This window comes from Chitinilyticum litopenaei DSM 21440 (assembly GCF_000428145.1).
In the GTDB taxonomy this organism is placed as follows: Bacteria; Pseudomonadota; Gammaproteobacteria; order Burkholderiales; family Chitinibacteraceae; genus Chitinilyticum; species Chitinilyticum litopenaei.
The window spans coordinates 1-41217 of record NZ_ATZJ01000040.1; the positions used below are offsets into that span (position 1 = coordinate 1).

Genomic DNA, 41217 nt, shown 5'->3' on the forward strand with positions numbered 1-41217 from the left:
CGCGACGCTGGCGTGCTCGTGCGCTTGTTCGAGCAGGAAGCCGTCGGCATCCCACTGATAGCGGGTGCGGCTGACGCTCTGGCCGTCGCTGCCGTGGCGCTGGCGTTCGAGCAGCTCGCCGCCGGGGGCATGCCGGTACTGCAGGCTGGTCTGGTCGGGGCGCTGTTCGCGTTCCAGCCGACCGCCTGCGGCGTAGGCGAAGCGGTATTCGAGCTGGCCATGCTGCAAGCGGCAAAGCTGCAGCAGGGCATCGTATTCGGCGACGGTATCGTGGCCGCCTTCGTCGGTGTAGCGGTGCAGCAGGCCGCGCGGGGTGTAGCGCCAGTGCCGCAGCTGGCCATTGGCGTTGCGATGGCGCAGTGGCTGGCCGAGCGCGTTGTAGTCGAATTGCTCGCGGCTGCCGTCGGGATGCTGGATCTGGCTGAGCTGGCCCAGCTCGTCGTAGTGCAGCAGGGTGGTTTCGCCCAGTGCGTTGCTGTGGCTGCTCAGTTGTCCCCGGCTGTCATAGCTGTAGCGGGTGAGCTTGCCGGAGCAGTCGGTGTAGGCGAGCAATTCCCCGCGGGGGCCCCAGTCGTAGCGGGTGGTGTTGCCCTTGGCGTCAGTGATGGCACTGGGGCCGAAGGGGTTTTCCCAGTGCCAGGTGGTTTGCTGGCCTAGCGGATCGGTGCTGCGCAGGATGACGCCGGTGACGGGTTCGTACTGGTATTGCCAGGTCGCGCCCAGTGCGTCGGTTTCGGTTTGCACGCGCAGGCTGTCGGGGCAATAGCTGCGGCTGACGCTGCGCCCGGAGGGGCTGGTTTCACGGACAACGCGGCCGAGTTCGTCATACTCCAGCAGCCACTGCCGGGGCGTATCTTCGCTATGACCCGGCATGCGCAGGGCGGTGAGCTGGCCGAGTGCATCGTAGTCAAAGCCATATTGCGCGCCGTCGTAATCCTGGCACCAAAGGATGTCGAGCTGTTCACTCCAGCGCCAGTGGACAGTATGACCTGCGGCATTGGTGGCGCTGCCGCTGCGCGCGGGGAGGTCGTAGGTGAAGTGGAAATGTTCGCCGTCGCTGGTGGAGTGCTCGACAACACGCGGCAGACCGTCAAAGTCGTCCCAACGATAGTGGCAGCTCAGGCCCAGTGCATTGTCATGGCGGATAAGCAGGTTGCGGCCCGGGCCATCATCGCCCCAGGCAAAGCGGCGCTGGCAGTTGTCCTGGGCATCATGGACGGCAGTCAGGCGGGCGTGTTCGTCGTAGTCGTAGCGCACGCGCACGCCGCCGGGGCCGCCGGCTGTTTGTTCCAATGCCGCCAGCCGGATGACCGGGCCCGACGGCAAGGTGATGCTGTGGTAATGCAGCTGCAGGCGGTTGCCGACACTGTCGCTGATGGCACTCAACTGGCCGTTGTCGTCGTAATGGTGGCGAATCTGGTGGCCAAGACTGTCCTCGATAATGCTGAGCGCCAGCTGTTCGGGACGCTGCGGGTTGCTTGCAGCAAACAGCCAGTGCGTGCCATGCAGGTCGGCAATGACCCAGCGACCGTCGTTCAGACGGGCAAGGCTGAACGCTTCGCCGGGTGCGGCAAAGCGTTCGCCGGCTTGCAGCAGCGGCAGCTTGAAGTCGCGCCCCTGTTCGTCCAGATACAGCAGATGATCCGGTTGCTGGATCAGGCGGCTTTCCCAGGGCAGGCGCCAGCCTTGACCCAGCATGCTGCTGGCATCGAGCTGGCTGCTGTAGAACCGTGCAACGGCAAGCGGCAGCGGGGCATTCAGTACCAGATCGGTTTCGGCATCAGGATGCAAAATCTTGCGCCCGGTAGTGATTTCCACCGGATTGCCGACCTGGCCGCCAGCCACACGGCTGGTGGTTACCGCGTTCCCAATTGCCGAGCCGGCCATGCTGCCGCCGACACCCGCTGCAATGCCTGTAGCAAATTTGCCCACGCATTTGATGGCGGTTTTGCTGAAAACGCCCGCGAGCTTGCCGCCGACACACTTGATCAGCCCTTTGACCAGGGCACCAAGCCCCAGAATCATGGTGGCGTATTCCAGATAGGTGAGCAGTTTGGTGACCAGTTCACGCAATTCGTCCGGTACTTCCGACTGGATATCCAGATATTGCACCGGGGTGCCATGAATGAAGACATTCCCCGAGCCATCACTGACTTTGGCGTCGCAGGTGGTGCGATCATCCTTGCGGCAGGCTGCCAGTCGGTGAATGAAGACATTCGGCGAACCTTCGGCCATCAGTTGCTGCGGGCTGTGCTTGTCGCACATGACCTGACTCATGCTGACCAGCGCGGATTTGCGCTTGTTGGTATAGACGTTGCGGGCGCCTGTGATGATCATGCCCGCCGTGCTGCCAAACATCTTGCCTATCGCTTCTCCTATCGAAGGCAGAGATGGTGCCAGGCTAGCCAGCAGTGCCATCAGGAAAATGGCGCCCAGGCCGCCTGTGCACACAGTGACGGCCGCAGCAATGATGATGATCGCCGCCAGGACAGCACCGGCAATGAAGCCGGCGAGCGCGAAGGTATGCTCGATAGGGTCGTGAATGCGGGCTGCTTCAAACATGATGTTGTTTCACGGATACCGGCCTCAGACCGTAGGTGTATAGCTGGCCAGCAGTGCCTGCCATTGCGCCTGTTCGGCGTCGCTGGGCTTGTGCTGGGATGTGAATGTGAAGACCAGTACCTTGCCGGCATGCGGGCCTTCGAGAAATGCCAGTCCGGCCTGCTGCTGGTGCAGGAGGCTGCCCTTGATCTTGCCCGGCAGTGTTGCCTTGAGCAGTTCACCGGGTAGCTGGTCGGCTCCGATCGCGATGGCTTGGCGATCCAGCAATTTGTAGCCTTTGATATGGCTGCTCATTTTGCTGATTTGACGCTCGACATAGCTTGGCAAATCTTCGCCGCTGTCGAGCCGGTCTCGCGTGATGGTGATGTTGAGCGTGGCGCTTTGCGGGGTGCCGAGGGTGAATACATTGGCGCTATTGTCGTAAAACCCTTCGGGAAGAGTGAACTGGCCTTCGTTGATGCGATAGTTGCTCATTGTTTGTCTTTTGCGGATTGGCTGTTAGGGGTTCAGATCGATGCGATCTGCCTTGAGAAGAATATTGCTGGGCGTCATCACGATCTGGCTGCCACCGACTTGCAGAACCAGCTGTGTTTTGGCCGTGATGGTGACGGTTGCCGAGTCGCTGCTGACCAGAATGTTGCCCTCCGTCACATTGACGGTCATGTCCTTGCGGATTACTTCCTGATGTGCGCCGCCGACATTGATGCTCCGATTGACCTGCACGGTCTGGCTGTCGTTGTTTTTTACGAGCAAGTTCAGGTCTTTTTCTGCCTGGAAATACACTTCCTCTGCCCCCGTCTTGTCTTCAAAGCGCAGGATGTTGGCGTTATCCGGGCCGCCGCCGGGGCTGGAACGGCTCATCAGGCCGGATTGCGTCTTGCTGCCGGCATTGCCGAATGGTGCAGGCTGTTCCTCGTTGTACACGCGGCCGGTGATGATGGGACGGTCGGCGTCGCCCTCGATGAAGGACACCAGCACTTCCTGGCCGATGCGGGGAATCGACGTCGCGCCCCAGCCCTGGCCGGCCCAGGCGCTGGCCACGCGCACCCAGCAGCTGGACTTGTCGGTTTTCGGGCCGTAGCGGTCCCAGTGGAACTGGATCTTCACCCGGCCTTTTTCGTCGGTATGGATTTCCTCGCCCGGCGGGCCGACCACCACCGCCGTCTGCGTGCCCTGCACATAGGGTTTCGGCGTCATGCGCAGCGGGCGAAACGGCGTCTTGGCGGGCTGCACGGTGACATGGCACTGGCTGTCGGCCACGCCGGTGCCGGTGGATTCATAGGTGTTTTCTTCGAGCAGCAGATGCTCGCTGGTGATCAGGTATTCCTGGTTCTGATCGCGGCGGGGGTGATCGATCAGCGTGAACAGCTGCCCGCAGGCCAGGCCCTCGATCGGACCGGCGCCGGTGGCGGTTTCATAGCGCGCCTGCGCGGCTTCCAGGCGCACGCTGGCGAAGTGCTGGCCGCGCTCGGGCGCGTAATACTCGCTGGGCCACAGGTAGACATCATGCTGGGCTTCCCCGTGTGGTCTGCCTTCGCTCTGGTTGACCTGCAAATCTGCCGAGGGGCGGAAATAGTCATAGTCGTTGACGGTAAAGCGGGTGCTTTCCACCGTCTTGCCGCAGCGCCAGCGGGCGAAATGCTCCTGATCAATGTGCATCCCGCCGTCGAGCGCGCCGTGCTCGAAGGGCAGCACTTCATAGCCGCCGCGCGGCTTGTGGGCGGCGATGCTGTCGGCCAGCACCAGCACGTGCGCCCCGGCGGAGTGCTCGAAGAAGAAATAGATGCCTTCCTGCTCCAAAAGGCGCATCACGAAGTTGGCATCGGTTTCGCCGGCCTGCACGCAATAGCGGCGCGGCGGATAGCTTTGCGTGGTGCGGTCTTCAAAGCGGGCAATGCCGTGGTCGGCGAACACCTGCTTGACGATATCCAGCGTGTTGAGCTTCTGGAACACCTTCCAGTCAGCGGTGCGGGTGAGGAACCACAGCCAGGGGCGCAGCTCGGCTTCGTAGCGGTAGTACTGGCCTTCCTCGCCGGCGAACACCATGCTGGCGATGTACTGGTGAATGTGGCGCACGCCGCCCTTGGGCAGGTCGATTTCGATGGTGACCGGATGGCCCACCAGCTGATCCAGTGGCAGATTGGCACTGGGGGAGAGCGCCACGAGCTGGTAATGGCTGATGCTGCTGAGCACCTCGCCGCCGGTGAGGTTGCGGAAGAACAGTTGCGTCTCGGGCAGCGGGCTGCGCAGGCGGTAGGTGCGGTTATCGAACATGGCGGGTCTCGGTTGCAGGGCAGTGGGCGTTTAATCGGGTAGCGGTGCTAATGGTTCAGGCGCTCAGGATTTGCTGGGAACGTAGTCGTCGCCCATGTCTTCCCGCCGCCGTTCTTCCCAGCGACGCAGGACGACGTCGGGCCAGTCGCCGGGCTCTTCAAATTCGGTTTCGCAATAGCGCACGCCATCAATGACCACGGGGTCGGAGACGCGATCCAGCATGCCGGTGACATTGACTGTGAAATAGGCCCAGGGGCGTGCGAAACCTTCCGGCAGCAAGCCTTCGCGGCTGGCATAAGCCAGCGGCAAGGCGTCATGGTCCATCGGCAGGCGAATCTGGTCTGCCAGCACCACTTCGCACAGCGGCAATACCTGGCCGCGTACATTGTGCGGGTCTTGCCCGGCCGGAATTTCAGCTTCGATAAAGTCTTTCAGCTGTTGGGCATAACGCTTGCAGGCAATCGGGTCGACTTCGGTGAAATTGCCGTTGGCATCAAGCCTGATCAGTTTTCGGTACATGCTTTTTCTCCAGAATCACGCTCAGGGCAGTTTGCTGCCGGTAGCGACCGGGGGTGTGAACGCCCCGCGATCCGTGACCAGGGTTTGAATCCCGCCACCCGCTTGTTCCCAGCCATTTTGCGTCGTGGGCGCGATTGTAGAGCTGAAGGTCGTCGTCGGTCGGGTCGCGGTGATTTCCACCACATCAAAGCGCGGCAATTGCTGGCTTTCCAGTGGAATGCCAAGCCGATCGGCAATCTGGTCTCGGCTCATGCCTTTCAGTGCCGCCACTTCATCCTTGGTGGCCCAGAATGCGCTGCGTGCTCCGGGCATTTCGCCTTCGGGGACCAGTTTGTAGAGTTTTTCGCCGGGTGAAACTGACGCGGCCTTTGGCACCGTGGAGCCTGAGGCCAGCAACTCCCTGGCTTTGGTGAGTGCCTGAGCCTGGTCCATCCCCTGTTTTTGCAGCTCGCGGATCAGGTGGCGTCCTTCTTCCAGATCCAGGGGGTTCGTCTTGAGGCCATGCGTGACATAGGAGGCGTAATTGTCGGGGGCCGGCTTGATGCGCGGAACGGTGGTTTTGGCCAGTGCGGGCATACTCTGGGGAAGCGATCTAGACCCCCGCAGCAGTGTCTTGGCCCCTTGCAGCCCCTTCGCGGCAGCGGCGGCGCCGGGGATGATGCTGACTACATCAAATGCTGCGCCGGCCACACCCCAGTTGTCATTCGTCTGCCAGGCGACATCGGTTTCGGTGACCCACAGGTCGATGGTGTCGATGGGCTGGCTGATGAGGTTGATGGCGCCATGGATGGGCGCTATGCCGCAGCCGACCAGGAAGGGAATGGCGCGGAACGGTGCCTCGATCCATTTGCCGTCGAAGGTGGCGAAAGATCCCACGGCCATCTCGGTGCCGTAGTTGCGCACTTCCTTGCGCAGGCGCTCCAGTTTGGCCTGCTTGCGACGCAATTCGGCCGCTGCGGCCTGATCGCGCCTGGCCTTTTCTTCCATGCCGCGACGCACCCATTCTTCGGCGGTCAGCTGGGGCTGGCAGGCCAGCACGGCGGCGCGGCGGCGCGCGTCGTCGGCAAAGGTGCTGGCCGGCGCGCCACCCAGTGCGGCCTGGGCTGCGCAGCTGCGCAGGCCGGTCGGGTCGGGCGACATGCCGCCATGCAGCTGCGTCAGGCTGCCGTTCGGGCGCGGCTGCGGCAGCAGGCCCAGCGGATCGGGGCTGCGCTGACCTGCCATCAGGCGGCTTCCTGTCCGGTGGCGCGGAATGTCAGCGTGGCGATTGCCAGCAGGCTGAAATCCGCGTCATCGCTGGCCAGCATGCGCTGGCCCTGGCCGTGCCAGAGTTCGTGGCGGCATTCGATCCAGTCGGTGGCGCGGCCGAGTGCGTGGCGGTCGTCGCCGTTTTCCGAGCCGGGGTAGCGGGCCGGGATCAGCGCCGGCAGTTCTTCGCCTGCCACGGTGGTGATGATGGCCTGGCGCCAGAGCAGATCGAACAGGGTTTGCGGCGGGAAAAAGCGCACTTCGGCCAGCATCTCGGGCGCCAGCCAGTGGTAGTCGCCGTCGATGATGGCCTCGAAAGCCGGGCCCATGCGCGGGTCGGCGTCAGCCAGCCAGGCGAAGGGCTGGCCATCCAGCTCACCGGCGATGGCCGGCGCTTCGAGGCAGGCCTCCTGGCGTTCCTGCTGTGCGGCGGCAAAGGCTTTCTGGCGCTCCATGCCCAGGGCGCCAGCCAGGCGCAGCAGCCAGGCGGGGGTGCCGGCCAGCTGGTGCGGGAAGGCGTCGCCGGCAAAGACCTGCGCGCGCAGCTGCTCGCCGCGAATGGCGCCGCCATAGGTCTGGGCGAAGCGGGTGTAGGCCTGGTCGGCCTTTTGCAGGTGCTGCAGCTGCTGCTGCGCACGATCCCACTGCCCGCGCGCGCACAGCAGCTGCGCCAGCGCGATGCGGTGTTGCGGATCGGACGGCGCATTGCGCACGCGATCCTGGATGTCGGCGAGCTGGTCGGCCAGCGATTGCGGGGAGAGGGTTGTCATTTAATATACTTCGTTTTCTTTGGAGTTACGCAGGATTATTATTCAACTGCTATTAATGCTTTCTCGTTTTTTAGGAGGATTAATGTGCCATCCCAGCCTAGAATGTTCTCTTGTTTTATGTCTGATAATCTTGTTGTTTTTCCAAGTTTAAATTTGCCTTGATAAAATACTGTTTTGTTTGGGCCTGTTATGTGGCCATGAATGATCTTGTTGCATAGTTTTAGTGTTATATAAACTTTCCCGTCGCTGCCTCCGACATAGTAGTTCTTGATTGTTGTTTTGCATTTTGTGTCTTCTTCTTTTTTATCAGCTTTTGTTTGTGTTGCTATTAGTGATAGTGATAGTGTTAAGCTGATGGCGATGGCTTTCTTATAATTCGTAATTTTCAATTCTTAATTGGGTCTGAGGGGTGAGTGAGCGCTGCATTTACTGCTTCCCTTCCTGGATCGTGCGGGCCAGCAGCTCGGCGATCTCCCGGTGCTCAGCCCGGCCTTTCGCCTGATGCAGCGCGCGGGCGTAGGCAAGCGCATCTTGTTGCTGGGCGTTTTTCAGGGATGGATTGGCGCCCTGCTTGAGCAGCAGCGCCACTTCATCGGGCCGGCCCGCGAGGATGGACGCATGCAGGGGCAGCATGCCCCTGACATCGGGCCGGTTGATGTCCAGGCCGCGTGCTTGCAGGAAGGCCAGCATCTCGGCCTTGTCGGCGGCGCTGGCCGAGCCTTGCACGACAAATCCCGCGCCAATACCGGCATGCAGCTCAGCTATATCTTCCGGTGTGCCCCGCAATGCGAGCACGTAGCTGCGACAGATCTGCTGCGCAGCGGGAATCAGCAGGCTGCCTTCATCGGCGCAGACCAGTGCCTCTTCAATGTCGAGCTGGCTGACGGTATAGGCTGCGCCGGCCAGATAGCAGCCGGCTGCCGCTGCCAGGCCGCCAATCAGCAGCTTTTTGGCATTCATGGCGACGTTCCTCAGCCCAGACGGACGTGCAGTTCCGTGCGGAAACGGCGGCCAATCTCGACCTTGATCGAGTGATAAATCTTCACATTGGCCAGATTGCGGATGTTGGCGTGCTTGAACCAGTTCTTGGCGGCATTGGTGGCGAGCTTGCGCAGGGCCTTGCTGAAGGTGGCGCTGGGGCGGGCGTAGCTTCTGAACAGCGCTTCCACATAGCCCATGGCTTCATTGGCGTCGATGGCGGTGACCAGCAGGCCCTGGGCGAAGCTGCGCACTTCGAGGGTGATGCGGGCTTCGGCGATCAAGGCGCGATCGTGCGGGAAAAAGAACTCCAGAATTGCGCGGGTTTCGTCAGCATCAAACAGCAGGTCGTGTTCCTGGAATTCGCGCAGGGTAGAGGGTGCAGCCATGTCATGTCCTTGTTGGATGAAGAGGCAGCAGGGGCAAGCCCCTGCTGTGACTTACGAAAATCAGACCTTCTTGTTGGCCTTGATGTCGTATTCGGTAACGATTGCGCCACCCTTGGCGGAACCATCGGCGCCTTGCGGCTGGTATTCGATCTTCACTTTCGAGAACGCCAGGCCCACGGTTTCGATCAGGCCGCCGCCGCTGTTGCTGCCGCTGGGTTGTACATTGGTCACCATCACGTCGGTCATGGTCACCTTGTAGAATTCCAGCGGCTTTTCACCGGCCTTGCGCACGGTCAGTACGGCCTTCGGGATGTGCTTGCCGCTCATACACACCTGCATCAGGATCGGGCTGGCCTTGTCCACGCTGTGGGTGAAGACCAGGTCGTCGATCGACACCTTGCCGGCGCCGCCGCCGGTACCGGCGTGCATGCTGGCGCCCTGGCTCATGCCCCAGTCCAGGGTCAGCAGCTCGATTTCATTGGCGTGCGTGCTGTCCAGCGACTCGCCTTCGATGCCGTCGATCTTCAGGAACATATCATTTGCCATTCTTACTTCTCCGTGTTGTGTGGCTGGGCCACGTGTAAAAAATCTGTGGGCGCACTATTTGCGCCTGTTGACGGCAGAATGTCAGTAGCTTTCTTCACTTGACATTTTCATGCATATACATTGCAGCCCATCAGTCCATAAGCAATTGCCGATAAAGGCTGTGGCCATATACCCTGCCGCATTGCTTGCAGTGCCCGGATTGGGGGCTGCAGAAAACCCGCGCAGCCAGCGGACTGCGCGGGTTTTGCTTGCTTGCTGATTTGTCAGCTTTTGGGGGCGATCAGGCGCCGCCTTCCTTCACCGACGGCAGCTTGGAAACCAGACGCAGCGATACGGTCAGGCCTTCGAGCTGATAGTGCGGGCGCAGGAAGAACTTCGAGGTGTAGTAGCCCGGGTTGCCTTCCACTTCTTCCACGTGCACTTCGGCGGCGGCCAGCGGCTTCTCGGCCTTCACCGATTCGGAGGAGTTTTCCGGATCCCCATCGACGTACTGCAGCACCCAGTCGTTCAGCCAGCGCTGCATTTCGTCGCGGCTCTTGAACGAGCCGATCTTGTCGCGCACGATGCACTTCAGGTAGTGGGCGAAGCGGCACACCGAGAACAGATAGGGCAGGCGCGCGGCCAGATTGGCGTTGGCTGTGGCATCCGGGTCGACGTATTCCTGCGGCTTTTGCAGCGACTGCGCGCCGATGAAGGCGGCCATGTCGGAGTTCTTGCGGTGCAGGAGCGGCATGAAGCCGTTCTTGGCCAGCTCGGCTTCGCGACGGTCGGAAATGGCGATTTCGGTCGGGCACTTCAGGTCCACGCCGCCATCGTCGGACGGGAAGGTGTGGCAGGGCAGGTTGTCGACCGCGCCGCCGGATTCCACGCCGCGAATGCGCGAGCACCAGCCGTAGTACTTGAACGAACGGTTGATGTTCACGGCCATCGCGTAGGCCGAATTCGCCCAGCTGTAGCGTTCGTGGGCGGCGCCGGCGGTGTCTTCCTCGAAGTCGAATTCATCGACCGGGTTGGTGTTCACGCCATAGGGCAGGCGGGCGAGGAAGCGCGGCATGGCCAGGCCGATGTAGCGCGCGTCATCCGACTCGCGCAGCGAGCGCCAGGCGGCGTATTCCGGCGTCTGGAAAATCTTGGTCAGGTCGCGCGGGTTGGCCAGCTCCTGCCAGGATTCCATCTGCATCACCGAGGGCGAGGCGCCGGCGATGAAGGGGCAGTGCGAGGCGGCGGCGGTGCGGGCGATTTCGCGCAGCAGCTCGACATCGACCGGAGTGTGGTCGAAGTGATAGTCGCCCACCAGGCAGCCAAACGGCTCGCCGCCGAACTGGCCGTATTCCTCTTCGTAAATGCGCTTGAAGAAGGGGCTTTGATCCCAGGCGGTGCCCTTGTAGCGGCGCAGGTTGCGGTGCAGTTCGGTCTTGGAAATGCTCAGCACCTTGATCTTCAGCATCTCGTCCATTTCGGTGTTGGTGACGAGGTAATGCAGGCCGCGCCAGGCGGATTCCAGCTGCTGGTAGTCGGGGTGGTGGATGACTTCGTTGAGCTGGGCGGACAGCTTGCGGTCCAGCTCGCCGATCATGCTTTCAATGGTGCGCACGGCATCGGTGCTGATCAGGCCGGTCTGGCCCAAGGCCTGGGCGGCCAGGGTGCGCACGGCTTCTTCGACGGCCGAGCGGGCTTCATCGGACTTGGGGCGGAATTCCTGCTGCAGCAGGCGGGTGAAGTCGCTGTCGGCCTCCAGCGTTACGGCGGCGCCGCCCTGTGGGGCGTGGTCAAGCAATTCTTGGGTCATTTATCGGGTCTCCGTGCCGGTGATCAGGCCTGGTTGTCCTGCTTGGGCGCGCTGGACAGCGCGGCAAGCAGGGCGGGGTCGTTGAGGAGTTCGGTGATCAGCTTTTCCGCGCCGTTCTTGCCGTCCATATAGGTCAGCAGATTGGACAGCTGCTGGCGCGCTTCCAGCAGCTTGCGCAGCGGCTCGATCTGCATGGCGGTCTGCGCCGGGTTGAAGTCGTCCATGCTTTCAAAGGTGAGATCGACGCTGATTTCGCCTTCGCCAGTCAGGGTGTTGGCCACGCGGAAAGTGGTGCGCGGCTTGAGCGACTTCATGCGGCTGTCGAAGTTGTCCACGTCGATTTCGAGGAATTTGCGCTCGGCCAGCGGCGGCAGGTCTTCGGCGGATTTGCCGGCCAGATCCGAGAGCACCCCCATCACGAAGGGCAGCTGGATTTTCTTTTCCGAGCCATACACTTCCACGTCGTATTCGATCTGGACGCGCGGAGCACGATTGCGGGCGATGAATTTCTGGCCACTGTTGCCGGTGGAGGGTCTAGCCATTCTGGTGTCCTCTGTGGTGCGGGTTTTGCTGGGGTGTGAAATGGGCGGTGTTGCCGCCGGCGGCCGGCTTCAGGCTGGTGCTGCTGCTGGCCTTGTGTTGTCTGGGCGCCATGGGCGTTTGCCGATGCATGCGCAACTCAGCGATTCAGCCCGGCCAGCTGCTCGATGTGCGAGAGGCCTTCCGGGTTGAGTTCGTTCATCAGTTGCAGGAAGTCCATCGACAGGACCTTCTGCGCGCGGCGCAACAGCAATGGCGCGGGGTTGCTGGGTTCGTGGCGCGCCAGGTAGTCGCACATCAGGTCCAGCAGGCGGTCAATGTCGGCGCGGCTGCTGATGGCTGTCACGCTGCTGGCTGAGACCGGGACGGCTGGCGCGCCGCTGTCTGGCGTTGCGCCGGTGCTGTGCTCAGGGGCCGGTTCGGTGGCTGGTGCGGGGCTGTCGTCCGGCAGGTGGTTCAGTACCACGCGCAGCAGCTGCTGCAGATTGCCGGTCAGCGAGCTGTACACCGGGATATGGCTTTCCACGGCGCTTTCAATGCGCTGGCAGCAGGCAAGACAGTCACGCAGGGTGTCGGCAAGCCGGCAGGCGGCTTCGGCCTGGGCATGCACATGGCGCTGCAGGTCGCCCAGTTGCAGGTTGCTGCTTTGCCCTGGGCTGTGCAGGTTTTCGATGTCGAGGATGCGGATCGGATCATGCCCGCGCAGCGGCAGGAAGGCGGTCTGACGTATCAGTTTCAGCAGCGATTCGCTGTCATTGAGCGCGGAAAGCGCATTGAGGCGGAAGGTGGCGTCGCCATCTTCCAGTTCCGGGTGCAGGCAGGGCCACTGCTTGCTCAGCAGTTCTTCGGTCAGGAGCAGCGCCGGATGCAGGGCGGGCAGCCCCTCGGTGGCGACAAGACTTTGCGCGAGGATGGCGGCCAGCCGCAGGTCTTTCGAGCGTTGCAGCAAGTCGGTGCTCAACTTGCGCGCAGCTGTCCAGTCTGGCTCTGCTCCGGGAATGATGGTGTCACCGAACTGTTGCTCCGGAGTGCCCTGGGTCAGCGTTTCCAGGCTGAAGAACTCTGACGAGTATTCCAGATTCTCCCCGCTGGGCTGTTCCGCACTGACCGGCAGTGCGAGTGCCAGAATGTCTTCTTTATTCATCTTATCGCATTGAAATCATTGAATAAATATGAATGCCTTCGGCATTTTCCTGTAAATCGGCAATCCAAGAATATTAGTTTATTCGCATAAAGCTTTTATTTGGAGTAAGTATTGTGCGGGGTTAGATGTTGTGTTTAGAATGCCGCAAAGTCAAGAAGTGAAAGCAATTTTTGTTACATTAATTACTTGTTTCAGGGGTTCCCATATTGCGCTCGCGTGTAATCTGTGCTGTGGCTGCGCTCGCTCTTGCTGCTTGCGCCAGCCGGCCGAACGAGGTGGATGCCTTGATCGTCGGGGCGGAAAAAATGAATCCCGACGTGAACGGGCGGCCTTCGCCTGTCATTCTCAAGCTGTATCAGATGAAGGGTGTGCGTGCCTTTCAGTCGGCAGACTATTTCTTGCTCAGCCAGTCTGTTGAGCCTTTTTCGCCGGAAATCGTGGCGATTGAAGAGTTCATCGTGCAGCCCGACGAAGTGGTGCGCCTGAAGCGCAAACTGGCGCCGGAGACGAAATACCTGGCGACGTTTGCCGCCTTCCGCGACATTGATTCGGCGCGCTGGCGCAATGCCAGTGGTGTGCAGAATGTCTGGACTTTCGAGGTGCCGTTCACCAGCCTGGCGTACCGCCAGGATCTGCCGCTGCGCATCGATGTGGACGGCTCGCGTGTCGCCATGTCGTCACCGCCGAGTGCCGTGTTGCTCGATGTGGCCGAGGAATCCGCCAGGGCGAAACAACGTGTGCGCGCCATGGCGTCGGCCAGCGGTCTTGAGGCCTCGCTCGCCAGTTTTGTGAGCAGCAAGGCATCCGCGATGGCGGATCAGGCGCTGGCCGAGGCTGAAAAGAAGGCTCAGGAAAAAGTGGAAGCCGCCATCGCCGACAAGCTGCCCAAGCTGTCGTTCTGAGCGTTCGGGCAGTCCGCATTCGCAGCAGATCAAGCAAAAAACAGCAGGGCGCCGTGATGTGGCGCACTTGCCGGGGCCGGCCTGGCCATCAGGGGTATCGGGGGAGTTGCAGTGAATCACCGGGTTGTATGGAGTGAGGGTCTCTTTATCCAGCAGCAGCATTTTCAGCAGCTGGATCGTTCTATTGACTATCGCCTAGGGCGGCTGGCCTGCCTGTCTGCCGAGTGGTTCTGGGGGTTTGCCGAGCTTGACATCGATGCAGGTCTGGCCAGCCTGGGCAAGCTGGCCCTCGTGCGTGCGGCTGGCGTTTTGCGCGATGGCACGGTGTTTTCCTTTCCCGACGCGCTCGCTGCTCCCTTGCCGCTGGACATTCCGGATGACATTCGCGACGAGGTGATTTACCTGTGTCTGCCGCTGGTGATCCCGGGACGCCCGACCCACGCCTATCCGCCTGCCCTTGGCGCCGCGCGTTTTCAGGTGCTCGACCGGCAGGTCGAAGATGTGTTCGACAGCCAGCAAATCGTCGAAATGGCACTGGCGCAGGAGCATCTGCAGCTGAAGCTGGCCCGCGATGTCACGCCCGAATTTGTGTGCCTGCCGGTGGCATTGATCGCGCAGAAGCTGCCGGATGGCCAGTTGCTGCTGGATGCCGCCTTCCTGCCACCCGTACTCAATTGTGCGCAGCCGCTGATCCGGCAAGGCCAGCAGGAGTTGCTGGGCATGTTCCGCCAGCGTGGTGCGATGCTGGCGGCAGCCATTTCCGGCGTCCGCAGCTCCGGTGCGGCCGATGTGACCGAATTCCTGATGCTGCAGACCATCAACCGCTATCTGCCTTTTCTGGAGCAGCAGCTGCTGCGCCCCGGCCTTGCCTTTGCCGACTTTTATTTTGCCTGCCAGCAGATCGTCGGCGATCTGCGCGTGTTCTGCCCCGGCAAGCGCCTGCTCGACAACCCGCCGCTGTATGACCACGACCGCCCGCATCTTTGCCTGGCGGAGCTGATGGTGCAGCTGCGCGAGCTGCTGACGCTGGTGATTGATCAATCGGCCATCCGTATCGAACTGCAGGAGCGTCAGCTTGGCGTGCGGGTGGCCATCGTTGCCGATGCCACGATGTTCACATCGGCCCGCTTCGTGCTCGCGGTCAAGGCCGAGGTCGCCAGCGAAGCCGTGCGCAGCCGCCTGCCATCACAGATCAAGGTCGGCCCGGTCGAGAAGATTCGCGAGCTGGTCAACCTGCATCTGCCCGGCGTGCCCATTTCCAGCCTGCCGGTCACGCCGCCGCAGATCCCGTTCCATGCCGGGTTTTGCTACTTCGAGTTCGACCAGAGCAGTGATTTCTGGCGGCCTCTGACCACATCGGGCGGTCTGGCCATGCATATTGCGGGGGAATTCCCCGGCATCCAGCTTGAGTTGTGGGCAATCAGAAACTGATTGGGAATTGATTGGGAATTGACTGGCCGGGCCAAATCCAGGCTCCGGACTTATCCAGAAGACTTATCCAGATACAGCAACGGGGTGAAGAGTGACTGATGCAGTGATCGATGCCGGGGGTTCGCAGGAATCCTGGGCGCAGCTGTTTGGGGGGGCGCAGCCGGCAGGTCATGCCGATGTGCACCAGTTCGATGTGCGGGCGGCAGAAAGCCTGGCGTTCGGTTTGAATCCGATTGTGTCCAGTGCTGGCGAGTTGCTCTACCTGGCCCTGCAGCTGCGCAACGCCAAGGCGGCCTGCGATCTGGCGCGGCTGCAGCAGCTGCTGATCGCCAAGATCGGCGAGTTTGAAGAAGCCATGCGCGTGCGTGGCGTGCGGCATGAACATGTGATCGGTGCGCGTTATGTGATGTGCACTTTCCTTGATGAAGTGGTGGCCAGTTCGTCCTGGGGGGCTGCATGGTCGGCTACCTCGCTGCTGGTGCACTTTCACAAGGAAACCTGGGGCGGCGAGAAATTCTTCCAGCTGCTGGAGCGCCTGAAAGAATCCCCGCAGGAAAGCCGCGATCTGCTGGAGCTGATGTATGTCTGCATGAGCTACGGTTTTGCCGGCCGCTATCTGGTGCTGGATGGCGGGATGCAGCAGCATGAAGTGATCCGCAAGAATCTGGGTGAACTGCTGCGCACGCTGCGTCCCTCTGCGGGCCAGGACATGTCCAGCAACTGGCAGGGCGTGACCCGTAACACCAAGCGCTCGATGGTGGTGATTCCGGTCTGGGTCGGCGCCATCCTGCTGGCCTTTGTGCTGCTGCTCTTGTACCTCTTCCTGTCCTTGCGCCTGAACCAGCATTCCGACCCCGTCTTCGGCGACATCCAGAGTCTGCGCGTCAAGTCGGCGGGTACGGCTATCCCTGCCAAGGAAGCCCGCTTTGCCCGCTTCCTGGAGCGCGAAGTGCGCGAGGGTCTGGTGAGCGTGGCCGACTATGAAGACCGCTCGGTGGTGACCATTCTCGGTGACAGCCTCTTCGATTCCGGCAGCGCTGATGTACTGCCGCCGGTCTTGCCGGTGCTGCACCGCATTGGTACCGAGCTGAAGAAATTCCCCGGCGCCGTGGTCATCAATGGCCATACCGACAATCAGCCGATCCGCAATTTGCGTTTCCCGTCCAACTGGCAGCTCTCGAAGGCACGCGCCGATTCGGTGGCGGCCGTACTGGCCGCCGATATTGGCGCGGGGCGCATCGAGGTGAAGGGCAGCGCCGATTCGGAAGCCGTGGCCGATAACGCCACACCGGCCGGGCGCGCCAAGAATCGTCGCGTTGAAATCACCGTTTTCATGACCAACAAGTAAGCAGATCCGGGTAATCGAAAATGAGCAGGCTTTTCCGTATTTTCTCCAGTTCCTGGTTCTGGTCGGCACTGGGTTTGCTGTGTCTGAGCATCGTCATCTGGTGGGTTGGCCCACTGGTCAGCATCGCGCAATGGCGACCGCTGGCGCCGGCCTGGGTACGCATCGTCGTGCTGACGGCAATCTGGGTCATCTACTGGGGTGCGCTGGCGTATACCCTGTTCCGTGAACGCAAGGCTCAGAAAGAGCTGGAGCAGGGCATGCAGCGCGACGAAACGGCCGGTACCAGCGAGGCCGCGCAGGCACTGGGCCAGCGCTTCAATGAAGCGCTTGAAGTGCTGCGCCAGGTACGTCCGGAAGAAGAGCAGGGTGGACTGTCACGCTTTTTTGCCCGCATGGATCGCCAGTCGCACCTGTATCGCCTCCCCTGGTTCATGGTCTTGGGGGCGCCTGGCAGCGGCAAGACCACCGTTTTGCAGAATTCCGGCCTGAAATTTCCGCTGGGCAATGACGCCGTTGACGGCGTGGGCGGCACGCGCAACTGCAAGTGGCTGTTTGCCGATCAGGCCGTGCTGCTGGATCTGGCCGGCCGCTACACGACGCACGAAAGCGACCGCCTGCAGGATTCGGCCGAGTGGGGGCATTTCCTCAAGCTGCTCAAGCGCACTCGCGCGCGTCAGCCCATCAATGGCGTGCTGGTGACCATCGCTGCGGATTCGCTGCTCAAGGGGCAGCGCTCCGATCTGGAAAACCAGGCCAACTCGGTCCGCCAGCGCATCCAGGAGTTGCAGCAGGTGCTGAGTCTGGAAGTGCCGGTCTACCTGCTTGTCACCAAGTGTGACCTGATCGCGGGTTTTGCCGAATTCTTTGAATCGCTTACCAGCGAAGAACGCCAGCAGGTCTGGGGTTTCACGCTGCCGCTGCCGGCGGGCGAAAAGGAACATGTGGCGATTTCCTCGTTTGCAGGCCAGGTCGACGGCTTGCTCGAAGGCCTGCAGGCCATGCTGGTCGGCAAGCTGCAAAAGGAAAGCGAAGTCCTGCGCCGCTCGGCCGTTGGCGTGTTCCCGCAATCGCTGCACACGGTGCGCCAGTCGCTGATCGACTTTGCCGAAGCGGCATTCAGCCAGAATCCCTATCAGCCGCGCGTGCTGTTCCGTGGTGTATATCTGACCAGTGCCGCACAGCAGGGCGAGATCATTGATCCGCTGTTCGGCGCGGTGCCGCAGGAACTGGGCCTGAAGCAGTCGTTCAGTCGCCTGCTCGGGCCGCAGATGGTGTTCCGTCCCTACTTCCTGACCCGGCTGTTTTCCGAGCTGGTCCTGGGTGAAAGCCATCTGGCCGGGCGCAACATCAACTGGCATCGCAAGCGCACGCTGGCCAGAACACTGGGCTATGTCTCGCTGGCAGCGGTGTCGCTGATCGCGCTGACCGGCCTCGTGCTGAGCTATCAGCACAACAGCGACTATGTGCAGGCGGTGAACAAGAAACTGCCGGCCACGCAGACCAAGGTCGAGCAGGTCAATATCACGGCCGACATGAATATTGCCGATGTGTTGCCGGCGCTGGACAGCGTGATGCGCATCGCCGATCCGGGCGCGAACTCCGGCGGCGTGAACGTGCCGGGCCTGGGGCAGCAGGAAAAGCTGCAGTCCGCTTCGAATGACGCCTATAAGCGCATGCTCGAAGACACCTTGCTGGCCTATGTGAATTTCCGCCTGGAAGAGGGTTTGCGCAGCTACCGCAACGATCCGGATCTGCTGTATGAAACGCTGAAAGCATATCTGATGCTGCACGATCCCAAGCACTTTGACGAAGCCAGCCTGCGTGCCTGGGTGCTGATGGATTGGGAGAGTCATCTCGCCAATAGCGTGACGGCCGAGCAGCGCAAGCAGCTGGAAATGCATTTCAACAATCTGCTGGTGCGTGGCCTCGTGCAAAGCAAGGCGCCGCTGCAAAAGGATCTGGTCAACGAGGTGCGCGCGCTGATCTCGACCGCCTCGCTGCCACAGCGTGTGTATGGCCGCATCAAGCGCATGGGGGTGGCCGACGGCATCGCGCCGTTCCGCCTGACCGAAGTGGCCGGCCCATCCGCCGCCGTGGTGTTCGTGCGCAGCAGCGGCGCGCCGCTGAGCCAGGGCATCGAGGGCTTTTATACCGCCGATGGTTATGCCAAAGCCTTTCTGCCGGCGCTGGATCCGACGCTGAAGGAACTGCAAAGCGAAGAGGGCTGGGTGCTGGATGCACCGGCGGTGATGACCACCACATCGCAGAAGGTGCTGGGTGGCGACGAGGCCTTCAAGCGCAACAAGGATCTGGTCAAGCGTCTGTACCTGGAAGAATACGCCGGCGTGTGGGAACGCTTTGTCAACGATGTGCGCATCGTTCCGGGGAGCAATCTGCAGCAAAGCGTGCACCTGGCCCGTCTGCTGTCAGCGCCCGATTCGCCGCTGCTGTATTTCCTGCGGGGCGTGACGCGCGAAACCTCGCTGGTGGCGCTGAGCGATGCCGATGTGTCCGCCGCCGAAGCGCTGGCCAAGGCCGCGGCCTCCAGCGCGGTGCAGGCGCAGAAGGACAAGCTGCAGCGTCTGGTGAATGCGCCGGTGCAGCAGCGCCCGGCCACCATCGCGATGAGCAAGCCGGAATACATTGTGGAAAACCGTTTCCTGAGCATTCATCGTCTCGTCAATTCGCCGACGCCCGGCGCGCCCGCGCCGATTGATTCGACCCTGGTGCTGCTCAGTGATCTTTACAATCATTTGTCTGCGACCGAGATTGCCGTGCAGTCCAAGGGCGCATTGCCGCAAAGCGACGTGCCGGTGCGCCTGAAATCCGAAGCCCAGCGCATGCCCGCGCCGCTGAATGCCATGCTGCAGACCCTGTCGGATGTGAGCATGCGCAATGCCCAGGGTGAGGCGCGCAGCAATCTGTCCTCGCTGATGCAGAATACCGTCGGCGAGACCTGCACACAGTCCATCGACAAGCGCTATCCCTTCAACCGGGCGAGCACGCAGGAAGTCAAGCGCGACGACTTTCAGAAGTTCTTCGCCCCGGGCGGCGTGATCGACAGCTTTTTCCAGAAGAATCTGGCGCAGGATGTGGACATGACCGGCAAAACCTGGGCACTCAAGCCGCTGCCCGGATCAGATACCCGCCCGGCTACCTCTTCGGCGCTGGCGGAGTTCCAGCGCGCCAGCGCGATACGTAGCGTTTTTTTTGCCAGCGGTGCATCGCCACAGGTTCGTTTCACCATCAAGCCGGTGGAAATGGGCACCGGGGTGATCCAGTCGGTGCTCGATATCGATGGCCAGCTTTTGCGCTACCGGCATGATGCCATCGTGCCGGCACAGATGACCTGGCCCGGCAAGGGCACCGGCCAGGTGCGCCTCAGCCTGACTTCCACAAAGGGCGAGGACATCGGCAGCCTCAGCTATGAAGGCGACTGGGCGCTGTGGCGCGCCATCGACCGTGCGGTCCAGGAAAGGACGGATCGACCGGAAACCATCCGGGTCACGTTCAAGATCCAGGGGCATTACGTCAAGTACGACATCACCGCATCGACCGCGCAAAATCCCTTTGTACTGGCTGAAATGGACAAGTTCAGCTGCCCGATGAGCATCTGATTCTCCCCTTGATGGAAAAAATCGCGTTTTTTGGAAAAATTCCGGCCGCGGCGGAATTTGTGGGTCGCGGCTTGTCCGCAGATACCCGCGAACTGCTGGGCAACTGGATCGGCAAGCTGCTGGTGCAGCAGGCTGCGCTGACTGCGGCGCCGCTTGCTGCCGGTCAGCGTGCCTGGCGTTTTTATATCGACCCGGATCTGGCCTCGGGTGTCGGCCTGCTTGGCGTCATGTTGCGCAGTAGCGATTCGGTGGGCAGGGAATACCCACTGTTGTTACTGCTCTCCGTGCGTGCGCCGTGCGCCGAATTGCTGATGCAGGCCGATCTTTCCGGCTGGTTTGACCGCATGGCCGAAATAGCCGAAGCGGTGATCGAGCGGCAGCTGACGGCCGAGCAGATCGAAATGCTGCTCGATCGACAGCCGTCGCTGGCGGCCAGTGCCGGGCAGGGCGATCTCGAGCAGGTGCGCACCGTGATCCAGGACTGGGGAGCCCGCAAGCAGGGTACATCCTATGTGCTGCCTGGCGCTTCGGCGATTTCCTATCTGGCGCGCAATCTGGCGGTGCTGGGGGTGGATCGTCTCTTTGCCGGACATTCGGTCTGGTGGCGCAAGTCGTCCGACGGGCAGAACAGCGAGCTGCGCTATTTCAGCCGCCTACCGCAAATCCAGGATTTCAGCGCGCTGGACGCACCATGGTAAACGGAGCGCGGCCATGACGACCCTTTTCAATGCGCCCTTGTGGGACCGGCTTGTCGCGGAGCCCGGCGCGGGTGGCGATCTGCTGCGGCCGATGGACAAAAGCCGGCTGGTCGCCACGGTGTCTGCCGATCTGACTGCCTTGCTCAATGCCATCGTGCCAGCCGAGATTTTCGAATCGGCATTGCCACATGTAGCCGGCTCGGTCCTGGCCTTCGGCTTTCCATGTGTAAGCGGCAAAAGTCTTTCCAGCGTGCACATCAAGCAGATCAAGGCCTGGATTGAGGAAAGCATCCTGCGCTTCGAGCCCCGCATCCTGCCCGAATCACTGGCGGTTTTTCCGGTGCTCGACAAGGGCCAGTCGCATCACCAGTTTCTTGCCTATGCCATTCGTGGTCTGGTCAATGCGCGCCCCTACCCGGTTGAACTGGAATTGCAGACCCGTCTGGACCTGGATAACGGGCGTTTTGCCGTAGTCGATGCCGCAACGGGACGAGCATGAACGAGCGATTTCTCGAACTCTACAATCAGGAATTGCGCCACCTGCGCGACATGGGGCGGGAGTTTGCACGCCAGTATCCCGATGTGGCAGGGCATCTGGGCGACAGCAACCAGGTGGTCGATCCTTACATCGAACGCTTGCTGGAAGGCTTTGCCTTTTTGTCCTCGCGCGTGCAGCTCAAGCAGGAAGCGGCATTTCCGCAATTTACCGATCACCTGCTGCGCTGTGCTTACCCCCACTGGAGCAAGCAGACGCCATCGATGGCCATTGTCGGCTTTACGCCGGACAAGACCGCAACAGGCCTGCATGATGGTTTTGCCATCCCGCGTGGCGCGCGGTTGCTGACCCAGGCGGTGCCGGGAATTGAGACACCCTGCGAATTCGCCACGGCTTTTGATGTGCGCGTCTGGCCCATTCGTCTGGCAGAGGTCCAGTATGTGGTCGGAGAAACCGTACAAGGCGCCCCCCGCGGTACCAGGGCATCGCTGCTGCTGACGCTGGAAGCCTATCCGGGGGCCGATCTGCGGCGCATGTCGATCAATGCCCTGGATTTCTTTGTCGCTGGTGACGATGAAGTGGCGACCAAGCTGTGCGAGCTGATCGTGGGCAATACGCTGGGCGTGCGTGTGCAGGGCGATCTGGCCGATCGCGCTTCGCCGGCCGGCGTCTTCGCCGCCGAGGCGATCCGGGCCAAGGGGCTGGCCGAGGACGAAGCGCTGCTGCCGCTCGATTCCCGGACCTTTTCCGGCCACCGCCTGCTGCAGGAGTATTTCAGCTTCCCGCAGAAATTCCGTTATTTCACGCTGGGCGATGCGCAACTTGCCGAGACAATCAGGCGCACGGCCACTGCCGGCCGGGTGTCCATCGCCATCCATCTGGGCGGCAATGATGCCTCGCTTGCCAGCGCGGTTTCGCAAGAGAGCCTGCGCCTTTTCACCACGCCGGTCATCAATCTGTTTTCGCGCCGCATGGACCGGATTCTGGTCGATGAAATGCAGACCGAGTACCACATGGTCGCCGACCGCCGCAAACCGCTGGCCTATGAGGTGTATGACGCCAGCCTGATCGAGGGTTATGGCCGCGATCATGCGCAAACCAATACCTTCACACCGCTGTTTGCCGGTGCACAAAGCGCTGGCTGGCAGGACTCCACGGCGTTTTTCACCTTGCGCCGGCAACCGCGCCTGGTCAACGAGAACAAGCCTCAGTCGGCCTTTGTCGCCAACTACCAGTTCAGTGAGGTCTTCCTGTCGGTGGTCGATCGCAACAATGCGCCGCTGCGCCCGGATGTCCGCCAGTTTGGCGGCGATATTCTGGTGAGCAATGGCCCGTTCCCCATCCTGTGCCCGCGCGGTGGACCGCGAGACCTGAGCCTGGTCGATTCCGCGCCGCTTGAGGCCATCCAGTTTGTCGTGCCGCCGACCGAGCCGACTGCGGCCATCCCGGAAGGAGAAACACCGTGGCGGCTGATCAATCAGCTCTCGCTCAATTATCTGTACCTGAACGACCAGGACGAGGCCGGCTCGGTCAATGCGCTGAAAAACCTGCTGACGCTGTATGCACGGTTTGGCCGTGATCGTCATCTGGCCCATGCGCAAAGCCTGTGCGGCATGAGTACGCGCATCGTTACCCGGCGCCATCCGGCTCCCGGCCCGATTGCCTATGCCAGAGGCGTGTGCGTGGACATCCGCCTGGATGACATTGCTTTTGCCGGCGCCAGTGCCTTTGTGTTTGGCCAGGTGATCCGGCAGTTTCTGCTGCAATTCGTGCAGCTCAATGCCTTTGTCGAGTTCCGCCTTTCGACGCAGAATCGCGGGCTGATCAAGATCTGGCCGGCGCAACCCGGCAAGCGGGGCTTGCTGTGATGACGCCGGCAATGCGCGAACGGGCGCACCGGCAAAGCCTCTTTGCCGTGCTGCGCTGGGTTGATGCGAAAAATCAGGACAAGCCCTTGCTGGGGCGCAGCCTGCGCGCCCGCGAAGATGCCGTGCGTCTGGCGCATCAGCCCGACATGGCGTTTGCCGCAACCGAGATCAGCTCGATCGATGAGCACCCGCACGCCGGTGTGCCGGTCATCCGGCATTTTGCGCAGGGCCTGTTTGGTCCGAATGGCCCCTTGCCGCTGCACCTGACCGAGCAGGCCTGGGACAAGCTGCACAACCATGCCGACACGCGTTTGCGCGATTTCGCAGACATCTTCCACCACCGCATGCAGTGCCTGTTCTACCGCGCCTGGGCCGAAGTTCAGCCGGTGGTGGCGCTGGATCGCAGCGGCGACGAGCCTTTCACCCGCCGCATAGCCGCCCTGGGTGGCTATGCCGGACCGGAGCTGGCCGGGCGGGATGCCTTGTCCGACCATTTCAAGGTGCGTCACGCCGGGCAGTTTTCCAGACCGGTGCGCAGCGCACACGAACTGCGCGTACTGCTTGTGCAGCTGCTGGGCGTGCCGGTCATGGTTGCCGAAAACGTGCGGCAGTGGCTGCCGCTGGACGCCGACTCCTGCACCGCGCTTGGCCGGGCGAACAGCGAGCTGGGTCAGGGCATGGTGCTGGGCAAGCGCGTGCCGGATGTGCAGTTCGGCTTTGCCGTACAGCTCGGGCCGTTGACGCAGGATGAATATGATCGTTTCGACCCCGCATCTCCGCGTCTGCAGCAGCTGCATGCGCTGATCCGCAACTGGCTGGGCACGCATTACAACTGGACGGTGCAACTGCAAGTCAGCACGCCCACGGCGCGCAGGCTGGAGCTGGGGCGTGGCGTCAGGCTGGGGTTTGACAGCTGGCTGCTACCCCGGTCAGGACAGCACCCGGTGCTCGATGGGGTGAAATATTGCAGCTGAAAACCGCTACTTTCGCCCCGGGACCGAACCGATTTTTACTTCTTGATGCCAAAGAGCGCGTCAATCGCGTCATCGGCGCTTGGCTGGGTGTAGGGCTGGCGGTATTGCGGTTCGGCAAAACCCGGCTGGCTAGCACTGCCGCCAAGCACGCTCAGCGGGTCAAGATGGCTGGGCGCCGTTTGCGCAGTGGCGCTGCTGCCCAGCGCGAACAGCTGGTCGAGTTCGCTGGGCCTGGCCGGTGGTGGCAGATTGCCGTGCAGCGGCATGGCTGCCTGCGCCGGAGCCGGAACGGGGGGCGGGGCAAACAGTGGCGGCAACTCGGGAATCGGCCGGGATGCAGTGGCATCAGGCGTTGCGGTCTGCAATTCGCACACCCTGATCAGCAGCGTGCTGATGCGCAGGATGTCGCCGGCGTGGATGGCGCCGCTTTCGCCGTATCCCAGTGCCTTGCCATTGAGCCAGACCGGAGTGAGGTCGCCCTGGTCGGTGATGTAGAGCTGACCCTGACGCTCGCTGATCACAGCATGCACGGCCGAGACGGCGCCGGTATCGGGCAGCACCAGATCATTGCCGGGTGCGGCGCCCAACCGGGTGCCCTGTTCGGAAATCCGGACCGGAACATGCCCGGGGGCCGGTTCGCCCTGGGCGGTGAGCAACTGAAGATGCACGCGTATAACTCCCTGACAGGCTGTTGAACCCTGCCTGTGAACCGTATCTCCGGCCATGCCGGAAATTGTAGTGACAAGCAACAACGAATTGGCGGTTTTGCAGGCGATCGTATGCGCCGGGTTTTCCGGACTCCGAAGCCGCTGGATAACCGCTGTTTCTCACGACCCTGTAGAACCCGGACTGGCGATTCGGGGCCAATCTTAACATGCAAAAACGGGATGCAAATGAGCAAGATTAATCGTTCGGAATTGTTCGGCAGGCTGAATTCGACGCTGTTCCAGTCACTGGAAAGTGCGACCCGCTTTGCCCGCTATCGCAACCATGCACGCGTCGAACTGGCCCACTGGCTGAACCTGCTGCTGCAGCTGCCCAATTCCGATGTGCACCTGGTGGCGACTGCCGCTGGCATCGATCTGGCGCGCTTGTCCGGCGACGTGACCGAGGCGCTCAACCGCCTGCCACAGCAGGATGCCGGCATTGATTTTGCCCCGGAGCTGGAGCACGCCGTCGAGCGCGGCTGGATCTATGCCTCGCTGAAATTCAGGGCCGCCCGCATTCGCGGCGCCCACTTGCTGCTGGCCCTGCTGGAAGACCCGGCCAGCGTGCAGGCCCTGCAACGCATCAGCAAGGAATTCCGCCTGCTGGGCGCTGCCGTACTGATGGAAAACTGGTCCGCCTGGCTGGCTGGCTCCCCGGAAAGCGACCAGGCCGAAGGCGATCAGCTGCCGCAGCCTGCCGCGGCCGGCGCTGGCGACGAGTTGCTGATGAACCAGGGCAATGCCATCGAGCGCTTCACCAAGGACCTGACTCGCCAGGCGCGCGACGGGCAGATCGACCAGGTATCGTGCCGTGATCATGAAATCCGCCAGCTGATCGACATCCTGATCCGCCGCCGCCAGAACAATCCGTTGCTGGTTGGCGAAGCCGGTGTCGGCAAGACTGCCGTCGTCGAAGGCCTGGCCCTGCGCATCGCCACCGGCCAGGTGCCCGAGCTGCTGCAGGATGTGCGTCTGCTGGAGCTGGACATTGCCCTGATGCAGGCTGGCGCCAGCGTCAAGGGCGAGTTTGAAAATCGTCTCAAGCAGCTGATCGCCGAAGTGCAGTCATCCAGCCAGCCGGTCATCCTCTTCATCGACGAAGCGCACACGCTGATCGGCGCCGGTGGCGCCGCCGGCACGGGCGACGCGGCCAACCTGCTCAAGCCGGCGCTGGCGCGTGGCAAGCTGCGCACCATCGCCGCGACGACCTGGAGCGAATACAAGCGCTATATCGAGAAGGATCCCGCGCTGACCCGCCGTTTCCAGACCATCCAGGTGCAGGAGCCCAGCGAAGAGGCCGCGATGGACATGCTGCGCGCGGTCACCCTGCAACTGCAGAACCATCACAAGGTTGTCGTGCTCGACGAAGCGGTGCAGGCGGCCGTGCGCCTGTCGCATCGCTACATTCCGGCACGCCAGCTGCCGGACAAGGCCATTTCGCTGCTGGATACCGCCTGCGCACGCGTGGCCATGAGCCAGTCGCAGGCGCCGGGCGAAATCGAGCTGCTGCGCGCGGGCATCGCCAAGAAACAGCAACTCCTGCTCATCCTGCAGCAGGAAGTCGAACAGGGCTATCCGCACGGCGAGCGTATCGCCGGCCTGCAGGACGAACTGCAGCAGGACCTGCTCCGTGAAGCGGTTTTGCAGCAACGCTGGGATGCCGAGCAGCAGCTGGTCAACAGCATCACGGCGCTGACCCGCACGCTGCTGGCCAACGAGGCCGAAGCTGGCGCAAGCGCGACGGACGAGGAGGTGACCGTGCTCGATCGCGATGCCTTGCGTGAAGAGTTGCTGGCGCTGAAGGCCGAACTGCAGCAATTGCAAAGCGACGGCAAGCTGGTGCACCCCTGCGTGGATGGCAGCGCGGTCGCGGGACTCGTTGCCGACTGGACCGGCATTCCGGTCGGCCGCATGCTGCAGGACGAGCAGGATGCCGTGCTGAAGCTGGCCGAAACGCTGGGCGCCCGCGTGCTGGGGCAGGACCATGCGATGGAAGCCATCAGCCGCCAGATCAAGATCAGCCGCGCAGGCCTTGAAGATCCGCAAAAGCCTGCCGGGGTTTTCCTGCTGGTCGGCCCGTCCGGCGTCGGCAAGACGGAAACCGCACTGGCTCTGGCCGACGCGCTCTACGGCGGCGAGGAACACCTCATCTGCATCAATATGAGTGAATTCCAGGAGCCGCATACCGTCTCCACACTGAAAGGCGCGCCTCCGGGCTATGTCGGCTACGGCGAAGGCGGCGTGCTGACCGAAGCCGTGCGTCGCCGGCCGTATTCGGTGGTGCTGCTCGATGAAATCGAGAAGGCCCATCCGGACATCCACGAAGTGTTCTACCAGGTCTTCGACAAGGGCTGGATGGAAGACGGCGAGGGGCGCTTCATCGATTTCCGCAATACCCTGATCCTGATGACGGCGAATGTCGGCGACGAGCGCATCATGAGCCTGTGCGAAGACCCGGAGCTGGCGCCGCCGGCCGATGTCATCGAGCGCGAGTTGCGCCAGGATCTCCGTGCCGTCTTCCCGGCGGCCTTCCTCGGGCGGGTGAAGACCGTGCCGTATTACCCGCTGTCGCCGACACTCTTCATGCGCCTGGTGGCCATGAAGCTGGGCAAGGTAGCGCGGCGTCTCGCGGAACGTCATGGCGCGGAACTGCTCTGGGACGAAGCGGTGCTGGCCTGGATTCATGCCCGCTGCGACCAGGTGGAGAGCGGTGCGCGCATTATCGACGCACTGATCAACAGCGAAGTGCTGGCCCCGCTCAGCATCACCCTGCTGAGCCGGCTGGGTGAAAAGCCCGGCCAGATCCGGCTGGCGATCCGCGAGGGCAAGCTGGAGCTTGACCTGGTGGAGGTGCAGGCCGCACAGGCAGCAGGCGCTCTGGCGGATGAAGGCTTGCACGCCTGATTCCATGCAAAGCGGGTCTGCGTGCATGGACGCAGACCCGCGCAGGAGCTGGCGCTCCTTCCTGCTGAACTGCAGGTCGCCAGCCGGGAAGCTTCGAGGCTGCTTTTCACCGCCCTTGCGTTCACCGCATCAAGCCAGCGCCTTGTAGAGGTTGTAGACGCTCAAAAGGCTGATCAGCCCGCCCACCAGCCACAGCAGGGTGCGCGCCGACAGTTTTTTCACCAGCAGCGCGGCAAACGGCGCGGCGAAGAGGCCGCCTGTGACCAGGCCGGCGATCAGGAGCCAGTGATCGACTTCCGCCCACAGCAGGAAGGCGCCGCCGGTGGCCAGCGCGATGAAGAACTCGGCGGCATTCACCGAGCCGATGGTGGTGCGCGGGTCGGTGCCACGGCCAACAAGGGTGGAGGTCACCACCGGGCCCCAGCCGCCGCCGCCCACCGCGTCGACAAAACCGCCGGTGAGGGCCAGCTTGCTGACGTGCTTCAATTCGCCTTGCGGGCGCGGGCGGCTGCCGATCCATGCCTTGCGCAGGATGTGCAGACCCAGCAGCAGCAGATAGGCCGCGATGAAGGGTTTCAGCAGCTTGCCGTCGATGCTGGTCAGCAGATATGCGCCGGTAACGCCGCCGATCACGCCCGGAATCACCAGGCGGCGGAACAGTTTTTTATCGACATTGCCGAGCTTGAAATGCGAAGCGCCGGAAAAGCCGGTGGTGAAGACTTCGGCAATGTGCACGGCCGCCGAGGCCGCCGCCGGGCTGGCGCCGGTGCCGATCAGGAAGGTGGTCGAGCTGATGCCATAAGCCATGCCCAGTGCCCCGTCGATGGCCTGCGCCGCAAAGCCCACGGCCACCGCCAGCCAGAATTCCGGCGACGACAGCACATGCCTGGCGCCGCTCGCCAGCTGGCTGCGCAGGGCAGGGTCGCTGTGGCTGATGGTGTAGGTGAGCAGCGTCAGCAGCACCAAGAGGCCCAGCGCCAGAGCCGGCTTGCCGCGCCAGGCCGGCGTGGCGGCGACATCGGCGTCGCTGGGCGGAATGCCCAGCTGCGCATGCTCCTGGTTGACGGGGTTGTCGCTGTGCTGGAGAGGGCGGATTTTCATGACATCGCTGCTTTGTCTTATTAATGACGCCGATGTTATAACGGAAATATATAGCTCGAATAATACTCAAATGTGATTTGCATAGCGCCGTTTGCGATATGGCACAGCTGCTCTTGGTCACGCTGGTCCGTCCGGCGCACAGCGAGCGACCTCAGCAAAGCACAGTTCCAATCCGGGCCGCCAAGGGCCGGATCACCTGCTTGCCAAGCCTTCTGCTGCCGCCTCTGATCAGGAACCGCGATGGACTGTACCAAACTCCATGGTTTATACAGGGTATGTGGCTGCAGCCAATTAATATAAAGGGCCGCAGCCATATACACAGCCAAGTATTTACTGAGGGTTGCTGTAGACCTGCACCGTACGCGGGGTAAGGAAGACGGTTTCACCAACCTGCCAGCCGCCATCCTGATAGCGTTCGCGGCTCAGCTCCACCTCGACACCATCGTGCCCCTCGACATCCACCTCCAGCCGGATCGTCGCGCCAAGAATGCGGATATGGCTGATTTCGCCATGCAGCGCATCGCCGGACGCCACCCGCGACAGGTCGATTTCATGCGGGCGCACATAGATGACTGCCGGTGCGTCCGGGGCTTCCGGCGCGGCGATCCGCCCCTTGCCCACTTCCGCCCAGCCTGCGTGCACGCGGCTGTGAAACAGGTTCACGTCGCCGAGGAACTGGTACACGAAGGGGCTGGCCGGTGTGTCGTACACCTCTTCCGGCGTGCCGACCTGTTCGATATGGCCCTTGTTCAGCACCACCACGCGATCGGCCACTTCCAGCGCTTCTTCCTGATCGTGCGTGACGAAAATGCTGGTCAGATGCACTTCGTCATGCAGGCGGCGCAGCCAGCGGCGCAACTCCTTGCGCACCTTGGTGTCGAGCGCGCCGAACGGTTCATCCAGCAGCAGCACCTTCGGCTCGACCGCCAGCGCGCGCGCCAGCGCAATGCGCTGCCGCTGGCCACCGGAGAGTTGGGCCGGGTGGCGGTCGGCCAGCCAGTCGAGCTGCACCAGCTCCAGCAATTCATGCACCTTGCGCTTGATTTCCGTTTCCGAGGGGCGGGTTTCCTTCGGGCGCACGCGCAGGCCGAAGGCCACATTCTCGAACACGGTCATGTGGCGAAACAGCGCGTAGTGCTGGAACACAAAGCCGACCTGGCGTTCGCTGACGTGCTTGTCCGTCGTGTCCTCGCCATGGAAGAGGATCTGGCCGGCGTCCGCCGTTTCCAGCCCGGCAATGATGCGCAGCAGAGTCGTCTTGCCGCAGCCGGAAGGCCCCAGCAGCGCCAGCAGCTCGCCCGAGGCGATGTCGAGGTTGATGTTGTCCAGCGCCACGAAATTGCCGAAGCGCTTGGAAATATTGCGGATATCGATGCTCATTTAATCAAATCCTTTTTGAACCACAGAGGCACAGAGAACACAGAGAAAACCGCTTGAGGCCAGCTGGTTTTTCGTGCCTTTTTGACTCTGTGCCCCTCTGTGTCTCTGTGGTGAATCGGTATTATTCTTCGGTCGCGTGGCGGCGGTCTTCTTCGGCCAGCTTTTCGCTGCGCCATTCGATAAAGCTCTTTACCGCCAGCGTCACCAGCGCCAGGAGCGCCAGCAGCGAGGCGCAGGCGAAGGCGCCGACAAAGTTGTATTCGTTGTAAAGAATCTCGACATGCAGCGGAATGGTATTGGTCATGCCGCGGATGTGGCCGGACACCACCGACACCGCGCCGAATTCGCCCATGGCCCGCGCATTGGCCAGAATCACGCCGTACAGCAAGCCCCACTTGATATTGGGCAGCGTCACGCGCCAGAAGGTCTGCCAGCCACTTGCCCCCAGCACCAGCGCGGCCTGTTCCTCGTCGCTGCCTTGCGCTTCCATCAGCGGAATCAGCTCGCGGGCGATAAAGGGGAAGGTCACGAAGACGGTGGCCAGCACGATGCCCGGAATCGCAAAGATGATCTTGATGTCGTGCTCGGCCAGCCACGGGCCGAACCAGCCCTGCGCGCCAAACAGCAGCACGTAGATCAGCCCGGCGACCACCGGCGAGACGGCAAACGGCAGGTCGATCAGCGTGGTCAGCACGCTGCGGCCTCGGAACTGGAAGCGCGAGATCGTCCAGGCCGCCGCCACGCCGAACACCAGATTCAGCGGTACGGCAATCGCGGCGGTGATCAGCGTGAGCCGGATGGCCGAGAGCGCATCCGGGTCGGTGAAGGCGGCCAGGAACAGCCCCCAGCCCTGCCGCAACGCTTCGGCAAACACCGCAATCAGCGGCACGATCAGAAACAGTGTGATGAAGGCCAGCGCCAGCCCGGTCAGGGCATAGCGCACCCAGCGGGTTTCCGTGGTGGCCTGGCTGCGGTTGACGGTCAATGATGCGGCCATCTCAATTCCTCCTGCCCAGCCGGCGCGCGCTCCACCATTGCAGGCCGTTGATGGCCAGCAGCAGCAGGAAGGACACGCCCAGCATGACCACGGCAATCGCCGTGGCGCCGACATAGTCGTATTGTTCGAGTTTGCTGATGATCATCAGCGGCGTGATTTCCGACTTGAACGGCATGTTGCCGGCGATGAAGATCACCGAGCCGTATTCGCCGATGGCGCGGGCAAAGGCCAGCGAAAAGCCGGTCAGCAGCGCCGGCCACAGGATGGGCAGGATCACCAGCCGGAAAATCTGCCAGCGATTGGCGCCCAGGCTGGAGGCGGCTTCTTCCAGCTCCTGCTCGATGTCGGCCAGCACCGGCTGCACGGTGCGCACGACAAAGGGCAGGGTAACAAAGGTGAGCGCAATCACGATGCCGGTGGGGTTGAACGCGAGGCTCAGCCCTTCGCTGCCAAACAGCCCCCCCAGCACGCTGCCCGGCGCGAACCACTGGCCGATCCAGCCATTGGGTGCATAGATGGTCGCCAGCGCGATGCCGGCGACGGCCGTGGGCAGGGCAAAGGGCAGATCGACCAGGGCATCGATCAGGCGCTTGCCGGGAAAGGAGTAGCGCACCAGCACCCAGGCCACCAGCAGGCCGGTGAACAGATTGATGATGGCCGCCAGCAGCGAAGCGCCAAAGGTAACCTTGTAGGTCGCCACGACGCGCTCTTCGCTGACGATCGCCCAGAACTGCCCCCACTCCAGCGAGCTGGTCTTGACGACCAGCGCCGTGAGCGGCAGCAGCACGATCAGTGACATGTAGAAAATGGTGTAGCCAAAGGACAGATTAAAGCCCGGCAACACACTGGCTTGCTTGAACGCCATGAGAATATCCATTCCTGATCAGGCAGCTGCCTCAGTAACTCGTCATGCCGGCGTCCCACGGGGATTTCCTGCGGTCAAAGCCGGCATCCAGTGCGCCGCCTGAAGAGGCATTGCAGCTGGATTCCCGCTTTCGCGGGAATGACGAATTCGAATTGGTCTTTGCTGAGGTGGCTGCCGAATCAGGTATCCATTAGTCATGCAGAAAACGGGGGGCGGTCCCCCGCATGGGTGGTCTCGCCTTATTTCTTGGCGATGCTCGCGGCGATCTGGTCGTACACGCCGCCATCATTGAAATGGCGCTTCTGGATGGCCTGCCAGCCGCCCAACTCGTCGACGCCGAAGAGCTTCACCGCCGGGAACTGCTTCGCGTACTTGGCGGCAACGCCCTTGTCGCGCGGGCGCAGGTAGTTCTGCGCGGCGATTTCCTGGCCTTCCGGGCTCCACAGGTATTTCAGGTATTCCTCGGCTGCCTTGCGGGTGCCCTTCTTGTCGACCACCTTGTCGACCACGGCGACCGGCAGGTCGGCATCGATGGAAATGCTCGGGTAAACCACCTCGAACTCGCCGCGGCCGAATTCGCGGGCAATCATTTCGGCTTCGTTTTCAAACGTCACCAGCACGTCGCCAATCTTGCGCTGCATGAAGGTGGTGGTGGCGGCCCGGCCACCCGCATCCAGCACCGGCACATTGCGGAACACGCCGGCCACGAAATCCTGCGCCTTCTGCTCGTTGCCGCCCGGCTGCTTCAGCGCGTAGCCCCAGGCCGCCAGATAGGTGTAGCGACCGTTGCCGCTGGTTTTCGGGTTGGGAACGATGACCTGCACGCCCGGCTTCACCAGATCGTTCCAGTCCTTGATGGCTTTCGGGTTGCCCTTGCGCACGATCAGCACCTGCAGCGAGGAGAATGGCGCGGATTGATCCGGCAGGCGCTTGGCCCAGTCGGCGGGCAGCAGCTTGCCTTTCTCGGCAATCGCGTCGATGTCGGTCGACTGGTTCATCGTCACCACATCGGCCTCCAGCCCGCTGATGACGGAGAGCGCCTGCTTGCTGGAGCCGCCATGCGATTGCTGGATGGTGATGCTGTCCTTGAACCTGGCGTCGTAATGCTTCTTGAAGGCCGGGTTGTAGTCCTTGTAGAAATCGCGCATCACGTCGTAGGACACATTGAGCAGCGTGGTGTCGGCATGGGCAAACAGGGTGAAGCCCAGGCCAAGGGCGGCAAGCAGGCGGGTGGCGCGCATGGGGATACTCCGTCGGGTTTTGTTAGTATTCGTAGTGCTAAAAACAATGCTGATATGACTGTATCGCGCAAGCATATAGCGCGTGAAGAAATTAGAAATTATTTCAATATAACTTTTGCGATTAGCCTGCGGCTTCAGCGCACACCGCTGCAAGCGCGGTGCTTCCTGCTGACGAAATCGCTGCGCAACGCGCGCGCAAAGCCTTGGCTTCGCGGGCTGGTGCCCCGCCGGCCCGCCGTGTTCCTGTGATTCACAGGGCCATTGCCTACCTGACTATGTCTCTGCTGCAGAATCGCCATTCCCGCGTACGCGGGAATCCAGATGACGCTGTGAAATCAAGCTTTGCTCTGGATGCCTGCCTTCGCGGGCATGACGAAAAAGGGGGTCTGGAAGAGGGACATAATCAGGATTGCGTATCGGGGGAGTGGGCGAGCAGGGCGGCGAACAGGGCGTCCAGTCAGCCCAATGCCTGCGCGGGACTTGCCATGACTGGGGGAGAGGCGACCGAGCTGCCCGCGAGCGGGCGGCTTTCCAGCAGCGTGGCGGCCAGCGCCTGCCCGGCCAGCCAGTCACCCAGGCCGGAATCGGCATTGATGTGGCCAAGTCCTGCCAGCAGCGTAAAGCGGCTGCGCCAGTCCCGCGCCATGGCCTGCGCCGCTGCCGGTGTGCAGGCAGGGTCGTTGTCGCTGGCGACCAGCAGGCTGGGGAAGGGCAGCGGGGCGCGGCTGCGCGGCGAAAAGCCGCTGCCTTGCCAGGGGCGCTGCGGCCGTTCGCTGTCGGCGGGGGCAACCAGCAGCGCGGCGTGCACGCGATGGGTATTGGCGCGGTAATGTTCGGCCCAGTGCGCAACAGTCAGGCAGCCCAGACTGTGTGCAACAATGAGTATCTGCCCGGAAGCCTTTTGCAGCGTTGCATCCAGGCGTATACCCCAGTCTTGCAGGGCCGGGGTTTCCCAGTTGTCCTGCACTACCCGGCGCATGGCCGGGTCGTGCTGCTGCCAGCGGCTCTGCCAGTGCTGCGGGCCGGAGTCGCGCCAGCCCGGCACCAGCACGATGCTGTTGCCCTGGCGCAGCCAGTCGGTGAACACGTGCATCGCCGCGCGCTCCTTAGAAGGTGTAGGTCGCGCCCAGACGGAAGCGCCAGTCGTCGGTCAGCACGCCGCGCGGCGCGTTCGGATCCTGCACTTCGCCCACATAGCCGAACTCCCCGTGCAGGCGGACATTCTTGGTGATCTTGTAGCCACCGCCAATGTTGTGCTCGTAATTGTTCTTGCTGCCATTGGCGAAGGCATAGTTGCTCAGCTTGTGATCCCAGCGGAAGTTGTAATAGGCATCGAATTCCTTGTTGATGGTATTGCGCAGCGTGATGTCGGTGCGTGTCCAGTCGTCGTTATCGATCTGGCGGTTAAGGTTGGCGCTGGGTTCATTGTTGTACTCGTAGCGCACGCGCCCATCGAGGCGCCAGCCGGGCTGGAAGGCCCAGTTGGCCTGCAGGCCAACCTTGTAGACCTCGTTATTGCTCGATTTCACCGAATCCCACAGCACCGAGGGCAGCAGGGTGATCGTGTCATTGAGCTTGTACTTGTAATAGAGCTGGAATTCGGTGTCCTTCCAGCTGATGTCGTCCAGGCCCGCGCCGGCCTTGCTCGAATTGTTGATGGTGTATTCGATGGTGCCGCCAAGGCCGTTGTCGAGTTCATGCCCCAGCAGGAAGCGGCTTTCCCAGCGTTCCTGGCCGGTGCGGTACTGCCCGCGGAAGTCGATGCTGGCGGCCTGGGCGGCCGCGGCGGTGGTGAGCGCCAGGGTGAGTGCGATCAGTTTGGTGTTCATGCGTTTGCTCCTGATTGACTGAGTGTTGTGGTGTTGTTCTGGGTTGTGTGTTGTGCTGTTGCCGGTCGCGTCGCCGTCAGCGTGCCTTGCGGGCGGCCCAGCCAGTACCCCTGCAGCAGATGCGCGCCGCCATCCAGCGCCAGCTGCTGTTGCAGCGCGGTCTCGATGCCTTCGACGACCACCTGGCCGGCCAGCTCGTGCAAGAGCCCGATCAGCTTGCCCAGTACCCGGCGTGCGCGCGGGTCGTGTTCGGCGCGCACGATGAACTGGCGATCCAGCTTCACGAAATCGGGCTCCAGCTGCCAGATGCGGTCGATGTTGGCGCTGCCGGCGCCGAAATCGTCGATGGCGATCAGAAAGCCCTGCTGGCGATAGTTGCGCACAGCATTGCGGATGTGGCCAAGCTGCTGCGGGCTGATGTTTTCCTCGGTGATTTCCAGCACGATGGGCAGGCCGGCGGCGCCAAACTGCTCGCGGATATGGCGGAAAAAATGGCCATGCCGCTCGTTGATTTCCAGCAGGTGGGCCGGATGCACATTCAGGAACAGCGGCGTGGTCGCGCCGCCGGCGTGCAGGTAGTTCACCAGGTGCATCAGGCGGCATTGCCGGTCGAAATTGACCAGCTCGCCCTGCAGCGTGGCAATGGCAAAGGCGCGCGCCGGCGCCACGGCGCGGCCGCGCGTGCTGGCGCGCAGCAGCGCTTCGTAGCCGTAAAGACGACCGCTGTGGTCAAAAATCGGCTGGAAGACACTGCCCAGCGTCAGGCCGAGTGTGCGGGCCAGCAGGCCTTGCTGCGGCGTGCGCGCCCACTCGACCCGCGACCAGCCGCCATTGAGCGGGTCGCCAAAGCTGGCAATCCAGGCATCCAGTGCCGCGGGAAAAGCGGGGGCATTCATGGCCGTGTTCCTTATCGTGCGGCTTACTTGCCGGGTTTGTAGATCTGGTCGAATACGCCGCCATCGCTGAAGTGGGTCTTCTGCGCCTTTTCCCAGCCGCCGAAGACATCGTCGATGTCAAACAGCTGCACCTTGGGGAACTGCTTGGCGTACTTGGCCGCAATATCCTTGTCGATCGGGCGGTAGTAGTTCTGCGCGGCGATTTCCTGGCCCTCCTTCGAATAGAGGTACTTCAGGTATTCCTCGGCCACCTTGCGGGTGCCCTTTTTGTCGACGTTCTTGTCAACCACGGCCACCGGCGGCTCGGCAAGGATGGACAGGCTGGGGGCCACGATGTCGAACTTGTCCGGGCCCAGCTCCTTCACGGCCAGCACGGCTTCGTTTTCCCAGGAGATGAACACGTCACCCTGGCCGCGCTGGGCGAAGGTGGTCAGCGCGCCACGCGCGCCGGTGTCGAGAATCGGCACGTTCTGGAAGAGTTTCTGCAGGAATTCGCGGGCCTTGGCCTCATTGCCGCCCGGCTGCTTCAGTGCATAGCCCCAGGCGGCGAGGTAGTTCCAGCGTGCGCCGCCCGAGGTCTTCGGGTTCGGCGTGATGACCTTCACGTCATTGCGCACCAGGTCATTCCAGTCCTTGATGTTCTTGGGATTGCCCTTGCGCACCAGGAAAACGATGGTCGAGGTATAAGGGCTGGCGTTGTGCGGCAGTTTTTTCTGCCAATCCTTGCCCAGCAGCTGGCCCTTGGCATGCAGTTCGTCGATGTCATACGCCAGCGCCAGCGTCACCACATCGGCTTCCAGGCCGTCCAGCACGGAGCGCGCCTGCTTGCCCGAGCCGCCGTGCGACTGCTTGACGGTGACGTCGTCGCCGGTTTTTTTCTTCCAGTGTGCGGCAAAGGCCTTGTTGTATTCCTGATAGAGCTCGCGGGTCGGGTCGTAAGACACATTCAGCAGCTCGACACTGGCGGCAAAGGTGCTGCCGGCGAACAGGGCGAGGGTGAGGGCGGTAAGGCGGGTCTTGAAGCGCATGGCGGGTTCTCCGGGTGAGTTGATGGCTGCATCTTCGCACCGGAGTTGTTATGCCATTAAATACTTTAAAATGATTTTTATAGTTCTATTTAGAATTTATGACGCTTGGCCGTGCCCGTAAACGCGCCGTCGCAGACCGCATGAACGCTGGGCGAGGCCTTGCGCAAGCACCAGAGCGCACGGCGCAGACTGCCACCCGCGACCTGCGCAGACGTGCTCCCGCTGTTGTCGGTGCTCTGCATGCTGAGCGCCGCTTGAACAGACATTGAGACATTGCAGCGCGATTCCCGCTTTGCCCGCAGGGAATCCCCGCGCGATGAGGGAATGGCGAATCGGATCAGCTGCGCGATTCGGGTTTCAGGGCGTGCAAAGGCGCAAGGCCATGCCGCGGATGGCGGCCTTCAGCTGTGCCCAGTCGGCGTCGCTGGCCAGATCCAGGCCGCCGAAGCGGCGAATCGTGCGCGCGCGCAGCAGCAGGTATTGCACGCCGGCGATCAGCAAGAGGCTGATGCCGCGCAGCTCCGGCGCCTGCCTGGCAACGTCGGCGCCCAGCAGCGCCTCGACCTGCTGGCCCCATTGTTCGCGCTCGCTTTCCAGAATCGCGGTCAGCTCGTTGCGGCTGGCGATTTCGGCGGCGAGGATTTCGATGGTGAGCGGGCGGGCGCGCAGCGCGTCGATAAAGCGCTCGAAAAACAGCGCATAGCGCTCCGCCAGCGGCAGCGCCGCCAGCGCGTCGTCGCCGGCCAGCTCAGCCACGCTCGGCCAGAAACGCCCGCTGGCGCCCCAGGCGCGCAGCAATTCGGGCAGACCGCCGAAGTAGCGGTAGATCAGCACCTTGTCGATGCCGGCCTCGCGCGCAATCGCGTTCACGCCGATGGCCGCGAAGCCGTCGCGCGCCAGCACCGCGCCGACTGCCGCCAGGATGCGCTCCTCGCTGGCGGCGCGGTCGCGCGTGCGGCTGGCGGGTTTGGCGGGGGCGGGCGGGGGCGTGGTCATGACGGGCATTCTTCGGCAGTGTGAGAAGTGGCAGCGGCGGGTGGGCCGCCGGCAGGCTGTATCAGGCAGCCCGCCAGCGGCGCAGGCGCCAGCTTCAGCCGCGAAGGATGTGCGCGTCAAGCCCGCGACGCGGCGCGGGCGGCACCGGCTCGGCAAAACCGGCGCGCGCCCACATCTGCACGGTCTGGCCGTCGGCATCCAGCACGCGGTGGATGTCGCGGTAGGGGCCGGCGACTTCCGGGTATTCCTGCAGCGCCTGCTGCAGGGGCTGCATGACGACGCCGTGCGCGGTGGCGGCGAGCTGCACGCGTACATAGGCGCGCCCGGCGTTGATCTGTATCACGCGGTCATTGCCGGGTGAAACGAGCCACAGAAAGGCCGGGGTCGTCGCCAGCTTGCGGTTGAACTCGTCGAGCTGCCCCGTCGTTGCGCTGTCGTCGGGCGCCGGCGCCTTGCTGCGGTCAAACAGCCCCAGTCGCTCCAGCCAGACCACCTTCGGGTCGAGCAGCGTGAGGCCGTCGCGGTGTTTTGCCACCTCGGCGCTGCCGATGCGCAGCCAGCGGTAGGATTCGAGGATGGTGCGCGGCGTGGTCAGCTCGATGCGCCAGGCCTCGATGGCGATGGCGCGCTGGGCGGCCAGCGCCTGCGCTGCGCCGGCATCGACATGCCCAAAGCGCAGCGGCCACGGCGCCACGGCCGCCGCCATGGCGCGCCAGGCCGCATCGGGAATGGCGCGCGCGGGGTCGTAGGCATTGCGGTTGGTATGCCGGTGCACGATCTGCGCGAACAGCGGATCGCGCGTCACACCGGCATCCGCGACCAGGCGGATGCGCGCCACCGGGCGCTGATCGGGCCGCACGGGGCCGAACACGCCTTCGGGAAACAGCGTGATCTCGGCGCGCAGGCCACGCTCGCGAGCCGCCAGATCCAGCAGCTCCAGAAAGGTGCCGTGGCTCATCATGATCTGCCGCGAGTAGGGGTCGGTTTCCGGCAGCAGCCGGGTTGGGTCGCAGTACAGCGTGATCTGCTGTGGCGTCGCCAGGTCGACGAGCCAGGACTGCAGATTGTGCGAATGCGGCGCGAGAATCGCGTAGGACAACACCCAGCGCCGCACATCCGTCTCACCCGTTCCCGGCGTCTGCCAGGCCGCCAGCGCCTCGGGCGGCGTTGCCGCCGCGCACGCCACCAGCCCGCTGCCCGCCGCCAGAATCACCCCGCCGCCGACTACTCTCAGAAAATTGCGCCTGTCCATGTCCGCTCCTTAAGTCACCATTTGGTGACACAAGTTTTGTCACTTAATGGTGACTTGTCAAGCGAACGCAGGCAGGCGCACCGCCAGAGCGTGATGGTGCAAGGCCATTTCTGATACTGATTGGGTAGCTACCTCTGCAAAGAACTGTTCGTCATTCCCGCGAAAGCGGGAATCCGGGTGCAACGCCTGTTCCAGTGATGCGCTAGATACCAGCTTTGCCCGCAGGGAGTCCCCGGGGGACGCCGGGATGACGGAGTGCTGAGCTGGCTATCTATTGATCCGGCCCTCGGAAGTTTGAATTTCCGTAGGAGCGAGCTTGCTCGCGAAGCCTTGCTGATCGCGAGCAAGCTCGCTCCTACGAGTAAAATCATCAGAGGGCCGGATCAATAATCAGTTTCCTGATTGGGTAAGCACCGGCGCCAGCCGGCACCGCGCAAGCGCCGCAAGGCGCTACGCATTACCAGCCTGCTGTGTCTTCTTCGCGCGGCAGTGCGGGGTGCGGCCGGGTGAATGCCTGCCCCGCATGGCGGCGGGTTTGCCTGGCCGGTTCGGATGCGGCGCCAGGCCGGCGCGGGGTGGGGCTGTGGTGCGGCAGGGAAGGTTGGCAGCCCTGCGCAGAACATGGGTTGTGGTGTATGTGGTCCCGGCCCTTTTCAGTAATGGGCTGTGGCGATATACCTGTGCACTACCCCGCTCGGATCGCTGGCTCGGCAAAAGCCGGTTCGTCATTCCCGCGTCCCACGGGGGATTCCCTAAGCTCAAAGCGGCAATTCAGCGAGCATGCCAGTTCGCGCCGCCACCGCTCAGCCGAAGAAGCGGCGCAGCGCCGCGTCCGCCTTGGCCTTCACCTCGTCGTTGACGTAGAAGGCCACGGTGGCCAGTGCCGCGGCCAGCGTACCCATGTCGTCCGTATAGCCAACCAGCGGCGCGAGATCGGGCACCGCGTCGAGCGGAAAAATGAAATAGGCGAGCGCCGCATAGATCACGCTCTTCGCCCACACCGGCGTCGCCGGCGACTGCGCCGCGTAGTACAGGCACAGCGCACGGCCCACCACCTCGCGCCCCGCCGACTTCGCATAGCCGCCCAGCTTGTCCCAGAAACCCTTATCCTCGAATTGCGCGTCCATTGTTTTCTCCTGGTGTTGCCCGGTGAAGAATGCGGGCAAGGGCTTGATCTGACAAGGGGAAGGCGCAAAGGTGCCGGAGGGTCTTAGAGGCAAGGGCTGCCCGGTCTTGGTAGGGTGTGCAAACCCGGCAGGGGTTTGCGCACCGGAAAGCGGTTCAACATGAGCGAGGCGCTTGTTTGGGAATTGCTCCGCGTGCGTAAATCAGGATTTGCACACGTTACATGTCCGATAATGCAGTTTGTCGATTAATTACTACGGAGGCTGAATGGAACACTTTCCAACCAACTTGGCTATCACGCCAGACGATTTTGATTCTTCTGGGTGGCTTGAAGTGCTTGAGAGTGCTGGCGATGATGGTTACCCATCGTTATGGCGAGCCTTCTCGAATGCTGCAAGGGTGGCTGTTGGCGAAGGCAACATCCCGCGCAGGAAAGTGCTTTGGTTATTGGCCGATGCGTGCTCGATGCGTCTCGTTCCTGGCAGCCTCAACAATCCATTTCAACCTTTTATAGTGATGGAGGGGCGGCGCTCTGAGGTTGACCGCGAATTTCGGATACCAAGCGTAGCCAGATAAACTGGCATACGGAGGTATCGATGTACAAAATCCCGAAGCAGAGCTACACCACCGAGTTCAAGCAAGAGGCGGTCCGTCTGGTCGAGGCCGAAGGCAAATCCCCCGCTCAGGTCGCCCGCGAGCTGGGCATTTCCGAGCAGACACTCAGCAACTGGCGCAAAGCCAGCAAGGCGGGAAAACTGGCCGCCGGCACCGGCAAGGCGATCACGCCCGAGCAGATGGAGTTA

General features: G+C 62.5%; 37 protein-coding genes. 11 read left to right on the plus strand and 26 right to left on the minus strand.

Features of this window, described 5'->3' with window-relative positions:
* From C515_RS0113365 to tssA, 13 genes are all read right to left on the minus strand, one after another.
* The coding region (locus C515_RS0113365; RefSeq protein WP_028455954.1) for a DUF6531 domain-containing protein at window positions 1-2562 on the minus strand (2562 nt) is incomplete at its 3' end.
* Window positions 2563-2586: 24 nt separating this feature from the next.
* Window positions 2587-3036: a DcrB-related protein gene (locus C515_RS21020; RefSeq protein ID WP_051304931.1), complete on the minus strand. Its 450-nt coding sequence runs from the start codon at window positions 3034-3036 to the stop codon at window positions 2587-2589.
* A 24-nt stretch (window positions 3037-3060) separates the two neighbouring features.
* Window positions 3061-4836 carry a type VI secretion system Vgr family protein gene (locus tag C515_RS21025; protein ID WP_043649549.1) on the minus strand — a complete coding sequence of 592 codons (1776 nt, stop codon included), beginning with the start codon at window positions 4834-4836 and terminating at the stop codon, window positions 3061-3063.
* Window positions 4837-4899: 63 nt separating this feature from the next.
* Window positions 4900-5355, minus strand: a complete 456-nt coding sequence (locus C515_RS0113380; protein ID WP_028455955.1) for a hypothetical protein — start codon at window positions 5353-5355, stop codon at window positions 4900-4902.
* A 21-nt stretch (window positions 5356-5376) separates the two neighbouring features.
* Window positions 5377-6579: a hypothetical protein gene (locus C515_RS0113385; protein WP_028455956.1), complete on the minus strand. Its 1203-nt coding sequence runs from the start codon at window positions 6577-6579 to the stop codon at window positions 5377-5379.
* Entirely contained in the window at window positions 6579-7373 is a 795-nt protein-coding gene (locus C515_RS0113390) for a type VI secretion system accessory protein TagJ (RefSeq protein ID WP_028455957.1), read from the minus strand. The genes C515_RS0113385 and C515_RS0113390 overlap by 1 nt, the downstream gene beginning before the upstream one ends.
* Window positions 7374-7411: 38 nt before the next feature.
* On the minus strand, window positions 7412-7762 hold the full coding sequence (locus C515_RS23610) for a hypothetical protein (RefSeq protein WP_144290463.1): 351 nt from the start codon (window positions 7760-7762) through the stop codon (window positions 7412-7414).
* Between the two features lie 37 nt (window positions 7763-7799).
* Window positions 7800-8333, minus strand: a complete 534-nt coding sequence (locus C515_RS0113395) for an ankyrin repeat domain-containing protein (RefSeq protein WP_028455958.1) — start codon at window positions 8331-8333, stop codon at window positions 7800-7802.
* Between the two features lie 11 nt (window positions 8334-8344).
* Window positions 8345-8740, minus strand: coding sequence for a hypothetical protein (locus C515_RS21030; RefSeq protein WP_051304932.1), 396 nt, complete (start codon window positions 8738-8740; stop codon window positions 8345-8347).
* 60 nt (window positions 8741-8800) lie between these two features.
* On the minus strand, window positions 8801-9286 hold the full coding sequence (locus tag C515_RS0113405) for an Hcp family type VI secretion system effector (RefSeq protein ID WP_028455959.1): 486 nt from the start codon (window positions 9284-9286) through the stop codon (window positions 8801-8803).
* 280 nt (window positions 9287-9566) lie between these two features.
* Window positions 9567-11075: a type VI secretion system contractile sheath large subunit gene (tssC, locus tag C515_RS21035; RefSeq protein WP_043649551.1), complete on the minus strand. Its 1509-nt coding sequence runs from the start codon at window positions 11073-11075 to the stop codon at window positions 9567-9569.
* Between the two features lie 23 nt (window positions 11076-11098).
* Window positions 11099-11617 (minus strand): type VI secretion system contractile sheath small subunit, encoded by a 519-nt coding sequence (gene tssB / locus C515_RS0113415; protein ID WP_028455960.1) that lies wholly within the window; start codon window positions 11615-11617, stop codon window positions 11099-11101.
* A gap of 137 nt (window positions 11618-11754) precedes the next feature.
* Complete coding sequence (gene tssA, locus C515_RS0113425; RefSeq protein WP_028455961.1) at window positions 11755-12759, minus strand: type VI secretion system protein TssA; 1005 nt, start codon at window positions 12757-12759, stop codon at window positions 11755-11757.
* 230 nt (window positions 12760-12989) lie between these two features.
* Here tssA and tssJ point away from each other — a divergent pair, with 230 nt between their 5' ends.
* The 8 genes from tssJ (at window position 12990) to tssG (ending at window position 24093) form a co-directional block, all read left to right on the plus strand.
* Window positions 12990-13661: a type VI secretion system lipoprotein TssJ gene (tssJ, locus tag C515_RS22655; RefSeq protein ID WP_281170867.1), complete on the plus strand. Its 672-nt coding sequence runs from the start codon at window positions 12990-12992 to the stop codon at window positions 13659-13661.
* 111 nt (window positions 13662-13772) lie between these two features.
* Window positions 13773-15092, plus strand: a complete 1320-nt coding sequence (gene tssK / locus C515_RS0113435; RefSeq protein ID WP_051304934.1) for a type VI secretion system baseplate subunit TssK — start codon at window positions 13773-13775, stop codon at window positions 15090-15092.
* Between the two features lie 91 nt (window positions 15093-15183).
* Entirely contained in the window at window positions 15184-16440 is a 1257-nt protein-coding gene (gene tssL / locus C515_RS21045; protein ID WP_081686948.1) for a type VI secretion system protein TssL, long form, read from the plus strand.
* A 20-nt stretch (window positions 16441-16460) separates the two neighbouring features.
* Window positions 16461-20057, plus strand: a complete 3597-nt coding sequence (gene tssM / locus C515_RS0113445; RefSeq protein WP_028455963.1) for a type VI secretion system membrane subunit TssM — start codon at window positions 16461-16463, stop codon at window positions 20055-20057.
* A gap of 11 nt (window positions 20058-20068) precedes the next feature.
* Window positions 20069-20755: a type VI secretion system-associated protein TagF gene (gene tagF, locus C515_RS0113450; protein WP_028455964.1), complete on the plus strand. Its 687-nt coding sequence runs from the start codon at window positions 20069-20071 to the stop codon at window positions 20753-20755.
* A 13-nt stretch (window positions 20756-20768) separates the two neighbouring features.
* Window positions 20769-21254, plus strand: coding sequence for a type VI secretion system baseplate subunit TssE (locus tag C515_RS22660; protein ID WP_051304936.1), 486 nt, complete (start codon window positions 20769-20771; stop codon window positions 21252-21254).
* Entirely contained in the window at window positions 21251-23119 is a 1869-nt protein-coding gene (gene tssF, locus C515_RS0113460; RefSeq protein WP_028455965.1) for a type VI secretion system baseplate subunit TssF, read from the plus strand. Before C515_RS22660 ends, tssF begins: the two co-directional genes overlap by 4 nt.
* Window positions 23119-24093: a type VI secretion system baseplate subunit TssG gene (gene tssG / locus C515_RS21055; protein WP_051304937.1), complete on the plus strand. Its 975-nt coding sequence runs from the start codon at window positions 23119-23121 to the stop codon at window positions 24091-24093. Before tssF ends, tssG begins: the two co-directional genes overlap by 1 nt.
* A 35-nt stretch (window positions 24094-24128) precedes the next feature.
* Here the strand turns inward: tssG and C515_RS0113470 are convergent, their stop codons facing one another.
* Window positions 24129-24761, minus strand: a complete 633-nt coding sequence (locus tag C515_RS0113470; RefSeq protein ID WP_158380830.1) for an FHA domain-containing protein — start codon at window positions 24759-24761, stop codon at window positions 24129-24131.
* Window positions 24762-24986: 225 nt separating this feature from the next.
* Between C515_RS0113470 and tssH the strand changes: the two genes are divergently transcribed.
* Window positions 24987-27704, plus strand: coding sequence for a type VI secretion system ATPase TssH (gene tssH / locus C515_RS21060; RefSeq protein ID WP_051304940.1), 2718 nt, complete (start codon window positions 24987-24989; stop codon window positions 27702-27704).
* Between the two features lie 129 nt (window positions 27705-27833).
* On the opposite strand, the gene C515_RS0113480 is transcribed toward tssH, so the two are convergent.
* The 12 genes from C515_RS0113480 to C515_RS0113545 all read right to left on the minus strand — a co-directional run bounded on the left by C515_RS0113480 (window position 27834) and on the right by C515_RS0113545 (window position 40416).
* On the minus strand, window positions 27834-28805 hold the full coding sequence (locus C515_RS0113480; protein ID WP_028455967.1) for a sulfite exporter TauE/SafE family protein: 972 nt from the start codon (window positions 28803-28805) through the stop codon (window positions 27834-27836).
* 330 nt (window positions 28806-29135) lie between these two features.
* Window positions 29136-30185: a sulfate/molybdate ABC transporter ATP-binding protein gene (locus C515_RS0113490; RefSeq protein WP_028455969.1), complete on the minus strand. Its 1050-nt coding sequence runs from the start codon at window positions 30183-30185 to the stop codon at window positions 29136-29138.
* 121 nt (window positions 30186-30306) lie between these two features.
* A complete protein-coding gene (gene cysW, locus C515_RS0113495) occupies window positions 30307-31182 on the minus strand; it encodes a sulfate ABC transporter permease subunit CysW (RefSeq protein ID WP_028455970.1) in 876 nt (291 codons plus the stop codon).
* A 1-nt stretch (window position 31183) separates the two neighbouring features.
* Complete coding sequence (gene cysT, locus C515_RS0113500; RefSeq protein ID WP_028455971.1) at window positions 31184-32047, minus strand: sulfate ABC transporter permease subunit CysT; 864 nt, start codon at window positions 32045-32047, stop codon at window positions 31184-31186.
* A 239-nt stretch (window positions 32048-32286) separates the two neighbouring features.
* Complete coding sequence (locus C515_RS0113505; RefSeq protein ID WP_028455972.1) at window positions 32287-33288, minus strand: sulfate ABC transporter substrate-binding protein; 1002 nt, start codon at window positions 33286-33288, stop codon at window positions 32287-32289.
* Window positions 33289-33745: 457 nt separating this feature from the next.
* Window positions 33746-34381, minus strand: a complete 636-nt coding sequence (locus C515_RS21065; RefSeq protein ID WP_081686951.1) for an RBBP9/YdeN family alpha/beta hydrolase — start codon at window positions 34379-34381, stop codon at window positions 33746-33748.
* 13 nt (window positions 34382-34394) lie between these two features.
* Window positions 34395-35117 carry an oligogalacturonate-specific porin KdgM family protein gene (locus C515_RS0113515; RefSeq protein WP_028455973.1) on the minus strand — a complete coding sequence of 241 codons (723 nt, stop codon included), beginning with the start codon at window positions 35115-35117 and terminating at the stop codon, window positions 34395-34397.
* Window positions 35114-36013: an EAL domain-containing protein gene (locus tag C515_RS21070; protein ID WP_051304938.1), complete on the minus strand. Its 900-nt coding sequence runs from the start codon at window positions 36011-36013 to the stop codon at window positions 35114-35116. The genes C515_RS0113515 and C515_RS21070 overlap by 4 nt, the downstream gene beginning before the upstream one ends.
* 23 nt (window positions 36014-36036) lie before the next feature.
* Entirely contained in the window at window positions 36037-37041 is a 1005-nt protein-coding gene (locus C515_RS0113525; RefSeq protein ID WP_028455974.1) for a sulfate ABC transporter substrate-binding protein, read from the minus strand.
* Window positions 37042-37398: 357 nt separating this feature from the next.
* Entirely contained in the window at window positions 37399-38037 is a 639-nt protein-coding gene (locus C515_RS0113535; RefSeq protein WP_028455975.1) for a TetR/AcrR family transcriptional regulator, read from the minus strand.
* A 94-nt stretch (window positions 38038-38131) separates the two neighbouring features.
* Window positions 38132-39289: an Acg family FMN-binding oxidoreductase gene (locus C515_RS0113540; RefSeq protein ID WP_028455976.1), complete on the minus strand. Its 1158-nt coding sequence runs from the start codon at window positions 39287-39289 to the stop codon at window positions 38132-38134.
* Window positions 39290-40092: 803 nt separating this feature from the next.
* The gene (locus tag C515_RS0113545; protein WP_028455977.1) at window positions 40093-40416 is read right to left on the minus strand and encodes a YkvA family protein; all 324 of its coding nucleotides are present in this window, start codon (window positions 40414-40416) and stop codon (window positions 40093-40095) included.
* Between the two features lie 265 nt (window positions 40417-40681).
* Between C515_RS0113545 and C515_RS23615 the strand changes: the two genes are divergently transcribed.
* On the plus strand, window positions 40682-40990 hold the full coding sequence (locus tag C515_RS23615) for a DUF7380 domain-containing protein (RefSeq protein WP_144290465.1): 309 nt from the start codon (window positions 40682-40684) through the stop codon (window positions 40988-40990).
* Between the two features lie 20 nt (window positions 40991-41010).
* A partial coding sequence (locus C515_RS0113550; protein ID WP_028455978.1) for a transposase occupies window positions 41011-41217 on the plus strand: 207 nt, incomplete at its 3' end.

Coding starts and splice junctions, on each gene's coding strand:
- tssH (WP_051304940.1), top strand. CDS start 24,987: ATGAGCAAGATTAATCGTTCGGAATTGTTCGGCAGGCTGAATTCGACG.
- C515_RS0113380 (WP_028455955.1), bottom strand. CDS start 5,355: ATGTACCGAAAACTGATCAGGCTTGATGCCAACGGCAATTTCACCGAA.
- tssC (WP_043649551.1), bottom strand. CDS start 11,075: ATGACCCAAGAATTGCTTGACCACGCCCCACAGGGCGGCGCCGCCGTA.
- C515_RS0113490 (WP_028455969.1), bottom strand. CDS start 30,185: ATGAGCATCGATATCCGCAATATTTCCAAGCGCTTCGGCAATTTCGTG.
- C515_RS0113540 (WP_028455976.1), bottom strand. CDS start 39,289: ATGGACAGGCGCAATTTTCTGAGAGTAGTCGGCGGCGGGGTGATTCTG.
- C515_RS21025 (WP_043649549.1), bottom strand. CDS start 4,836: ATGTTCGATAACCGCACCTACCGCCTGCGCAGCCCGCTGCCCGAGACG.
- C515_RS0113505 (WP_028455972.1), bottom strand. CDS start 33,288: ATGCGCGCCACCCGCCTGCTTGCCGCCCTTGGCCTGGGCTTCACCCTG.
- tssG (WP_051304937.1), top strand. CDS start 23,119: ATGACGCCGGCAATGCGCGAACGGGCGCACCGGCAAAGCCTCTTTGCC.
- C515_RS0113385 (WP_028455956.1), bottom strand. CDS start 6,579: ATGGCAGGTCAGCGCAGCCCCGATCCGCTGGGCCTGCTGCCGCAGCCG.
- tssM (WP_028455963.1), top strand. CDS start 16,461: ATGAGCAGGCTTTTCCGTATTTTCTCCAGTTCCTGGTTCTGGTCGGCA.
- cysW (WP_028455970.1), bottom strand. CDS start 31,182: ATGGCCGCATCATTGACCGTCAACCGCAGCCAGGCCACCACGGAAACC.
- C515_RS0113515 (WP_028455973.1), bottom strand. CDS start 35,117: ATGAACACCAAACTGATCGCACTCACCCTGGCGCTCACCACCGCCGCG.
- cysT (WP_028455971.1), bottom strand. CDS start 32,047: ATGGCGTTCAAGCAAGCCAGTGTGTTGCCGGGCTTTAATCTGTCCTTT.
- C515_RS22660 (WP_051304936.1), top strand. CDS start 20,769: ATGACGACCCTTTTCAATGCGCCCTTGTGGGACCGGCTTGTCGCGGAG.
- C515_RS0113390 (WP_028455957.1), bottom strand. CDS start 7,373: ATGACAACCCTCTCCCCGCAATCGCTGGCCGACCAGCTCGCCGACATC.
- C515_RS0113480 (WP_028455967.1), bottom strand. CDS start 28,805: ATGAAAATCCGCCCTCTCCAGCACAGCGACAACCCCGTCAACCAGGAG.
- C515_RS0113525 (WP_028455974.1), bottom strand. CDS start 37,041: ATGCGCTTCAAGACCCGCCTTACCGCCCTCACCCTCGCCCTGTTCGCC.
- tssA (WP_028455961.1), bottom strand. CDS start 12,759: ATGAATAAAGAAGACATTCTGGCACTCGCACTGCCGGTCAGTGCGGAA.
- C515_RS0113405 (WP_028455959.1), bottom strand. CDS start 9,286: ATGGCAAATGATATGTTCCTGAAGATCGACGGCATCGAAGGCGAGTCG.
- C515_RS21020 (WP_051304931.1), bottom strand. CDS start 3,036: ATGAGCAACTATCGCATCAACGAAGGCCAGTTCACTCTTCCCGAAGGG.
- C515_RS21030 (WP_051304932.1), bottom strand. CDS start 8,740: ATGGCTGCACCCTCTACCCTGCGCGAATTCCAGGAACACGACCTGCTG.
- tssF (WP_028455965.1), top strand. CDS start 21,251: ATGAACGAGCGATTTCTCGAACTCTACAATCAGGAATTGCGCCACCTG.
- C515_RS23615 (WP_144290465.1), top strand. CDS start 40,682: ATGGAACACTTTCCAACCAACTTGGCTATCACGCCAGACGATTTTGAT.
- C515_RS0113535 (WP_028455975.1), bottom strand. CDS start 38,037: ATGACCACGCCCCCGCCCGCCCCCGCCAAACCCGCCAGCCGCACGCGC.
- C515_RS0113545 (WP_028455977.1), bottom strand. CDS start 40,416: ATGGACGCGCAATTCGAGGATAAGGGTTTCTGGGACAAGCTGGGCGGC.
- tssB (WP_028455960.1), bottom strand. CDS start 11,617: ATGGCTAGACCCTCCACCGGCAACAGTGGCCAGAAATTCATCGCCCGC.
- tagF (WP_028455964.1), top strand. CDS start 20,069: ATGGAAAAAATCGCGTTTTTTGGAAAAATTCCGGCCGCGGCGGAATTT.
- C515_RS21070 (WP_051304938.1), bottom strand. CDS start 36,013: ATGAATGCCCCCGCTTTTCCCGCGGCACTGGATGCCTGGATTGCCAGC.
- C515_RS0113395 (WP_028455958.1), bottom strand. CDS start 8,333: ATGAATGCCAAAAAGCTGCTGATTGGCGGCCTGGCAGCGGCAGCCGGC.
- C515_RS21065 (WP_081686951.1), bottom strand. CDS start 34,381: ATGCACGTGTTCACCGACTGGCTGCGCCAGGGCAACAGCATCGTGCTG.